Below are 56,943 nucleotides of genomic sequence, written 5' to 3'. Positions count from 1 at the left end.
GACGCACCGAGATCTGCACATGGTGACCGACGGATCCGAGCAGCTCCACCGCATACGGCTGGGCCACCCGGCACAGCTCGACCGCGGGGGCGGCCCGCGAGGCCAGCTCCCACATCCGCACACCCACCCGCACGCTGCGTTCGGCGTCGCGGACCAGCCAGCCGTGTTCGATGAGTTCGGAAACCAGCCGCGACACCGTCGGCATCGAGATACCGGTTCGCCGGGACAGTTCCGAGACCGTCAGCGCCGGGGTGCGGGGACCGAACGCCTCCAGCACCCGGACCGTGCGGGAGAAAGCCGATTCGCCGTTGGAATTCCTGGCCATATTTCGAGGTCCTCCATCCGGGTCCGCGGTCGGGATCGACGCGATCCAGGATTTTGCCCGCTCCGGCTGTGCGCAGTCGCTGCTGAAACTATGCCTGAGCTGTGAATATCGGCAGGGCCCGGGAAAGGTCAGGTCAGCGGGCCGATGGGGTGGCGCAGGGCATCGACGGTGAGGCGCTGGACGACCGAATCGTCCGGGAGGGCGAAGTGGTCGGTGGTGTGCCGCGGGGCGGACTGCTGCACGGTGACGGATCTGATGCCCGGTGTCGCCTGTTGCGGCGGCACGACCAGGCCGTCGGCGGTGGTGACGATATCGGTGTAATCGATTCCCGCCGTGGGGAATTCGTTGTGATGCAGCTCGGTCAGGAAGCTCGAGCCGGAGATGATTTCGCGGCAGCCTCCGCAGAGCGGGTCGATCAGGGGTGTTTCGGCCGCGAGCACGGTGTCGTAGGTGCCGATCGCCCGGCTGAGGTTCTCGATCTCGCGCAGTTGCCCGATGTCGGTTCCCTGCCACATCGGGCCGATGGTGACGAAGGTGCGGATCTTTGGCGTGGGATGCTGATGTTGCAGAACATATTGTGCGACAAGCGATCCCGCACCGTGCGCGACGATCGAAATCGGGGCCGGGCCGAGTGGGTCGAGGAAGCGGGACAGTTCGGCGGCGCTGTCCTCGATGCGGCTCAGACCGGCGGCGGTGATGCCGGTTCGCCCGAGCAGCGGGGTCGCGGTGGACGCGCCGTAGGTGAATGTCTTCGTGCAGAAGTTCGCCCGGTGCAGTTCTGCGGCGAGTCCGGAGAATTCGCTGTCGTTGCGGCCCGTATCGTGCACCAGCACGACCGGTGCCGAGCAGTGTGTCTCTGGCGGAACGGGATTCGCCTGCGCGGGTGCCGAGGTCAGAACGGCGGCCGAGATCGCCGTGGCCAGCGCCGTCAGTATGGGGGAATGGCGGAACCGGTCGATCATCGGGTCTCCGTGCTCTCGTGTGAGGCTCGAATACGCGGTGGCGGTGCGGGATTCGAGGTTCTCGTGGCTGCTCGCGACGCGACTCGAAGCAAGTGCCATCCTGTTGAGTACTGGAGACTGTACTAGAAAGTATGGTTGCCGCAAGGGTGATGTCGGCCGAATTCCCGCGCGCCGATATTCATCCTGTTTGCTAAACTCTGCAAACAACAGGCCGGTGCTGGTCACCACGACCGGCCGCCCCCGGAAGGAGTGGCTCAGATGCCCGGAGTGCGCAGGCCGCTCTATCAGATGAAGGCCGAATTCTTCAAAACCCTCGGGCATCCGGTGCGAATTCGCGTGCTGGAGTTGCTGTCCCAGCGCGAGCGCACCGTCGCGGAGATGTTGGCCGAGATCGGCGTCGAGGCGGCGAACCTGTCGCAGCAGCTGGCGATTCTGCGGCGCGCCGGGCTGGTCACCGGGCGGCGCGAAGGGTTGTCGGTCACCTACGAGATCACCACCCCCGAGGTGGCCGAGCTGCTTGCCGCCGCGCGCGCCATCCTGACCGGCGTCGTCGCGGGTCAGGCCGAGGCGCTCGAACAACCGGCCTGAGCCGATCCGATTCGAGTCGGACCCCGGTTGACCCGTCTGTTTGCTGTTTTTCTAAACTGAATACCCTGGCAGTTACGAAAGAGAGTCCCGCTGTGACCGATCATCCCGACGCCGTGGCCACCGTGCAGGCACCGACCGAGCACGACGGAATCCTGTCCTGGGTGGCCGAGGTCGCCGAGTTGACCGCGCCCGACCGCATCGTGTTCTGCGACGGCTCCCGCGCCGAGTGGGACCGGCTCAGCGCGGTGCTCGTGGACAAGGGCACCTTCGTCCCGCTGACCGCGAAACCCGACTCCTTCTGGTGTGTTTCGGATCCGGAGGATGTGGCGCGGGTGGAGGACCGCACCTTCATCTGCTCGGAAAACCGCGCCGACGCGGGCCCGACGAACAACTGGGTGGATCCGCTGGATATGCGCACGGTGATGACCGAGCACTATCGCGGCGCAATGGCCGGACGCACCATGTACGTGATCGCGTTCTGCATGGGCCCGCTCGACGCCGAAGACCCGAAATACGGCGTGCAGATCACCGATTCGGAATACGTCGCTGTGTCCATGCGGATCATGACCCGCTCCGGCGCGCAGGTGTGGGAAAAGCTCACCGCGGGAACCGATTTCGTGAAGTGCCTGCACTCGGTGGGCGCGCCGCTGGGCAGCGGGCAGGCCGACGTGCCGTGGCCGTGCGACACCACCAAGTACATCTCGCACTTCCCCGAGAGCCGGGAGATCTGGAGCTACGGCTCGGGCTACGGCGGTAACGCGCTGCTGGGCAAGAAGTGCTTCGCGCTGCGCATCGCCTCGGTGCTGGGTCGGGACGAGGGCTGGCTGGCCGAGCACATGCTCATCCTGAAACTGACCTCCCCGCAAGGCAATACGCATTACATCGCGGCGGCGTTCCCGTCCTCGTGCGGTAAGACCAACCTGGCCATGCTCGAACCGGCGCTGGAAGGCTGGACCGCCGAAACCGTCGGCGACGATATCGCCTGGCTGCGCTTCGGCCCCGACGGGCGGCTCTACGCGGTGAATCCCGAGGCCGGATTCTTCGGTGTCGCTCCCGGAACGGGTGCTAAGACGAACCCGAACGCGATCGCCACCATCGAGGCCGGTAACTCGATCTTCACCAATACCGCCCGCACCCTCGACGGCGACATCTGGTGGGAGGGGCTGACCGACACCCCGCCCGCGCGGCTCGTCGACTGGCACGGTCAGGAGTGGACCCCGAAATCGGGAACCCCTGCCGCACACCCGAATTCGCGGTACTGCACGCCCATCGAGCAGTGTCCGTCGGTCGCGCCGGAATGGGACGATCCGGCCGGTGTGCCGATCTCCGCGATCTTCTTCGGCGGTCGCCGCAAGACCACGATTCCGCTGATCGCCGAGACGTTCGACTGGGCGCACGGGGTGTTCACCGCGTCGGTGCTGTCCTCGGAGACCACCGCGGCCGCGGCCGGACAGGTCGGGGTCGTGCGGCGCGATCCGATGGCGATGGTGCCGTTCCTGGGGTATCACGTCGGGGACTACTTCGCGCACTGGCTGTCGATGGCCGAGCGCGAGGGTGCGCGGTTGCCGAAGATCTTCCAGGTCAACTGGTTCCGGCGCGGTGCCGACGGGCAGTTCCTGTGGCCCGGCTTCGGCGACAACGTGCGGGTGCTGAAGTGGGCGCTCGAGCGTCTGGACGGCGCCGCCGAGGCGATCGAAACCCCGATCGGCTACCTGCCGACCGCCGACGCGCTGGATCTGACCGGTCTGGACGCCGCCGCCCGCGATCTGGTCCGGCACGCGCTGAGCGTCGACATCGACGAATGGATCGCCGAAACCGCATCCATCGACGACTGGTACGCCTCGATCGGCGGCGACCGGCTGCCGGGAACGCTGCGTGAGCAGCTCACCGCGCTGAAGCTACGATTGGCCCAAACCCTGTGATCACACCCGAGGCAGGCACAGCGCCGATGAACGACCGCACCACACCGACACTCGTCCAACGCATTCGCTACATCTGCGGCGGCACCCTGCCACCGCAGATGTCGGACTGGGTGATCAACGATCTCACCGGTCCGGGCGCGGTTCGCCGCTACCTGCTGCGCATCCTGGTGCCGATCCTGGTATTGCTGTGCCTGTTCCTGCTGATCCCCGGTCCGATGTGGATGCGGCTGGCCATGATGGCGCTGCTGTATCTGCCGCTGATCTACTTCACCATCGCCCTCATGTACGTCTACCGCCGCGCCCGCCTCACCAGCCACGGCCTGGACCACACCCTCGCCGACAGCGGCCAGCGTGATCGCGCCGCCGCCGAACGCGAAGCCTACGAACGTCGTCACGGCAGGGCCTGAAGCGGCGTCTCTGGAACCCCGGCGTTTCTGAATCTGTTGGGGCGCTGGGGATTCGAAAGTCGAGTGCCCGGTCTTCGTGTCATGCGGGTGGGGTGGGGTTGCGTTATTCTGCGTCGTCGACAAGGGCGCTCGGGTCGGACGATCTGAGCGCGCGGGAAGGTGATGATGGCGGACGAGCGAGACCTGGCGGGCCGGGTCGTGGTGGTGACCGGGGCCAACAGCGGCATCGGGCGCGCGGTGGCGGCGGATCTGGCGCGGCGGGGCGCGACGACGATCCTGGCCTGCCGGAATCCGGACAAGGCGCGAGCCGCGGTCGCGGAACTGCGGGAACTCACCGGGAACGAATCGGTGCGGTCGGTGGAACTCGATCTGGCCGATCTGCGCAGTGTCGAGCGGTGCGCCGGTGAGTTGATCGAGAGCATCGACGGTATCGACGTGCTGGTCAACAATGCCGGTGGCGCGGTGCCCGAGCGACGGCTCACCGCGCAGGGGGTGGAGGAGACGTTCGCGTCGAACTACCTCGGGCACTACGCGCTGACCCGGCTGCTGCTGGCCCACCTGCGGCGCGATCCGCAGGCCCGCGTGGTCAACGTCAGCTCCAACGGGCACAAGTACACCAAGGGAATCCCCTGGGACGACCCGACCTACGAGCACGGCTACGGCGGTCTGCCCGCCTACGGGACGGCCAAACTCGCGCAGATCCTGTTCACCCGCGAACTCGCGCACCGTTTCGGCGAATCCGGTATCCACGCGTCGGCGATCCATCCCGGATTCATCGGCTCGAACTTCTACGCCCGGGATCGGATGGGCGGTGCGATGACACTGGTCATGAAGCCGATCGTCGGCCTGTTCGCCAAGACGCCCGAGCAGGGCGCGCGGACCGTGATCCAGCTCGCCACCAGCGACGACGTCCTGTCGACCAACGGCGCCTACTGGGCGAACGGCGCGACCGCCACCGCCTCGGCGGCCGCCACCGACGACGAATCGGCGAAGCGGCTCTGGGAACTCAGCGAGCGCATGGTCACCGACGGGGGCGTCGCGCTGCCCGCAGCCTGACGAGTCGGCGGCGGTGGTCATCCCGGGACCGGACAGGCGCCGGGATGACCACTCGCACAACGGGTTCGCTCAGGTCATACGTTCGTAGACGCCCTCCTCCGCGAAATCCTCGAAGTCCATGTTCGCCAGGTCCAGATTCGTACTGATCTCGATGGCGGCATCGGGGACCAGGCGGAACTGGGTGATGAACTCCTCGTCCTCCTCCTCGAAGGGGAGGCCGTCCCATTCGGTGGTCACGGCGAGCAGGGGAAGTTCGGGCTCGCGCATGGTGATCGCGTCGGCGATGAAGATGGCTCCCGGCGTCTCCGGCTGGGGTAGCGCGTCGCAGACCTCGCGCAGCACCTGTTCGGTGGTGGCTCCGGCCAGCCGGGGATCGGTGACCGGGTGCGGGTCCACCGGATCGTTGTCGATCCACGGTGTGCGCATCTGTTCGAGCAGCCGGTTCCAGGCGTCGTCGTCGGTGAAGTCGGTGCGAATCACCAAGGGGGTCATGCTTTCCCAGCCCTCGATCACCAGCAGCGGTTCGGTCGTGGAGGTGGATCTCGCCTTCGGCTGGAGCACACCGCCGAGCAGTTCACCGCTCAGCGCGACGGCGTCGGGGACGATTCCGGCCGTGCGGAACAGCAGCGTGTGCCGGTGCAGATCGTGCACGAGTTCGTGCAGGGCGGTGGCCACCTCGGGGATCCTGGTGCCCCGGCGGCGGCGCGGGAATTCCCGGATCTCGGTCACCACCTCGCCGTCCTGCTGCACGGTGAATTCCGCGAGATCACAGCCCGATTGCCGTACGGTCGCCACCCACGCGGCCGGCGCCTTCGTCCGCAGGTGCGGATCGTCGGTCATCAGCAGCACGTGCGAGCCGACCGCGAGGGCCGCCACGATGGCCCCACCGGCGGGATTCATGGCGTCCCGGTACCTTCGCAGTTCGGTCCAGGTGCCCAGGCCCGGCGTGACACCGAGTTTCCCGAGGGCTTCCTCCGGGGTGGTGTCCCGGGCCACCGACACGGCGTATGCATCGCCGAGCAGAGTGGTGAACCAGGCCGTCAGAGTGTCGTCCTGCGCGAGTGCCGGTTCCCGGATCGGGGCCGGGCGATGCGCGCGCGGCGAGGAGGCCCACACCAGGGCTCCGTTCTCGTCGAGCAGCTCGGCCCCGCCCCGCTCGACCACCAGCTCGACACCCGGACCGGAAATCTGTTGCAGCACAGTGCCATTGGCATCACGCATGCGCAGGAAGCCGTCGTCATCGAGGGTCAGGGCGTTCTCGGTGTCGGGGAACACATCCCAGTGCGAGGTCTGCCCGTTCATGATGATCCGCACCACGCGACCGTCGTGGAACAGCACGGTCGACCCGTCGTCACTGGTCAGCGACTGCCCACACAGGCTCTCACCGCGACGCAACCTCGCGCCCCTGGGCACCGGGCGGGATTCGGCGTCGGCGGGTACGTCGGGGATTCCGGTGCTCCACACCGTCTCGCCCTCGGTATCGACCAGCGCCAGCTCACCGCTGTCGCGCAGTTCCAGCCGCTGCACCCCCAACCACGCCGTACCGGTGCTCCACATGTGATTGCCGTGGTGATCCCAGCCCACCAGATCGCCGTCGGGGCCCAGGCACAGCAGGTGCGAGCCCGGCGAGTCGCTGATCCACACCCGCTCGCGAGTGCTGTTGTCGCGCACTGCGAACGAGGGTTCGTAGGGCGAGTGCAGCGCCGTGAACCGCCCCGACGGGGAGGTCAGCGACTGCATCGACAGGCTGCCACCCAGCGGCAGCCACGACCCGCCGTACTGCCACCGCGACGTGTCCGGCCCGACCTCGTGCGCCGCCACCTGCCTGGTCTGGAGCGCCTCGCGGGCCGGAACCGCCCTGGACACCTGAGCCTGCATCATCGGCCGGAACTCGGCGGCGACCATGGGCGTGAGTTCCACCCGCATCTGCTCGTTCGTCAGCTTCTGCTGATGTACCTCGGCCGCCTTCAGCGGTACGGTCGCACTTCTGGCCGCCGACGGTGCGATGTATTCGGAAAACGCCGTCGCCGCAACATCGGCTTGTGCGGAGGGCTGGTCGGGGCGAGGCGCTTTCGGGTCACCGGACTGCGGCGCGACAGCACTCGCTCGCGCGGCGACGGTGCCCCGATACGTCAGCGGGGCGAGTCCGGCGGGACGGCGAAAACCCGCGAAACCGTCGTCGGCCAGAAACCGCACGTCTCGCAGCTGGAGATCCGGCGAGCCGTGATTCCCGGTGATGTCCAGGCGATAGTGCGTATACGGCACGGGTTCCGCGATTCGGTAGGTGCGGGACTGGTGCCGGTCGGTGAACGATCGATCGGAACGGATGTCGAGGGTGTGCCACCGCTGCCCGTCCAGCGAACCGCGCAGCGTCCACGCCGACGGATCGCGGTCCGGTGCGTCGTTCGCGGAGGTGAGCACGTACTGATCGACCGTGGTCGGCGCGGTCATCCGGAATTCGAGGGTGGCTCGTCGCCGCGGGGCGAACCACTTCTCGTCCGACGCGCGCAGCAGATTCGCCGCCACCTCGCCCGCGGCGCGATGCTCGGCACTGGCCGTCACACCGGCCACGAGGTCGCCGACATCTCGCGAAACCAGCGTGATCGACGAGGTGTCACCCGATTCGGTCGACCATTCCGCCGTGGCGAGTTCGGTGCGGTCGCCGTCGTCGATGAGAATCCGCAGCCGGCCGGTCGAATTACCGGGATCCGTTGGCCCGGCGTCGATTTCGGTGGTCTCGGTGGCGAATTCGTACCCGTGCGCGACCTCGCCACCGGGCGCGTCCCAGTCGGCGAGTTCACCCATCAGCTCCAGCACCCGGCCGTCGCCGTCCTGGCGATGCCCGTAGCAACTCGCCATATCCGGCGCGAACCCCAACGTGGAGCGCACACCATCCCGGGTGGTCCAGGACAGCCGGGCGGGCAACACTCGATCGGCCTCGCTCAGCCGTATCAGCATGCGCGGCGCGTGGGACCACCCCTCGTCTCCCCACTCGCGCCGCCACATCCGAAATATGAACGCGGACATCTCGTCCGACACCGGTTCCACCGTTCCTCCTCATCAGATCCGGACGCCGAAAACAAACCCCCGGCGACACACCGTTGTACCCGACCATCACCCGGACGGTCGCGGACATCGGACCCGCGACTCCCGAAAACGCTTGCCGCGAGCCCGATCTCGACGAGCCACGACCGATTCGTGCGCGGTCCGACATCCGTGTGCGGGACCGAGCATAAGCGTGGGTACCGACACATTCCGGGCGAGCGGTGTCCGCCCAGGTCAGCGGCGCAAGCGTGGGTCCCGGTGGCGGTGTGCGCCAACCGTGTTCGCGGCCGCCGCCCGACGTACCCTGTGCCCACACGTGACACCGGGGCAGCAGCCGTCACACCGAGAGAATCGAGCCGACGATGACGTATTCGATACCGCTGATCACCATGGGCGACGAGCGCCGGTTGCTGGAGGACATGCTGGATCGCAATCGAGCCGAGTTGATCAATACGGTGCGCGGGCTGTCCGAGCGCGATGCCCGTCGCCGGTTGGTCGCGTCGGTGACCACGCCGATCGGGTTGGTCAAACACGCGGCGGTCGCCGAGCGGATCTGGTTCCAGCACATTCTGGCGGGGGTGCCCAAGCACGAGATCGAGGGCGGCACGACCGCGGGCGAGGCGAGTTTCGTTGTCGGCGAAAAGGAGTCGGTGGACGCGGTGATCGCCGAGTTCGAGGGGGTGAACGAACGGTCCCGCGCGATCGCCGCCGGATTCGATCTGGATCAGCTTCGCACGCATCCCCGGCTCGGCGAGGTCAGCCTGCGGTTCATCTATCTGTTCCTGATCGAGGACTTCGCCCGGCACTGCGGCCACGGCGACATCCTGCGCGAGCAGATCGAGCACCCGGCGGGAGGAATCCAATAATTATATGACTGCACGACGAAATCCGTATTGGCCGCCGAAAGTCCTGCCGTTCTACGCTTTCCGAAGCGCGGCGGATACGCATTGCGACGCCTCGCACATTCATACGAGCTCCGTTTCGGAGCCGTGAGAGGAGGTCCCGGCGTGGACATACAGGACCAGGATTGGGCGCAGGTATTGGGCTTCGATCGGCTGCCATATCACACCGTCGATAAACGGGTGGCCGATCTGCTGGATATGACGGGCCGCAAGGCCGCCGTGACGGGTGCCGGTGGCGACGGTCTGGGATATGCGATCGCCGAGCGGCTGGCCGGCTGCGGCGCGGATGTCGCGCTCATCGGGCGGACGTTCGAGAAGGTGGAGCGTCGCGCGGCCGAGATCGAGAAGCGTTGGGGCGTAACGGCTGTGCCGATCAAGGCCGACATGTCGGACTGGGACCAGGTGCACGCGGCGGTCCGGGCGAGCCGCGACGAGCTGGGCGGTCTGGACCTGATGATCAACAACCCGGTCATGGTCTCGGCGGGTGCTTTCGATCGGCACACCAAGGAAGAAATCGACCTGACCGTGCTGGGCAGCCTGACCATGATGATGTACGGCGCGCACGCGGCGCTGGAACATCTGCTGCCGCAGGGCTCCGGCAAGATCATCAATATCGGGGCCGTCGCGGGCCGGGTGCAACAACCCGGACTGACCGTGTATTCGGCGTGCAAGGCGGGCGTCATCGGATTCACCCGGAATCTCGCCTACGAATACGCGCGCCGGGGAGTGAATGTGTTGGCGGTCGCCCCGGGCATCATGCTCAAGGACGAGATGAAACGTTATCTCGTCGACCCGCACAACGACGCCGAGCGCGCCGGACGCGAATCGATCGCCGAATCCATCACCCAGCGCGTGCAATTGGGCCGCGCGGCCCTTCCGCAGGAGGTGGCCAATGTGGTGGCCTTCCTGGCCTCGGACGCGGCGGATTACATGTGCGGGCAGACGATCGACGTCGCCGGTGGACAGTGGATGGGCTGAGCCGTGCCGACAATCGATGAGATATTGCAGCAGGCCGTCGCGACAACCGGTCTGGATGATTTCGGGGACGATTCTTTCCGTGCGGGCCTCGGCATTCTGCTGAATTCGCTCGACCGTGAGGCGCGGCTGAACTCCGAGGGCGAGGCATTCTTCTACGACCGCATCGCCCGCTATCTGAGCCAGCGGTTGCAGGTGGAGGACTGGTACCGGCGGCATCCGGAGATCGATGACGTCCCCATCCAGGGCCCGCTGGTCGGAATCGGCCTGCCGCGCACCGGATCCACGGCGTTGTCGATCCTGATGGCACAGGATCCCGAGGTGCGCTATCTGCGGCGCTGGGAATCCTCGCAGCCGTGCCCGCCACCCTCGACGGTGTCGGGCGTGGATCCGCGCATTCCGGTGGGCAAGGGCGAAATGGTCGGCACCCGGCATCATGTGCCCGTCGACAAGGACGGGCCGATGGAATGCCACGAGCTGATGGCCCTGGATTTCAAATCCCATATCTTCCATTCGTTCGCACAGATTCCGACCTATTCCGCGTGGCTGGTGCACGAGGCGGATCTGGCGCCGACGTTCGCGTATCAGCGGCGGGTGATGAAACTGCTGCAATGGGGTGAGCCGACCCGGCCGTGGCGGTTGAAGACGCCCTCGCACGTGCTATTCCTGGACGCGCTCGATCAGGCGTTCCCGGAAGCGAAATTCGTGATGACACACCGGGATCCGACCGATGTGATCCTCTCGGTGGCCGAACTCTACGCCGATATCATCGGCCGCTACTCCGACCATCTCGACCGGCCCTATATCGGACGGCTCAATGTCGAACACTGGACCCTCGGCATGCGACGCACGCTGGATTTCCGCGCGGCCGGTAACGATCACCGGTTCCGCGATATCGATTTCCGTGCGATGCAGGCGGATCCGATCGGGGAGATGAAGGGCCTGTACGGCTGGCTCGACGAACCGGTGTCCGGGGAATTCGAACGCCGCATGCTCGCCTGGTGGAATACCGCCGCGCAGGAGCGGGATCCGAGCCGCAAGGCCGATCCGATCCTGTTCGATCTGGATCTGGACCGGATCAGGCCCGAATTCGCCGAGTACGTGGCGCACGCGGAGCGCTGGACCGCGCGCTGACCCGCGGCACGGAATTGTCTGGAATCAAAGGAGATTCGTGATGCGCGGATTGCGCGAGAAAGCGTTCGTCGTCGCCGGTGGCGCGACCGGAATCGGTGCGGGCACCGCCGAGCGGCTGGCCGCGGAAGGAGCCCTGGTCACCGTCGGGGATATCAATCTCGCCGGTGCGGAGGCCACGGTCGAGCGGATAGCGAAGGACGGCGGCCGAGCCATTGCCGTCGAATTCGATCTGGCCGACGACGATTCGGTGCGCAGGATGGTGGATCGCACCATTGCCGAATTCGGTGCGGTGCACGGGCTGCACAATGTCGGCGCGGATCTGTCCCCGGCCAATCTGGGCCGGGACAAGACGCTGCTGGAGACCGATCTCGAGGTCTGGCAGCGCACGCTGGATGTGAACCTGCTCGGTTATGTGCGCACCTGCCGGGCGGTGCTGCCGCATCTGCTCGAACAGGGCGGCGGTGCGATCGTGAACACCTCCTCGGGGACCTCGCTAGGCGGTGACGCCTCGCGGGTCGCCTACGGCGCGTCCAAGGCGGCGGTCAATCAGCTGACCAGGCATATCGCCATCAATTGGGGTAAGGACGGCATCCGGTCCAACGGTGTCATGCCGGGGCTTGTGATGGGGGAGACGGTTCAGAAGCAGAACGATCTGGAATTGCAGCGGATGTTCGTCTCCGCGGCCCGCACCACGCGGCTGGGACGGCCGGACGATCTGGCCGGAGTGGTCGCCTTCCTGCTCTCGGACGAGGCGGAGTGGATCAACGGGCAGATGTGGTTCATCGGTGGCGGGGCCCACCTGCGCCAGTGAACGGCGTTGGTACGCAAAGGAGTTCGACATGACGACATCTATCGACGCGGTCGGGTTGACCCATCTGCAACGGCTCGAGGCCGAGAGCATCCAGATCATGCGGGAGGCGGTCGCGGGCAGCGAGCGGCCGGTGCTGCTGTATTCGGTCGGTAAGGACAGTTCGGTGCTGTTGCACCTGGCGCGCAAGGCATTTCATCCGTCGCGGCTGCCGTTTCCGCTGCTGCACGTGGATACGACGTGGAAGTTCCGCGCGATGTACGAGTTCCGGGATCGGATCGCGGCATCCGGCGATCTGGATCTGCTCGTGCACCGCAACCCGGAATGCGTTGCGCGGGGTATCAATCCGTTCGATCACGGCTCCGCGCTGCACACCGAGATGTGGAAGACCGAGGGGCTCAAACAGGCCCTGGACGGGCACGGTTTCGATCTGGCGTTCGGCGGCGCGCGCCGGGACGAGGAGAAATCCCGGGCCAAGGAGCGGATCTTCTCGCTGCGATCGGCGCAGCACCGCTGGGATCCCAAACGTCAACGCCCGGAACTGTGGCGGGTGTACAACACCCGCAAACGGCCCGGTGAGAGCCTGCGGGTGTTCCCGCTGTCGAACTGGACCGAACTGGATGTGTGGCAGTACATCCATCGGGAGCGGATCCCGATCGTGGATCTGTATTTCGCCGCGCCGCGCCCGGTCGTGGAGCGCGACGGCATGCTGGTGATGGTCGACGACGATCGAATGCGATTGGCGCAGGGGGAGATTCCCGAACAACGCATGGTGCGGTTCCGCACGCTCGGCTGCTATCCGCTCTCGGGCGCGGTGGAGAGCACCGCGACCACACTGCCGGACATCGTGCGGGAAATGTTGCTCACCACCAGTTCCGAACGGCAGGGCCGGATCATCGACCGTGACGCGACGGGCTCGATGGAGCGCAAGAAGCAGGAAGGCTACTTCTGATGGCGCACACCACGAACGACCTGGTCATCAGCGATATCGAGGAGTATCTGCGGCGGCACGAGCACAAATCGCTGCTGCGGTTCATCACCTGCGGCAGCGTGGACGACGGGAAGTCCACGCTGATCGGCCGGTTGCTGTACGACTCGAAACTGGTGTTCTCCGATCATCTGGCCGAGTTGGAGCGGGATTCGAAAACCGTTGGCACACAGGGCGGTGAACTCGATTTCGCACTGCTGGTGGACGGTCTGGCCGCCGAACGCGAACAGGGCATCACGATCGATGTGGCGTATCGGTTCTTCTCCACCGAACGGCGCAAATTCATCGTGGCCGACACCCCGGGCCACGAGCAGTACACCCGCAATATGGTGACCGGGGCCTCGACCGCCGATCTCGCGGTGATCCTGGTCGACGCCCGCAAGGGCGTGCTCACGCAGACGCGGCGGCACAGTTGTCTGGTGTCGCTGCTGGGCATCCGGCACGTCGTGTTGGCGGTGAACAAGCTCGACCTGGTCGGGTATTCGCAGCAGCGATTCGACGAGATCGAAAGGGAATACCGGACTTTCGCGCACAGCGTCGGCCTGGAGGAGATCGTCTGCATACCGATGTCGGCGTTGCGCGGGGACAACATCATCGACTCCGGTCCGAATATGCCGTGGTACTCCGGGCCGACGCTGGTCGGGCAGTTGGAGTCGGTGCCGATCGCGGACGAACGCAACGCGCGGCCGTTCCGGCTGCCGGTGCAGTGGGTCAATCGGCCGGACTCGGAGTTCCGCGGGTTCTCAGGTCAGATCGCCGGTGGCACAGTGCATCCCGGCGACAAGGTGCGGGTGCTGCCGTCGGGGCGGGAGAGCGTGATCGCCCGAATCGTCACCGCGGACGGCGATCTGGACGTGGCCGTCGCGGATCAATCCGTGACGGTGGTGCTTTCGGACGAGATCGACGTCAGCCGGGGCGATGTGATCGCGTCGGCCGCCGCGGCTCCCGGCGTGGCCGATCAGTTCGAGGCGCAACTGGTGTGGATGAGCGAGCAGCCGATGCTGCCCGGCCGCACCTACCAGCTCGAACTCGCGACCAGTTCGGCCGTCGCGCAGATCGCGCAGCCCAAGTACACCATCGATGTCGACAGTCTCGAGCACACCGCCGCGCGACAGCTCGAACTCAACGAAATCGGTGTCGTCACTTTACATCTCGACCGGCAGATCCCTTTCGATCCGTATGTCGAGAATCGGGACATGGGCGGCTTCATCCTGATCGATCGGCTCTCGCAGGAGACGGTCGCGGCCGGGATGCTGCGGTTCGCGCTGCGTCGCGCGCACAATATCCACTGGCAGGCGCTGGACGTCGATCGGCGGGCGCGTTCGCTCGCGAAGGGGCAGCGTCCGGCGGTGGTGTGGTTCACCGGCCTGTCCGGCGCGGGCAAGTCCACCATCGCCGATCTGGTCGAGAAAAGCCTGCACGAGCAGGGGTTCCACACCTACCTGCTGGACGGGGACAACGTCCGGCACGGCCTCAACGCGGATCTGGGCTTCACCGACGCCGACCGGGTGGAGAACATCCGCCGCGTGGTGGAGGTCGCACGGCTGCTCGCCGACGCCGGGCTGATCGTACTGGCCTCCTTCATCACCCCGTTCCAGGCCGACCGCGCCCGCGCTCGCGAACGCATCGGCGACGGCACATTCCTGGAGGTCCACGTCGATGCCCCCTTGGAGGTGGTCGAGGAACGCGACCGAAAAGGCTTGTACGCCAAGGCCCGTCGCGGTGAACTGGTCAACTTCACCGGCATCGATTCCCCCTACGAACCACCGGAGTCCCCGGAACTGCGCCTGGACTCCAGCGGCACCCGAACCCCACGCGAACTCGCCGATCAGGTGATCGATCGGTTGCGCACCGCGGGCATTCTGCGACCTCCCGACGCGGAGGGCTCGGTCGATGAGTGAAAATAGCTCGGCCGCAACAGTAGTCGATGATTCCGGCCGTCTCGACAACGCCTCGCGGCTGCGTATCTTCACGGTGCTGACGATCATCGTGCTCTACACCGAGGTCGCTCCGATCCAGTACACGATGGTCGCGGCCGGATTGCAGAAGATGTCGAAGACGTTCTCCGGCGTCGGCGGAAATATCAACTGGGCGGTGATCATTCTGGGCATCGTCGGTGCCGCGGCGATCCCGCTGCTGGGCAAATGCAGTGACATCTGGGGGAAGAAGAAGATCTTCCTGCTGTGCGGTGTGCTGTTCCTGGTCGGCTGCGTGGTCTGCGCGAGTACATCCAACTGGACGCTGTTCCTGGTCGGACGCGGTCTGTCGGCGCTGTCGCTGGCGACACAGTTCATCGCCTACGGTCTGGTGCGGGATCTGTTGCCGCGCAAGCTCGTTCCGGTCGGACTGGGCGTGATCGGCGCGGGGCTGGGTTTCTCCGGTGTGCTCGCGCCGGTGATCGGCGGCGTTCTGGTCGATCACTTCGCGTGGCAGGCGATGTTCTGGTTCCTGGCGATCTACACGCTGGTGTTGACGCCGCTGGTGGTGTTCCTGGTGCCCGAGACGAAGGTGCGGGTGCGGGAGCGGATCGATCCGCTGGGCGCGGTGCTGCTGTCCGGCGGCGCGCTGCTCACCCTGCTGTACCTGGACAACGGCCAGAGCTGGGGCTGGACCCGCCCGTCGGCCCTGGCCTGGCTGCTCGGCGGCCTGGTGCTGCTCGGGGTGTTCGTGCTGGTCGAGTTCCGGATTCCGCAGCCGCTGATCGATATGCGGCTGCTGTTCTCTCCGAAGCTCGGCATGGTGCTGCTGATGGTCATGTTCGGCGTCGGCATCACCGCCCTGATGCCGCTGGCGCTGGGGTACATGACGCAGACGCCCGCGGCGGCCGGACTGCGCGAATCGGTGATCGACGGGACGGTCGCCTCGGTCCGGCAGCACACCGGGCAGAGCATTCCGCGCGAGCTGGTGCACGTCGTGTTCGATCCCGGCTACAGCTACGGCGATGGATTCGGCATGCTGTCGTACGCGGTGCACATCGGGATCTGGGCGGGCCTGATCGTCATGGTCCTCGGGCCGATCGCCGGGGCACTGTCCCGTCGGGTGGGCGGGCGCGTGCTGGCGATCGCCGCCTTCGCCGTCCTCGCGGTGGCTTCGTGCGCGTTCGCGCTCACGCACTACAGCTGGCAGGCGTATCTGCTGATCTATCTGCTCGGCGGCATCGGCAGCGGATTTCTGTATGCGGCACAACCGATTCTGATCGTCGAGGCCGTGCCCGCGGAACAACAGGGCATCAGCGCGGGGATGCTCGGGGTGATGTCGAGTATGGGGTCGGGCGTCGTCATCGGCATCACCACCGCGCTGCTGAACAACAATCCGGTCGAGGCGCACATCGATGTGGCGGGGCATTCGTCGGTGACGGTGTTGTCGCAGGTGTTCACCGATCGGGGGTATGCCGAGGGGTTCTGGGTGGTCACGGGGACCACGCTCGTCGCGTTGGTGATCGCGATCTTCATGCGGCACGGGCGGAAGCCCGCGACGGGAGGGGATGTGCGGGTGTGACCGGCGTCGGGTGGTGGTGGGGCTACCCGCGCAACGCACACATACAGGACACTGAATATCATTCTGGCGAGTGGCTGGGTTAGAGGTAGGTGTTGCTGTGTTCCCAAGTCAGAAGCGTGTTGGAGCAGGATATTTCGTTACGTGACGTCGTGATCGAGGGCTGCGTCGGAGCATTCCCTGCGCTTCGGTCTGGTATCGGCAATGCGCTGATATAGTGCAATGAATTCGCCGATGAGGTGCGCGGCGAGATGTCGAAGGAGTTGATCGTGGTGGACGAAGGTGTGTCCGCGAGCCCGGACGGGGTGCTGGCCGGTCGGCGGATCGTCGTGTCGGGTGCGGCGACGGGGATCGGTGCGGCGGCGGTGGGATCTTTCGTCGAGGCCGGAGCGCGGGTCGTCGGGTTGTTCCATCGCACGCGTCCGTCCGGTGAGCTGGAGCGTTCGTGCGCGTGGGTGCAGTGCGACGCGCGTGATCGGGAGTCGGTAGAGAGCGCTTTCGACGCCGCTGTCGAGATTCTCGGTGGACTCGATGTGCTGCTGCACGCGGCGGGTGTGTGGCGGCCCAGCACCCCCGAGACGCTGACCGAGGACGAGTTGACGCTCGTTCTCGACGCGAATCTCCGCACGACCGTGCTGACCAATCAGGCCGCGTTCTCGCACATGCGCGAGAGCGGCGGCCGGATCGTGAATCTCGGTTCGGGCGAAGCGATTCGGGGCAATCCGATGGCGCCGCACTACGCGGCCGCGAAGGCGGGCGTGCAGGCGTGGACCCGATCGGCCGCCACCGCCTGGGGACCGCACGGCGTGACGGTCAACGCGCTCGCCCCCGCGATGGCGACCCCGGGCGCGGACCGACTCTGGGAACACCTGGGCCCGGAAGCCGAGGCGGCGTTCCGCGAGCGCCTGCGCCACACCATGCCGCTGCGCGGCGAACTCGGCGATCCCCGTACGGATCTCGGGCCGATGATGGTCTTCCTGGCCGGTTCCGGCGCGCGCTTCATGACCGGGCAGTTGCTGGCGGTCAACGGCGGATTGCAGATGCTCGGCGCGTGAGCGCCTGGCAGGGAGAGGAGATCCGATGGCCGAATTGGGGATCGAGAAGGCGAGCGTATTCAACCTGCCGCCGGTCGAATTCGTGGAACTGGCAGCGGAATTGGGCTGTCGGCACATCTCCGCCGGATTGGCCTCGTTCCCGTACGGGCGGCACTACTACCCGGAATACTCACTGCGCGAGGATCGTTCGTTGCGGCGACGCATGATCGAGACAATGGACGCCACGGGCGTGTCGATCTCGCTGGCCGAAGGTTTCGTCGTGCGGCCGGGCGTGGACGCTTCCGCGTACGAGAACGATCTCGACATATGCCGTGAACTGGGCGCACCCCGGATCAACGTCGTGAGCATGGACGACGATCCGGCTCGCACCTTCGACCAGTTCGCCGCCCTGCACGCGCTGGCCGCGCGGCGAAACCTGGAGACGACCCTCGAATTCGCCCCCTGCCTGGCCGTGCGTGATCTCCCCGCCGCGCTGAGCGTGATCGAGCGGATCGGCGATCCGAGCTTCCGGCTGCTTGTCGACACCATGCATCTGATCCGCTCCGGCGCGACCGCGAAAGATGTTGCGGCCCTTGATCCCACGCTGATCGGCTACGTCCAGCTGTCCGACGCCCCGCGCGTGCCGAGTATCGAGGACTATTTCGAAGAGGCGATGTATGAGCGGATGGTCCCCGGCGAGGGCGAGCTGGGCCTGGCGGAACTGCTGTCGGTGCTGCCCGGCGATCGCGTCTTCGGGCTCGAGATCCCGCTGCACAGCCGGATGACGGCCGGTCAGGGCCCGCGCGAACGAGTCGAGCCCTGCGTACGTGCCGCACGAAAACTGTTGGCCAGCCTGCCCGCCTGACAGCTCTCCGGTTCACCTCTTGCGCCGCGACCCGCATCTCGCCAATAATGATACGCATGAGATGCCATTTATCGAACTCGAAGTGACGGGTATCGACAGCGCAACTGGAAGGACGCTCCCTGTGGGCTCAGCTATAGAAAAACTGACCGGACTCGTCGATGCCGAGGACCGCTTCGAGCACTCGCACGCCGAGCTGCGCGAGACGCAGTTCGCCGCGATCGATGAGCGGTTCCAGGAACGCAAGGGCCGGATCAGACTCCTCGGGCATCGCGCGGCCGAGGCCGGTGTGACTGCGGTGCGGGCGCTCGATGACGTTGTGCCGCTGCTGTTTCCGCACACCGCGTACAAGAGCTATCCGGAGAGCTTCCTGATCGACGAGCGGTGGGACCGGCTGGGCAAGTGGCTGGGCACCATCTCGCCGTATCCGATCGCGCCGATCGAGACCGACGGCATCGGCGATATCGACGAGTGGATCGCGCGATTGCAGGCCGCGGGGCACTACGTGTCGTGTTCCAGCGGCACGACCGGGAAGTCCGCGATGCTGCTGGCCTCCGAACGCGATATGGAATGGTCGCGCAAGGACACGGTCAACGTGTTCTCCTGGGGCTCGGGTGTGCGACCGGCGCGGGATCGGCGGATGATGGGCGTCGCGCCCACCGCGGCGGTGCCGAAGAATCTGATTTCCGGTGAGGCACAACAGGATGCGTTCGGTGATCCGGACAAGAAGCGGTTCCGGCTGCCGATCCCGCCGCTGACCGTCGGCGCGCTGACCTCGATGGTGGTGTTGCGCAAGAAGATGGCCGAGGGGACCGCCACCCCGGCGGAACTCGTCGCCTTCGAACAGACTTCGAAACAGCGGCAGGAGTCCCTGGACAACGCGCTGATCGCCGCGGCCGAGGCGTTCATCGAGTACCGCGCCGACAAGCTCTACATCGGCGGCATGTGGAACGCGCTGTACCAGGTCGCCGTGCTGGTGCGCGAACGTGGTTACGCGGCAAAGGATTTCCACCCGGACAACTGCATCTACGTCGGCGGCGGGCTCAAGCGCGCCCGGCTGCCCGAGGACTATCAGCAGTTCGTGCACGAGACGTTCAACATCCCGCCCAACCGGGACTTCCAGAACTACTCGATGCAGGAGCTCAATTCCGGAATGCCCAAGTGCCGGCAGGGCAATCGGTACCACGTGCCGCCGTGGGTGGTGCCGATCATCCTGGACGAATCCGGAGATGCGTTGGTACCGCACAGTTCCGGTGAGGTCGAGGGCCGGGCCGGATTCTTCGACCTGTCCCTGGACGGGCGCTGGGGCGGGGTCATCACCGGCGACAAGATCTCCCTTGATTTCGATCAATGTGCCTGCGGGGCAAAGGGTCCGTCGGTGCGCAACAATATCGTCCGCTATGCGGATATCGCCGGTGACGACAAGATCGGTTGCGCCGGAACCGTCGATGCCTATGTGCGAGGACTGTCGTGACCGCTGCCGAAATTCGCGAAACATCTTCCGAGCCCGTCGTTTCCGCGCCGTTCTTCCTGCGCGGCGAGGTGGTCGAGGGCAGTGACGCGCGGCATCGTTCGCGCGATCTGGGCGTCACCTTCGCCACCCCGGCCATCGATCTGGACAAGGCGGTGCATCCGCGCACCGAGGTGCCGCCGCTGCTGAACGTGCCGGTCGCCGAGATCATCGACTTCCTGGTCGCGACCGGTGATCGGCTGCGTGACGAGCACAATCCCTTCGTCCGGGACTGCATCGATCGGATGACCTCGACCCATGTGCTGCCGCGCTCGGTGTTGCAGGCCCAGGTGACCGGTGCCGCTTACTATCTGGACAAGCGGCTGCTGGAAACCGTTGTGGAGCAGAACTTCCCGGACCCGCGCGCGTTGGACGAGTGGATTCCCAAGCGGGACTTCACCGGACGCAAGAGTTTCGTGCGGGCCTTCGCGCCCCGGCTGGTGCATGTGCTGCCGGGCAATTCGCCGGGGACGGCGGTCAAGTCGATCGCCCAGGGTGCGCTCGTCAAGGCGGTCAACCTGTTCAAGATGGCCTCCAGCGACCCGTTCACCACCGTGGCGATCCTGCGCACGATGGCCGATATCGATCCGGATCACCCTGTGGTGCAATCGATGTCGGCGGTGTACTGGCGTGGCGGGGACGAGTCCGTCGAGCGTGCGCTGTACCGGCCGCAGTACTTCGACAAGATCGTGGCGTGGGGTGGTGGCGATGCCATCGACAACGTGATCAAGTACCTGGGCCCCGGTTTCCAACTGGTGTCGTTCGATCCGAAGACCTCGATCTCGATGGTGGGCCGGGAGGCATTCGCATCCGACGAGACGCTGGACACCGCCGCCGAACTCGCCGCCTCGGACGTCATGGTGCTGAACCAGGAAGCCTGTGTGGCAAGCCGTTTCGTCTTCGTGGAGGCGAGTCCGGAAGAGGTGGACCGGTTCGGACAGCGGCTGTACGAGCGTATCGCGGCCAAGGCCGCGGCCTCCGGTGATACCCGCCCGCTGGACGGCGAACTGCGCGATCAGGTCGACATGCTCACCATGCTGGACGACGAGTTCCGGGTGTTCGGCAGGACCGACGGCACCGGCCTGGTGATCCGCTCGGACGAGCCGGTCGACTTCCACCCGATCAACAAGATCTCCAACGTGGTTCGCGTCGACTCGCTCGACGACGCGATGCGCTACGTCAACGTGGCCACCCAGACCGTCGGCTTCTATCCCTTCGACCGCATGCCCGACTACCGCGATCGTCTCGCCAGCGGCGGCGCGCAACGCATCGTCCACCTCGGCGAAGCGGGCCCCAGCACCATCGGCAACCCGCACGACGCGATGTACCCGCTGCATCGCTTCGTACACTGGATGGCCCACGAGGACGGCGTCGAGGAGTAATCACCCTGTGGGACGGGCGAATTCGCCCGTCCCACAACCGGCCGTCACCTGTCGAAGTACTGTTTGTTCCGCTCGGTGAAGGCTTCGACCGTGAGCGGCTCGACACCCGTGATATCCCGGACCGCGGAATTGGTGCCCGAGAAGATCCCGTTGCGATAGTCGACCGCGACGTTCACCAGATGCTGCACCATGTGCGGACTCAACCCCCGCTGTTCGAGGTTCGCCTGGAACTCGTCGAGTTCTATTGGTACATAAGTGATTTCGCGCCCGAGAGTGCGACTCATAGCGGCGGCGATCTCATGATGATCGAGTTCGACGGGACCGTGGAGAGGATAGATCTTCCCCGCGTGCGGTTCGGGATCGGTCAGAACGGCGGCGATGACCCGCCCCTGATCCTCCGCGGCGATGGGTGCGTGGCGGGCGTCGGCGAACGGCAGCCGCAGCTGCCCGGACTCCGGGTTGTAGAAGGTGGTGAGCCATTCGGCGAAGAAGGTGGGCCGGATGTGGGTCACCGACCCGTGGAAATGGTCCAGGATGCGTTCGGCGAGCCAGTGCTGACGCGCGGCATTGCTGACCGCATCGCGCCGGGCGGAGATCTGCGACATGTTGACGATGGCGCGCAACCCGTTCTCCTCGGCGGCCTGTAACAGGGCGGCGGTGGCCTCGAGCAGGCCCGGAGCGATCGGATAGGTGAGGTAGGCCGCGTCCATGCCCGCGGCGGCCGCGCTGACGGCATCGATATCGAGGAGATCGGCGACGACTATCTCCGCACCCGCCGCGGCGAGCCGGTCGGACCGGTCGTCGGCGCGATGCACCAGGGCGCGGACGTGCTGCCCCTGCTCGAGGAGTGTGGTCGCGGCATTCGCGCCGGTTTTGCCGGTGGCGCCGGTGATGAGGATATGGCCGGTCATGACGAAGTCCCTTCCGAGACTGGATGACTGAGCAACCGCACCGTGTAACGCCCGGAGATAGGGGCATATGCCCATTGTGATCAGGGGCACATGCCCGTATTTTGGGCATGCGGCCGGGACGCGCGACGTTGACCGGGACGGAAGGGCTGGAACAATCGACGGAGGTGCGCGAATGGCGGATCCGCGACCATCGGTGACCCGCGAGTGCTACGCCACCGCGTTGCGCAAGGCGTCGCGGCGGTTGACCGCGCTCTACGACGAGGTGCTCGCCCCGGCGGGATTGCGTTCGACGCAGTACGCCATCCTCGCCGAACTCGCCGTCGGTGCACCGGTCACGATCAATGAACTGGCTCGGACTCTGGTACTGGATCGCTCTGGCCTGGGACATTCGCTGCGCCCGTTGCAGCGCGACGGTCTGGTGCGGCTGGACAAGGACGACGCGGATCGGCGCAGTGTGCACGTCACGCTCACCGAGGAGGGGCGGGAGCGGTTCGAACGGGCGGTCGCGCTGTGGCGTTCGGCCCAGGATCGCGTCGTTGCGGTCCTGGGCGAGCAGGGTGCCGGTCAACTGCGGGACGAGTTGAACGAGCTGGCGACCGATGACCGCCTGACCCCGGAATCGTAGCGGGACAACGGGATCGGCCTCACCTGAGCGAGGCCGATCCTTCGGTGCCGAGGGTGCCGGGAATTCAGAGCCGGGACAACTCGTCCACCAGATCGTCCAGGCCCAGCGAACCCTGGGAGAGCGCGGCCATGTGCCAGGACTTGAGATCGAAGGCGTCGCCGTGGCGTCGGCGGGCGTTGTCCCGGCCCGTGAGCCAGGCGCGTTCGCCGAGTTTGTAGCCGATCGCCTGGCCGGGCATGGTGAGGTAGCGGGTCAGTTCGCTCTCCACGAAGTCGGCGGGGCGGCTGCTGTGTGCGCCGAAGAATTCCTGGGCCAGCTCGGGGGTCCAGCGTTCGCCCGGGTGGAAGGGGGAGTGCGCGGGGATCTCGAGTTCCAGGTGCATGCCGATGTCCACGATGACGCGGGCCGCGCGCATCATCTGCGCGTCGAGGTAGCCGAGGCGCTGTTCGGCGTCGGTGAGGTAGCCGAGTTCGTCCATGAGCCGTTCGGCGTACAGCGCCCAGCCTTCGAGGTTGGCGCTGACGCCGCCGATCGAGGCCTGATAGCGGGACAGATTCGCCGCGACGTGCACCCACTGCCCGAGTTGCAGATGATGTCCCGGAACGCCCTCGTGGTACCAGGTCGAGACGAGGTCGTAGACGGGGAAGCGGGTCTGCCCCATGGTCGGCAGCCAGGTGCGGCCCGGCCGGGAGAAGTCCTCGGAGGGCTGGGTGTAGTACGGCGCGGCCGCCGCACCGGCCGGTGCGATGCACGACTCGACCTTCCGCACCGGTGCGGCGAGTTCGAAGTGCGTGCCGTCGAGGTCGGCGATGGCCCGGTCCATCAGGCCCTGCAACCACTCGCGGACCTCGTCTACGCCCTCGATGTGCTTACCGTGCTCATCGAGGTATGCCAGTGCGACCCAAGGGGTTTCGGCACCGGGCAGGATTTTCTCCGCCTCGGTGCACATCTCGCCGAGCAGCCGGTGGAACTCGGACCACCCGTACTCGTACGCCTCGTCCAGATCCAGATCCGCGCCGTTGAAGTAGCGCGCCCAGCGTGCATAGCGTTCGCGGCCAACGGTATTCGGCGCGCCCTTTATCGCCGGGGCGTACACGTCGCGTATCCAGTCGCGCAGCTCCAGGACCGCGGCGTTCGCGACGCCTGCCGCCGAATCCAGTTCCGCGCGCAGCGATTCCGGGCCCGCGGCGACGAAGTCCTCGAACCAGCCGCGACCCTCGTCGTTCGGGTCCGACCATTCGGTGAGCTGCTGGACGAAGGTCGCGGTCGGGCGCGGCGCGGCGAACAGTTCGCGCTCCAGTCCGAGCTGGAGCGATTCGCGGTAACCCGCGAACGCGGCGGGTACGGCCCGCAGACGTGCGGCGATGGCCGTCCAGTCGGCTTCGGTCGCGGTCGGGCTGACGGTGAACACCTCGCGCACCGAATGCGCGGCCGTGCCCATATTGCCGACCTGCCGCAAACCCTCCCCGGTCTCGAGGATCGCCAGTTCCGCGGTCAGCCGCTCCCGTAGCAGCCGGGCGCACCGCCGTTCGAGATCGCTGTCCGCGCCGGGCTGCTGTTCGGCCGCGTCGAGTCGGGTCAGGGTGCGGTGGGCCAGCGCGGCGGCCGCCTCCTGACCGGCGGGTGAGAGGTCGGGTAGGGTGCTCGAACTCCGTTGTGCGCCAAGGTAAGTGCCGATCACCGGATCGAGGTCGATGAGTTCGTCGACGTAGGCGTCGGCGACCTGTCGGGGCAACGGATTCGTGGTCTGCGACATGTGCTCCATCATCCCTGTACGCGAGCCGGGACGCGCCGACGTCGGGAGATCGGTCAGGGAATATTGCGGAAGTTGTAGGACCAGTTGGGGTTCCAGACGTAGATCTTGCCGGTGGCCGAATTGGTGAGTGTGGTCACCGAATACAGTTGATGTTGCTGATCGCCGGGGCCCAGCTGCCAGGCGTCGAGGCGACCGGCGTCGTCGTGGCAGTAGATCCGGGACCGGCCGTACGGGCCCACGACCACGGGCCGGTTGGTCGTGTACGCGTCCGCTTCGGTGGGCGTCCGGAACAGGTCGTCGCACGAGCAGTAGTAACGGCCGCACGGCGTGTCGTATGCGGCGGCGGTACCGGCCGCTGCGAATACGGCTGCCGCGCCGACCAGCGTGATTGCTCCCATCGAACGAAGAGATCTCTTCATTGCGCCGACAGTACAGCGCGCATACCGCGTGCGACGGAACTTCGCGGCGCGTGTGATCCGGGCGTAGTCGTTGCGGACACCCCGCAGCGCGGTGGGTGCCGGGGGATACCGTGGAGACTCGCTGTGGCCTGCGGAGAAGGGAACGCTGAGATGTCGGTGCGGAAGACCGCGATCATCGGTGGGGGCATCATCGGTCTGGCCGTGGCGCGCGAGATCGTCCGCAAGGCGCCCGGCGTCGAGGTCACCGTGTTCGAGAAGGAGACGGCGGTGGGGACGCATCAGACCGGTCACAACAGCGGTGTGGTGCATGCGGGTCTGTACTACGAGCCGGGGAGTCTCAAGGCCGCGCTGTGCCGTCGCGGGGTGGGGCTGCTCGAAGAGTTCGTGCGGCGCAACGATATTCGGTACGAGAAGTGCGGGAAGCTGGTCGTCGCCCAGAATGCGGAGGAGCAGGCGCGGCTGCACGGGATCCACGAGCGCGCCACGGCCAATGGCGTGCCGGGGATCCGGCTGCTCGCGGGGCCGGAGATCGCCGATATCGAGCCGAATGCGCGCGGGCTCGCGGCACTGCACTCGCCCGAGACCGCCATCGTGGACTATCCGGCGGTGGCGCGGACGTTGGCCGCCGAGATCGAGACATCCGGCGGCACTGTGCTACTCGGTCGCCGGGTGACCCGGATGCAGGAGCGTTCGGGTGAGGTGCTGGTGTACAGCGACGGTTCCGCCGAGTCGTTCGATCTCGTAATCGCCTGTGCCGGACTACAATCCGACCGATTGGCGGTGGCCTCCGGCGAGGCCGCATATCCCCGGATCGTGCCCTTCTACGGCGACTACTTCGTCCTCGACGCCGCCAAGACGGATCTGGTGAAGGGCCTGATCTACCCGGTTCCCGACCCGAAGTATCCCTTCCTGGGTGTCCACCTGACCCGCACCGTCGACGACACGATCATCCTGGGCCCCAACGCATTTCTGTCCCCGGGCCGCGAATCCTATCGCCGCGGCCGCATCTCTCCCCGGGACACGTTGAGCGCCATAGGATTTCCAGGGTTCTGGCGATTCGCGGCGAACAACATCCCCGCCGCGATCCGCGAAACCCGCACCGCCTTCAGCGCCCATTCCTTCGTGGAGCAGGCCCGAACCTACGTCCCCGCCATCACCACCGCCGACGTCCACCGCGGCCCCCGCGGCATCCGAGCCCAGGCCATGAACCGCGACGGCACCCTGGAAGACGACTTCGCCATCAGCGGCACCCCCCGAACCGTCCACGTCCGCAACGCCCCCTCACCCGGCGCAACCTCCGCCCTCGCCATCGCCGAACACATCGTCCACGAAGCCCTCACCCGCCTGGACCCGCCGCCCGGATGATCCGCCACCGCGGTCCGTCCAAGACGTCGGCCGCCTTGGCGTCGAGTACGGTCGTGCGGACCGGTGCATCCGTGCGAGCGGACGTGCCGCGGTGATTCGTACGGCGGCCCATCGGCGAGATCCGTTGCTGCTCGCGGCGGACACTGTCGGCGGTCGGTCGTGAATCAGCCTGTGGCGCGCGGGAATCGGTCGAGCGGTACCCGGGCGAGGATGCTGTCGAGTTCGCCGCTACGGGCATCGGACCACGCGACGTAGGCGTCGGTATCGGTGAGGACGATTCCGGACCAGCGGTCGCCGGGCGGTCCGGAGTTGCCGCGCGGTTCGGTTTCGCGATTCACCTGGATCGGAGTTCCGAACGATCGCCCGTGGTCGAACGACACCGTGGAGAAGACATCCACTTTGTTCGTCCGCCACATCACCCCGAGACGGCCGCCCGGCCCGTAGCCCATCCAGGGACGTTGGGGATCCGGTGCGGCGATCACCGCCGGACCCGACCAGGATTCGGCCGCAATGGAATCCACTCGCATCTCCACATCGAAGATGCTAGGTGCGGAAGCGGCTGATGTCGTAGTCCCGTGGGACCTGATCGCGGCATCGCACTGGTACTCAGGTGCCATGCGTGGGGGACCGGCCGCGCGGGCGGGTGCCGTTGGTTGGACGTGGTGTCGGGATACATCGTTGTTCGGTGGGCGGGACCGTTGTGCGTTCGGGGCCGGTCGCGTGGCGTGGGCCGTTGAGTCGGCGTGGTGTTGGGGTGCGTCGTCGTTCGGTGGGCGGGGTGGTTGCGTGGGTGGGGGTGGCGTGCTTGTCTGGCTGGACGGTGATGTGTGATTCCGGTCGGACGCGAGGTGGGCTGTGGGTAAGCGGGCGCGGTCGGGGTCGGTCGGGGTTGTCGATCTGGCTCGGGAGCTGGGGGTTTCCACGGCTACGGTGTCGCGGGCGTTGAACGGGAGTTCTGCGGTGCGGGCGGAGCAGGCCGAGCGGATCAGGGCGCATGCGGCGGCGCGGGGGTATGTGCCGAACCGGCTGGCCAAGGGGTTGTCGGCGACGCGGAGTCGGGCGTTCGTGGGGTTCGTGGTGCCGTATGTGGACACTCCCGCGTATTCGACGGTGGCGGCGGAGTGTGCTCGGTTGTTGTCGACCGACGGGACGCAGATGATTCTGACCATCACCGAGAACGATCCCGAGCGCGAGTTGCGGCAGTTGCGCGAGATGACGGCCAGTCGTGTTGCGGGACTGATCATTTCGCCCAGTGCCGGGATTCTCGAGGAGTCGCGGGCGATACTCGGGGCGCTGCCGGTCGTGGAACTGCATCGCGCCTGCGGGATCCGCGCGCCGGGGGTGTTCAGTGATGACGAGCAGGCGTTGATGGACGCGGTCGGGCATCTCGCCGAACTCGGGCATCGCGAGATCGCGTATGTCGGTACGTCGCAGGAACTTTCGCACGGCGCGATCCGGTTGCGCGCGGTGCGGCGGGGGATGGAACGGGCCGGGCTGGAACCGGATCGGATGCCGACGCGGCTGCTGGAACCGACCAGGCGTAACGGGCGCGCGGCGGCCGATGAGCTGCTGGGGATGCCGAATCCGCCGACCGCGCTGCTGGTCGGGGGTGGAGCGCTGTCCGTCGGGGTGGCGGAAGCCGTGCGCGCCAGCAGATTTCGTGTTCCCCAGGACCTGTCGCTCATCGTGTACGGCGATCCCGAGTGGTTCGCGTTGAGTAATCCGGCGTTGACGACGTTGCGGGTGTCGTATGCGGAGTTGGCGCGTACGGCGGCGCGGCTGTTGTCGGAGGCGCTGGACGTTCGGGAGTCCGGCGCGGAGATCGCCGCCGAGTCGCATCTGATCACCCCGGAGTTCCGGCTCGGGGGTTCCACCGCGTCACCGCGCTCCTAATTCAGTTCACTGATTTATCGATGTGTGTCTAGGTTAGCCGAAACTGTCCCGCTCTTGACGCAACTTCAGGACTAATGGTCTACTCAATTCCGATGTAATCGTTTACATCGAGATCGAGGGAGAGGAAGGCCACCATGTCCGAAGGCCCCCTGTCGGGACTCAGGGTGATCGATGCGGCCACCCTCGCCGCGGGCCCGCTCATCGCCACCTGGCTGTCCGAGTTCGGCGCCGAGGTGATCAAGGTCGAGCAGCCCGAGGGCGGAGATCCGCTGCGCCAGTGGGGAACCCAGAAGGACGGCATCGGCCTGATGTGGAAAAGCCTGGGGCGCAACAAGAAATCGATCACCCTGAACCTGCGGCACGAGGCCGGCCGCGACATGCTGCGCGCCCTGGCCCGCGAAGCCGATGTGCTGGTGATGAATCTGCGCCCGTCCACGCTCGACCGCTGGGAGCTGAACTACCCCCGGATGCGGGCGGAGAATTCGCGGCTGGTGATGGTGCACGTCACCGGATTCGGCGCGGGCGGCCCCAAGAGCGACCGGCCCGGATTCGGCACCCTGGGCGAGGCGATGAGTGGATTCGCCCATCTCACCGGACATCCCGACGGCCCGCCGACGCTGCCGTCCTTCATGCTCGCCGACGGTGTCGCGGCGCTGACCGCCACCTACGCGGTGATGATGGCGCTGTATCACCGCGACGTGCACGGCGCGGACGGTCAGCTCATCGATGTCAACCTGATCGAACCCCTGGCCCGGCTGATCGAACAGCCGGTGCTCACCTTCGACCAAACCGGTTCCGTGACAACGAGAACCGGCAATCGCTGGGATATCAGCGCACCGCGCAACACCTATCGCACCAAGGACGGCCACTGGCTGGCGATGTCCGGCAGCGCGCCGACCATCGCGATGCGCGCCCTGCGGGCTGTCGGACGCGCGGATCTGACCACCGACCCGCGTTTCGCCGAGGCCCAGCAGCGCCTGGCCAATGCCGCGCAGATCGATCGGATCATGGCGGACTGGATCGCCGAGCACACCCTCGACGAGGCTATGACGGTCTTCGAGGCGGCCGAGGTCGCCGCCGCGCCGGTCTACGACGCGACGCAACTGCTGGCCGATCCGCAGATGCGGGCGCGCGGCGTCTACACCTCCCAGCCCGATCCCGAACTCGGCGCGATGACCGTGCAGGGGCCGGTCCCGCGTTTCTCGGACAGCATCGGTCGGATCGATCACCTGGGCCCGCGACTGGGCGAGCACAACGAGGAGGTCTACCGCGAGCTGCTCGGTCTCGACCAGGTCCGGTACCAGCGACTCCGGAACGACGGCGTCATCTGAGAGCCGTTGTCCCGCAATCACTTCAACCGCATTTCAACCGAAAGGAACGTGCACACATGACCGTTCGGGCTCGCCGGTCGGAACTGGCAACTCCCGCAAGCAACGACTGGATGTTCACCACGGCGATCGAATCCGGCGCGGATCTGGTGTTCCTGGATCTGGAGGACGCGACCCTCCCGTCCGAACGCGAGGCCGCGCGCGGCAAGGTGATCACCGCATTGTGCGAACTCGACTGGGGCACAACGGTTCGCGCGATCCGGATGAACGGGATCGATACGCACTGGGCGTACGGGGACGTCATCGAGGTGGTCACCGGTGCGCGCGAGGCGCTGGACATCATCATCGTGCCGAAGGTCCGTTCGGCCCGCGACGTGTGGTGGGTCGACATCCTGCTCACCCAGCTCGAGGAGCAACTCGGCCTGACGAAGCGGATCGGTCTCGAGGTGCTCATCGAGGAGACCGAGGGATTGCAGAACGTCGACGAGATCGCCCGTGCGAGTGACCGTTTGGAGGCGATCATCTTCGGCGCCGGTGACTTCTCGGCCTCGCAGGGCGCGCGGGTGGACACCAATTTCGATCCGCTGATCGACTTCCCGGGCGACTTCTGGGGCTATGCGCGGGCCCGGGTCGTGGTCGCGGCGCGCGCGGCGGGCGTGGACGCGATCGACGCGCCGTTCCCCAAGTACCAGGATCCGCAGGCATACGGCATCGCCTGCGATCGCGCCGGAGCCATGGGTTACGCGGGCAAATGGGCCATCCACCCCAGTCAGGTGGAGATCGCCAACACCGCGTTCAGCCCGACGCCCGAGGAGATCGCGCACGCCCGCAAGGTCGTCGAAACCTACCGTGCGGCAGAGACTTCCGGGCGCGGTGCCAGCGCCCTGGACGGCATGCTCGTGGACGCGGCGCATCTGCGGCACGCCGACAACATCACCCGCAGAGCCGATCTGCTCGGACTCTGACCGAAAGGACTTCTCCCATGACCACTTCCGAGCCGCGGCAGATGACTCTGGTCGGCTTCATGCAGGCCGGCAACGTGACCGTGTATTCGGGTTCCTGGCGGTATCCGTCCGCGGATCTGTCCTTCCTGGAACTCGAGTACTATCTGCGGGTCGCGCGCACCCTGGAACAGGGCAAGTTCGACCTGGTGTTCTTCGACGACCGCCTGGCCATGCCCGGGGTCTACGGCGATTCGGTCGCCGAGGCCGTGCGGTACGGCGCGCGCCCGATCAAACTCGACCTGACCGCGATTCTCGGCGGAATCATCGGCGCCACAAGCAGAATCGGCGTCGGGGCCACCTATTCGACCACCTACTACACGCCGTTCCACGTGGCCCGCACCTTCGCCACGCTCGATCATCTCTCCGGTGGCCGGGCGGCGTGGAACGTGGTCACCTCGGTCAACGATTCCGAGGCGCAGAACTTCGGGATGAACCAGCATCTCGGACACGACGAGCGGTACGACCGGGCCGAGGAGTTCCTCGAGGCGGTCAGTGCGCTGTGGGACTCCTGGGAGGACGACGCGCTGACCATGGACCAGGACACCGGCCTGTTCGCCGATCCGGACAAGGTGCACGAGGTCAATCATCACGGCAAATGGTTCGATGTGCGCGGGCCGCTGACCGTGCCGCGCACCCCGCAGGGCCGCCCGACGCTGTTGCAGGCCGGACAGTCCGGGCGCGGGCGCGAATTCGCCGCGCAGTGGGCGGATCTGCTGTTCACCGCCGCACCGGGAATCGATGTGGCACAACAGCATTACCGTGATCAACGGGCGCAGATCGCCGCGGCCGGACGCGATCCGGCGGAGGTGAAGATCCTGCCGATGGCGTATGTGGTGGTGGGGGAGACCGAGGCCATCGCCGCGGAGAAGGAAGAGCTGTTCCTGCACCGGTACGTGCACCCGATGGCGTCGCTGACACTGCTGTCGGAGGTACTGAACTACGACTTCTCCGGGCACGATCTGGACGACGTCATCACTCCGGACATCATCGATTCCAGTTCCGGGATAAGGGGTTTGGCGCTGGGCGTGCGCCGGCACCTGGGGCGTGAGGACATCACCCTGCGGGACCTCGCGGCCCATCGCGCGACCCTGTTGCAGGGGCCGCGCTTCGTCGGCACCGCCGAACAGGTCGCGGATCAGATGCAGGAATGGTTCCTGGGCGAGGCGTGCGACGGATTCGTCATCGCCGCAACGCATCTGCCCGGCGCGTTCGAGGACTTCGTGCGTTCGGTGGTGCCGGTGTTGCAGCGGCGCGGACTGTTCCGCACCGAGTACGAGGGAACGACCCTGCGTGATCATCTCGGGTTGCCCCGGGCACAGGTGCCGTTGGTCGCCCCGGCCACACCGCCGCTGACCGGTGCGTCCAACGCGGTGATGCCACGCGACCCTAGCTGCCGCTGATTACGTTGCGCGACAGCGCTTCCCACCGTGGACAGATCGACGAACCGGCGGATTCGGGACCCGTGGACGACGCCGTCTGCGCCGGTGGCCACGTCGGCGGAAGCCTGTAACGAGGGCAGGCTCGCCAGTACCGTCTCCGCTCGGTCGGCCACATCCCGCGCCGAGCTCGCCGCCGTTGCGCCGAATGCCGTTGCCGCATCGAGAATTTCGGCACGGGTGTCGTACACCACCAACTGGTGTCCGGCGTCGGCGAGGCGGCGGGCCATCGGGAAACCCATGTGGCCCAGGCCGATGAAACCGATGGTCATACGTTCACACATCCCGGTCGTGTGGGCGATCGGTGGACCTCACAGCGCGACGACCACGGTTTTGGTCGCGGTGACGGCGTCGAGGGCCTCATAACCCTTCTCCCTGCCGTACCCGGATTTACCGAAGCCGCCGAAGGGCAGTTCGACGCCGCCGCCCGCACCGTAGGTGTTGACGTAGACCTGCCCGGCGACGATGTCGGCCGCGAGGCGGTGCGCCCGGGACAGGTCGCGGGTCCACACCGCGGCCAGCAGGCCGTAGTCGGTGCCGTTGGCCAGGGCCACGGCCTCGTCCTCGTCGGTGAAGGTGTTGACAGTCAGGACCGGGCCGAAGATCTCCTCCTGCGCGATGGTCGCGGCCGGATCGACGCCGTCGATCACCGTGGGGGTGAAGTACGCGCCGCCGGAGAGCCGCTCGTCGTCGGGAATGCCACCGCCGCACAGGATTTCACCGCGTTCGATGCCCTGCACCAGGGCGCGCACCCGGTCCTGCTGTTTGACCGAGACGAGCGGTCCCAGATCGTGGTCCTGCACTCCCGGGCCGATGCCGACCTGCCCGAAACGTTCGACGATCGCCGAGACGAGTTCGTCGTGCACCGACTCGTGCACCAGCAATCGTGAACCGGCGGAACAGGTTTGACCGGCATTCTGTAGGATCGCCTTGACCACGAAGGTGGTCGCCTTGGCCAGATCCGCGTCGGGGAACACGATCTGGGGCGATTTGCCGCCGAGTTCCAGCACCGCCGGGATCACGCGATCGGCCGCGGCGTGCGCGATCAGCGAACCGATCCGGGTGGAGCCGACGAAGCCGATCGAGTCGATACCCGGATGCGCGGCCAGCGCCGCCCCGGCCTCCACCCCGATCCCCGGCACGACATTGAACACGCCGGGCGGCAACCCCGCCTCCACGGCCAGACGGGCGAATTCCACTGCGGTGCGGGGCGTTTCGTCGGCCGGTTTGACCACGACGGTATTGCCCGCGGCGATGGCGGGTGCGACCGCGCGGGAGGCGAGTTGCATGGGGTAGTTCCAGGCGACGATATGTCCGGTCACCCCGAGCGGCTCGCGCCGGGTGTAGGCGTGCAGATCGTCGGTGAGCGGGATGGTGTGCCCGTAGTAACTGTCGATCGCGTGCGCGTAGAAGCGGAAGTACCGGACCGACACCTCGGCGTCGATTCTGGCCTGGCTCAACGGTTTTCCGGTGTCCTGGCATTCGAGCAGGGCGAGATGTTCGCGATTCGCGTCGAGGGCGTCGGCGATGCTGCTCAGGATCGCCGAACGTTGCGCGGGCGCGGTGCGACGCCAGTCGCGCAGTGCGGCGCGGGCGGCCCGGACGGCCTGGTCGATCTCGTCGTGGCCCGCGCGGGCCACATCGCCGAGGGATCGGCCCGTGGCCGGGTCGATGTTCGGATAGGACTCGGCCGATGCGATCGACCGGCCGCCGACGTAGGACTGGGTGGTTGCCACGGATCCAGAAATACCCTCGGGCGTACCTCATGTCAAACAATAAGGGTACTTAATATTCGTGATTCGAACTATCCGTGGCAATATAAGTCGAGATACGACCCATGTTTCACGTGTCGTGGCGTAAATGAGTATTAGAGATATACCCTGACGGTGAGTCTCGGCGCTCGCGCCGGGTCCGAACCGATCACAACCAGGAGTACCTCGTGGCGGAGTATTTCGTCGTCTCCGGCGACACGCACATCATCGAGCCGGTGGACCTGTTCAAGACCAGATTGCCCAGGGGCATGCGCGAGCGCGCGCTGTGGGAGGAGGAGTTCACCCTCGACGAGCCGATCGTGGCGGGCGGGCACACCGAGTTCAAGAAGCTGCACACCATCGGCTTCGACGGCTGGACCATCTCCAAGTACCGGCAGACCGGCGGCCGCACTCCCGACGGCGATCCGGACAACATCATCCGCGATATGGATCTCGACGGTGTCGACGCCTCGGTGATGTTCCCGAATCTGTCGCTGTTCGTGCTGTTCACCGACGATCATGAGTTGTCCATGGCGCACGCGCGGGTGTGGAACGACTATGTGGTGGAACGCTATCTGCCGTACCGGGATCGCATGTGTCCCACCGCGGCGATCCCGCTCACCGACGTGCCGGACGCGGTCGCGGAGATCGAGCGGATCGCGCGGATGGGAATCCGGGCGATCCTGCTGCCGGAGACGCCGCCGATGCCGTACTGGTCGCGCGACTACGACCCGATCTGGGCCGCGGCCCAGGCGCACGGTCTCGCGGTGTTCTTCCACGTCGCGACCGGTGGGGTGTACGTCAAGGAGCAGGTTTCCGAGACCGCGACCACCGTGCGCGGGCTGATGACCGCGATGAACATGGGCAAGGGCCAGCTCACCGACGATATGGTCGCGGGCCGCACCATGGGCGGCGGCAACACGGCCTCGGCGAGTCCGCAGCTGATCATCGCCTCCCTGATCGGTGGCGGGGTGTGCGAGCGCTTCCCGGATCTCCAGTTCAATCTCACCGAATTCGGTGCGGGATGGCTGGTTTCGTTCGTCGGCATGACGGACAAGTCCTGGCGCACCGGTATCGGTCAGGACGCGGATTGGTGGCTCGGCTTCTGGGACGACTCGCGCCCGGCGAACGATCAGCCCGCCATGGGTCGCCTGTTCGCCGTCAACGGCCGCTGGCCCTACCCGTTGAAGCCCAGCGAGTATCTGCAACGCCAGATCCACGTCCAGTTCGCCGACGACCCGGTCGCGGTGCAGGCCCGCCACATCACCGGACTGTCGACGATCATGTGGGGCAACGACTATCCGCACGCCGAAGGCACCTTCCGCGGCAGCCGCGACTGCATCGAGTTCAACTTCCGCGGCGTCCCCGACGAGGAACGCGCCGTCATCCTGGGCAGCACCCTCGCCGATGTCGTCGGCTTCGACAAGAGCGTGAAGAAGGCCCCGGTGCACGCCTGAGTTACAGCCTGTTCGCGCGGCCCCGGAGGAGAGATTCCCCGGGGCCGCGGTCATGTCCCGCTGAGCGGAAATGCGGCGCGGACGGTTTCGCGGCATGAGCCGAGGGGCCGAGTTTCCGGTGAGTGGAAGGTCGGCGGGGATGCCGATCGGGGGCAGGCTGTGATGTGGCTTACGTTCCGTTGCCCACCATCGCGGGGCGTATTCCGCTCGAAAGGACATCGGCAATGGACAACGTTGTCACACAAGGCGATTCACCCGGTAGCGACGGAGGCTGGACGCCGCGGCTGGTCGTCTCGCTGGTCTCGATGATGCTGCTGCTGGAGATATTGGCGGTCAGTTACGCCATGGTCTCGATGGCCATTCCCTCGATCTCGGCGCATTTCCGCACGGCGCAGGGCGCGTGGTTGATCACCGCGTTCCTGCTGGTCGGGGCGATCACCGGGCCGGTGCTGGGCAAGCTCGCCGACGTCTACGGTAAGCGCAAGGTGCTGCTGGGGAGTGTGGCCGTTTCCGCTGTCGGATCGCTGATCTCGGCGCTCGCGCCCAGTTTCGGGGTGCTGATCTTCGGGCGGTGTCTGACCGGATTCCTGGCCTCGGCGGTGTTCCTGAGTTATTCGCTGATCAGGGATATCTTCCCGGGGAAGACCGTCGCATTGGCGGTCAGTTTGTGTACCACCGGAATGGGTCTGATCGCCATTGCCGCGCCGTTCCTGGGTGGCTGGCTGATCGATTCGTTCGGTTTCCGGAGTCTGTTCTGGTTCTTCGCGGTCGCGCTGGTGGTGTTCGGGGTGCTGATTCTGCTCAGTACGCCGGAATCCGTTGTGCGCCTGCGGTCCCGGATCGACTGGGCGGGTGCGATTCTGCTGGGTGCGGGTATTGCCGCGGTACTGGTCGCGATCAGTTTCGGGCCGAGCTGGGGTTGGGCGAACGGGTCGACGCTGGCGTATCTCATCGGTGGCGTGGTGCTGCTGGGGTGCTGGCTGGTGTCCGCGATGAAGGTCGCCGAACCGCTGATCGATCTGCATGTGCTGCGTCGTCGTCCGGTATTCCTGACCGCGATCGCCTCCTCGTTCTGCTATGGCGGCAGCGCCCTGCTGACGGTCCTGCTGCCGATGGTGATCATGACGCCCGCCGCACTGCACCTGGGTTACGGATTCGGTGTGGACGCAAAGGGATTCGCGCTCTACCAGACGCCCAACAGCATCACGGTGATCCTCGCCGGCATGCTCACCGGCATGCTGATCGGCCGCCGCAACATCCGCCCGCGCGTGCTGATGGCGGTCGGATTGTTCATCCTCGCAGTGGGTTTCGCGCTCATCGCGGTGCAGCACGACAGCAAGGTGCTGCTGATGGTGTTCATGGGCGTCGCGGGAATCGGTATCGGCCTGGGTTATTCGTCGATCCCGAACATCCTCATCGAAGCGGTGCCCCCGCAACTACAGGCCACCACCTCGAGTGTCGTGAACGCCATCCAGAGCATCATCTCCTCGGTGGTGACCCTGCTGGTCTTCACCGTCCTGAACAATTCCTACCGCGCCCCGATCCCTGCGGAGGTAACCCACGGCGCCACCCTCTACACCGACGCCGGATACCGCGTGGCCTTCCTGATCGGCACGGTCGGCGCGGTGATCGGCGCCCTCGCCGCCCTCGGCCTGCCCCGCCGCATCGAGCGCGTCGGCGTGCCCACCGATACGTCGGGCGATGAGGACGCCCCCGTCCTCGCGCACTGAGCATCCCCCTGCTCGCACCCCGCCGGGTTCTGCCCCGAACCCGCTGATCGGCCCCACCCCGGCTCGCCGCATAATCGCTGGTCCGCAACCCGACAACCTCGTCGATTGCCACCGGCAGCGGGCCGGGGTGCCGCCGTATGTCAGGCGCTGACCAGGGAAAATTCGCCCGCCCGGAGGCCAGCGGTGAAGGCGTCCCACTCCGCGGCCGTGTAGACGAGCGCCGTGCCGTGCGCATCCCGCACGATTGCTCCGCCGTCGGTCGTTCGCCCGATGGACGGGACCGAGTTCGCCGGGTTCGGTTCTGTCTCAACGACATTCGAGAGGAATTGCGACCACATGTTGATGTGGACGCTGATCACCGGCTGACGTGCCGGATCGTTGGCCGGGTCGCGGAGGTACTTGCTGTCGCGGATGAGCACCGCGCCGCCGTCGAATCGCACTTCGACGCAGCTCGTAGCGTCCTTGGAGAAGCTGGACTTGAACCAATCCGATCGGTTCGTGCGTACCGAGGCGTCCTGGGAAGTGCTCATCGAATCAGCGTATCCGACGTAATTGCGCCTCGATCAGAGTCCGCGAGTCCTCTCGGCTGAGTGCGACGTGTTCGGCGAGTTCATGGCTGACCTCGAGCGACTGAACGGAGTTCGCGTCTTCGAGCAGACCGGAGGGGCCGGGGGATTCGTACCATCCCATCGTGGGAAGCAACGTGCTGTGGAAGCTCAGGAGGTAGAAAGTCGCGCCGGAATGAATGCCGCCCGTGGCATCGAACGGTATGAAGCGGATGTCGATCGTCGGGTGATGATCGATGAGGTCTGCCAAGTGCTCGAGTTGCCCGCGCAGGACGTCCGTTCCGCCGATCTTCTGCCGCAGGGCTGCTTCGCTGACAACGGCTTTGAGGTGCAGCGGCTCGTCGTCGGTGAGGCGTTCCTGGCGGCGCATGCGGACATCGACGCGTTGTTTGACCTGGGCCTGCGGGATGAAAGTGGTGTCCGACGAGATCAGCGCGTGGGCGTACTCGTTGGTTTGCAGGAGGTTGCGCAAGCCTATCTTGTGTGTGGTGCCAGTCACAACCGAGGCGCTCGGAAGCGTTCTGCGACAACACGAAACAAGTCTGGGGGTTATTGATGATCGGGCAGGTTGCGTCGGTAAGTGGTGGGCCGATGAGGCCCCGTCTCCCGTCCCGGGACATGCTGCTGGAAGCGTGCGCGGGCACAACGATCCTGCCGCATCCGGTGTTGTTGGCCGCGTGCGAACTCGGCAGACTCCATAGGTCGCGGTGTGTTGTTGCGCCGGAGGCGATTTCGGCTATCGATCGGATGCGAACGGAGTTGGTTCGTGAGATCGACTGCTGGGTATCCGCAAACAAGCCCCAACCATTCGGCGCAGCCTACCTACACTCCGAGACCGTAGGCATGGTCATAGACCGCATCGCCGAATTCTCCACCGCAGCCCACGCAGCCCTGAAACACGGTGTGCCCGAACCGAATCGCCACTATCTCTGGCAACGCCTCTCCGAAATCTCCCTCGCCTACTCCGACCTGGCCTTCGAAATACACACGGGCGTAAGAAAAGTCCCGGACTTCACGGCAGGAACCCCTGGCGGTCCGATCGAGGCTGATCGGTGAGTGTCGACGCCTCGATGGTCTCGCGCATGACGTGCAGCCCGCGGGTGATCCGCAACTGCGCCTCCGCTGCGGCCGCGTGCGGCAGTACGTCGGTGATCCATACCAGTCGCGCGCCCGCCTCGTCGGGGAAGACCTGGAACGAGGCGTGGTGGTGATCGATCGGCAGGGTGAAACCCTCCACCGCCGAGTAGGCGAGGCGGCGCGTCTCGTCGTCGACGGACACGATGTATTCCCGGATCACCGCGCCGGAAGGCATGGTCAGATAGCGGATGTCCCCCTCTATCCGCGTGTCCACGACATAGCCGGGCAACAGTCGCTCGTGCACGCTCCCCACATCCCGCACCGCCGCCCACACCTGCGCGGGAGTTGCGGCGATGACCGTGGATTCGGTGATGGTGGCGATGATCGTCTCCTCTGCGCTCATCGTGACCGTACCAACATTTCGGTGGGTTGGAGTGGGTCCGATGAACGGCGAAGCGGTCCCGGAACCTGTGTTGGTTCGGGGCCGCTTCGGTGAATCATGTTCAGGCCGTGGTTGTTTCGGTGGTTATGCCGAGTCCCCGGCGTAGTGCGCCGAGGTAGTCGGCGTACATGCGTTTGGTTACCGCGGCTTCGGCGACGATCGATGAGCCGTGGAATGTTCCGGGGTAGTGGTGTGATTCGACGGTTACTCCGCATTCGAGGAGGTGGTGGGCGTAGTGCAGGTCTTCGTCGCGTAGGGGATCGAATTCGCAGGCGGAGAGGAATGTCGGGGGGAGGCCCGAGAGGTCCTCGACTCGTGCTGGTGCGGCGTAGGTGATGTCCAGTTCGGGGGTGGGGGCGGACAGGTAGTACTTCCAGCTGAGTTCGGCGTTGGGGCGGTTCCAGAGTGGGGTATCGCTGAATGTTCGCATTGATACCGAGTTCATGCGGTCGTCGAGTTCTGGGAACTGCAAGACCTGTATGCGCAGGGGTGGACCCTGTCGATCTCGGGCAAGCAGCGCCACACCCGCGGCCAGGCCGCCGCCCGCGCTCGCCCCGCAGACGCCGATGCGGGCCGCATCCACCGACAACGTATCAGCCTGTGCGGCAAGCCATTCCAGAGCCGTATAGCAGTCCAGCAGCCCCGCCGGGAATGGGTGCTCGGGTGCCAGCCGATAGTCGACCGACACCACTACCGCGCCCAGTTCGTCGGCGAGCCGGACGCAGCCGGTGTGCTCGGAATCCAGACTGCCCATGACGAATCCGCCGCCGTGCATGAACAGCAGCGCGGGGCGGAGCCCGTTCCGGTCGGTCGGCGCGTACACCCGCACCGGAACCTCCCGCGCGCCCTCCGGCCCGGGGACTGCGACATCGGTGATCGTCACGGTCTCCGGAGTCGGCGGCTTCGGCATGCTCGCGATGATCGCGCGGATACTTTCCCGCGCGGCCACCACATCGGTGATGTCGACGACCGGCAGCGACGGAATCCAGGGTGCGAGTTCGGGATCGAAAGCGTAACTCGCGGTGGGATTCTCGGTCATCATTCGGCTCCGGTGATATCGAGGACGGCTCGATAGGAGAATACGAGGCTGGAGCCGATCGGGGTGCCGGCCCCGGGATATACCCGGCCGGACATCGCGGCCATGGTGTTGCCCGACGCGTAGAGGCCGGGGATCGCCGCGCCGTCTTCGCGCAGGACGCGGGCGTTCTCGTCGGTCTGCAAGCCGCCCTTGGTGCCGATGTCCGACAGCACGATGGTCGCCACGTAGTAGGGCGGCGTATCCAGCGGCGGCAGCAGGGGATTGGGGGCGTCGGTGTTCGGGCCGGTGACGTAGTTCATCGGCTGCCCGGCGGGGAAACCCACGACGTGGACGTGGATTCCGTCCCAGGCGCCCTCACCGCGGTGGAATTTCTCGTCCACACCCTCGGCCGCGGCCTCGTTGTACTCCGCGACGGTCCTGCGCAGATTCTCGATCGGCACCGCGATGAGCTCGGCGAGCTCCTCCAACGTGTCCGCCTTGCGCAACGCACCGGATTCGAACCACTCGGGCCGCGGCGGCAACGCCGGATCGCCGCCGAAACTGTCCCGGTCCAGCTGACGCTGATCGAACACCCAGTGCGCGGGAATGTGCGGGACGCCGGTGGACTTGTGCAGCCGCAACATCTCGTGACCGGCCTGATCGTAGGGCATCGCCTCGTTCATGAACCGCTCACCCGCGCCGTTCACCCAGAACCCGCCGCGCACACCGGTGTGGAAGATGGGCTGTCCGTTCGGCTGGACCAGGCCGGGGATGAACCACGCCTCGTCCAGCAGATCGGTGGCCGCGCCGATCGCGACGGCAGCCTGCAACACATCGCCGGTATTGCCGGGCGCGCCGTTGGACCAGTCGCCGTTGTACGGTGCGACACCGTGCTTTTCGCGCAGTTCGCGATTGCGTTCGAAACCACCGGCGGCCAGGATCACCCCGCGCGCGGCCCGGATGCGCAGCTGCTCACCGCCGCGCACCGCCTCCACGCCGACCACGCGCCCGTCCTCGACGATCAGCCCCTGTACTGCGGTCTCCAGCAGATAGGAACCGTTACCGGTGTCCAGGAATGCGCGCAGGGCGCGGGCGATCAGGGCGCGCCCACCGACCAGGACCGGATTGCGTTCCTGCCCATGACGTTCGACGGGAATGTTGTCGCGAACCAGCGCGGCGAGCTCACCGAGTTCGGCGGCGGGGATCTCCACCGGGAAGATGGTGCGCCCCTCGGCCGTCGCGCCGGGACGTCCCTTGAAATAGTCGGGCACCGGGCCGTATTCGAACGGCCCGAACGACGGATTCTGCTCGAGCTCGTCGATCAACCGCGCCGCGGTGGCCAGGTAGGCGTCCTGCCGCGCCTCGCGCGAGGGGTCCGCGACGATATCGCGCAGATACGTTCGCGCGGGTTCCACGTCATCGGAAACCCCGGCCCGCCGCAACGGCGCACTACCCGGAAACCACAGTCCCGCACCGGAATACGCGACGGTGCCGCCGAATCGGTCGGTCTTCTCCACGACCAGCGTGCGCAGACCCCGGGACGCGGCGGCGTACGCGCCGACCAGTCCTCCTCCGGATCCGACGACGATGACGTCGTAGGTTTCCTCGACAGCGGACATGACCATCTCCTTCGATTTTCACGGCTCGCGATTTTCACGGCTCGGATGCGGCCCAGCGGGCCCGGACGTGGTTCGGCCGGATGGGACGCATACGGCGAACCGCGTCGGCAGTCCGGAATTCGAGAAAGTCTCCCGGGGGCGTGCGCCCGGACGCGGACGCGTTTCCGCTGAGCGGGAGAACGCGCGGTTGCGGCGTTGCCGGGCAGCGGGGTTCGCGTCGGCGGCGGTGCGGTTCCGGTGTGTGGAAAGTCCCGGGTGCGGTGCGCGGCGGGTGCCCAGACTGGCGTGCCAGCACGCATTCACCGATTCGCACGCATTCACCGATTCGAAGGAGAACTCGCATGGCCGGTTCCCGCGACTACGATCCGGGCCCACAGATCGCCCACGCCGCAGGTATCAACCTCGGCACCCCGGATCTCGAGCGCTCGCTGAAGTTCTACCGCGACCTGCTGGGCATGGAGGTCACCGCGCAGTCCGACGGTGTCGCCTACCTGCGCGGCTACCAGGAACTCACGCATCATTCGCTGGTTCTGACCCAGCAGGCGCAGGCCCAGGTGAACACCTACAGCTTCCGGGTTCGCCGGCCCGAGGACGTCGAGCTGTTCCACAAGCAGCTCACCGAATCCGACGTCGAGGTCCTCGAGCTGCCCGCGGGCCACGAGACCGGGCGCGGCACCGCCATCCGCTTCCTGATTCCCGGCGGTGAGCACCCGGTCGAGCTGTACTACGACATCGACAAGCCGCTCGCGCCCGAGGAACTGCGTTCGAAGCTGCCGACCAACAGCTCACGCCGTCGCGGCTGGGGCGTGCGCCGCCTGGACCACCTCAACGTGCAGACCGGCCCGAGCACCGTGAACCAGGCCGAGGGCTGGCTGCGCGAGGCGCTGGGCTTCAAGCGCCGCGAGTACATCATGGTGCCGCAGGCCCCGCAGACGGTGATGGCCTCCTGGCTGTCGGTGACGCACCAGTCGCACGACATCGCGATCGGCATCAGCCCCGACGAGACCAACGGCCGCTTCCATCACGTCGCGTTCAACATCGAGAACTACAGCGACGTGCTGCGCATCGCCGACGAACTCAAGGACATCGACATCGAATTCGGCGCCGGCCCAGGCAAACACGGCATCGGACAGGCGATGTACCTGTACATCCACGATCCGGGCTCCGGCCACCGGGTCGAGCTGTATTCCGGTGGATACCAGATCATGGATCCGGACTTCCCCGAGATCGAGTGGACGCCGCTGGAGGCGGAGTACGGCCAGACCTGGTACGGCAACGTGCTGGACGTCGGCCCGGGGGCGAAGTTCCTCGAGACCACGCCGTCGGCGGGACTGCGCGCATGACCGCGACCGCGGAGCTGACCTACGAATCCACCAGGGCCACAGTCGAAATCGACGGTCTCACGCTCAACTACCACGAGGCCGGGACCGGCGAGCCGCTGATCATGCTGCACGGTTCCGGACCCGGCGTGAGCGCCTGGACGAACTTCCGGCACAACCTGCCGGTCTTCGCGGATCGTTTCCGGACCATCATGCCGGACATGCCGGGCTTCGGCGCGTCCGAACTGCCCGAGTTGGGTGAGGTGTACACGCTGGCGGCGGCGCGCTGGATCGCGCGGCTGATGGATCACCTCGGCATCGAAACCGTCTCGCTCATAGGCAATTCCATGGGCGGCGCGGTCGCGGCCGAGCTGGCCGCGCTGTATCCCGAACGGGTACGGCGGATCGCGATCATGGGGTCGGGCGGACTGTCGGTCGGCATCTTCGGCGCAGAGCCGAGCGAGGGCTTCAAGCGACTCTTCGAATTCCTCGAAACACCAAGTCGCGCAGGCATGATCGCGTGGATCGAGACCATGGTCAGCAACCGCGAGCTGATCACCGAGGAACTCGTCGACGAGCGCATGGCCAACGCCACCGCCGAGGGCGTGATCCCGCGGATGAAGCAGATCTTCGGCTCGATGTTCGATCCGGCCCGGCGCGCGAACTACACCCCGCTGTGGACCCGCGCGCAGAGCTTCACCACCCCGACGCTGATGCTGTGGGGCCGTGACGACCGGATGCTGCCCTACGACGGGGCGCATGTCGCGAACCGGTTGCTGCCGGAGGTCGAACTGCACACCTTCGCTCGCTGCGGGCACTGGATCCAGGTCGAGCGCAAGGCCGAATTCGAGCGGGTGGCAATCGAATTCCTCACCCGGGACAGTGCGGCTTGAGTTCCGCTCGTCGCGTCCGGGACAACCGATCGGCATTGCGGAGGTGGACGGCGTGGCACACGAAGTAGTCGAACGCATCGAGAAGCTGGGGCCGGAGTTCGCCGCCCTGGCCCAGGAGAACGAGACGCTGGGCAGGCTCTCGGACAAGACCGCGGAGCTGATGCGCGCGGCCGGGGTGATCCGGTTGCTGCAACCCGAGGAGTACGGCGGATATGCCGCGCACCCAAGGGATTTCGCCGAGGCCGTGATGGCGCTGGCCCGGTACGACGGGGCCGCGGGCTGGGTCGCGGGCGTGGTCGGCGTGCACCCGTGGGAACTGGCGCAGATGGATCCCCGTGTGGCACAGGATGTCTGGGGCGAGAACCCGGACATTTGGATCGCCTCGCCGTACATGCCCAGCGGCATCGCCGATCCGGTGGCGGGCGGTTACACCCTCACCGGCCGGTGGCCGTTCTCCTCGGGTTCGGACCATTGCGACTGGAACTTCCTGGGCGCGTTGCGCGGTGACGGCAAGGGCAAACCCGCGCAGCCGCCCGCGGTGCTGCACGTGCTGGTGCCGCGCTCGGACGCGCCGATCATCCAGGACACCTGGGATGTCATCGGGCTGTGCGGGACCGGGAGCAAGGACGTCGTCGTCGAGAACGCCTTCCTGCCGGAGTACCGCACCGTCGATCAGACCGACGTGCAGTTCGGCACCGCCGCAACGCGTTTCGGTCGCACCGAGACGCTGTATCAGCTGCCCTTCACCTCGATGTTCCCGCTCGGCATCACCTCCGCGGTGATCGGCATCTGCGAGGGCGGGCTGGCGCTGCACCTGGCGCAGCAGCGCGATCGCGTCGCGGTGACCGGGGTGCAGGTCAAGGACGATCCGTATGTGCTGTTCGCCGCCGGTGAGGCCGCCGCGGAGATCCAGGCGTCGCGGATGCAGCTGATCGACGGCATCAGCGGGCTCTACGACAAGATGGAAGCCGGGGTCGAGCTGACCATCGAGGACCGATCCATGGTGCGGCGCAACCAGGTTCGCTGCGCGTGGCGTGCGGTCGCGGCGCTGGATCAGATCTTCGCCCGCTCCGGCGGTAACGCCCCGCGCCGGAACAACCCGTTGCAGCGGTGCTGGCGCGACGCCCACGTGGGCCTGGCGCACATGATCCACGTGCCCGGGGTGGCGTACCACGCCAACTCGCTGACCGCGATGGGGTTGGATCTGCCTCCGGCGATGCAGGTACTGATCTGATGATCGAGGGGCGGTACTTCCGGAACGTGTTGGGGCACTTCCCCACCAGCGTCGTCGCGATCACCACCACCGATGCCGACGCGCGGCCGCGGGCGATGGTCGTGGGCACCTTCACCTCCGTCTCCCTCGAACCGCCGCTGGTGTCGTTCCTGGTGGACCGCTCCTCCTCCACCCTGCCCTCGATCCTGGCCGCCGGGCGGTTCTGCGCCGGAGTGCTCGCCGGGGATCAGGAAGTGTTGGACGGTGGTTACTCGCCACCGCGACAGTTGTGCTGGACCGGATGGTCGGCTGGTAGATCGAAGGAGATCTATTCGTGAACAGGGACACCTATTTCCGATTGGAGCGAATATCCGCCTGGACGGGTTATCTGCTTCTGGTGGCGTTCGTCATCGCATTCGCCGTCGGCGGGTTGCTCACGCCCATGGACCCGAATCTGCATCCGGAGCAGGTGCGGCAGTTCATCATCGACCATCGCGGCGGAATTCTGCTGGCGACCACCATCATGGTGCTGGCCGTGCCGTTCGAATATCCGTACGTCGTGGTGACGAGTCTGCAAATGCGGCGAATCGAGGGCGGCTGGGGCATCCTGTCGATGAATCAGCTGCTCACCGGGGTTGTCGCGCCGATCGGGTTCTTTTTCCCGATGGCGATTCTCTCGGCTGCGGCGTGGCGGCCGGAAGCGCATTCGGTCGATACGCTCACGGCGCTGAACGATATCTTCTGGCTCATGTTCGTCGGCAATGCCTGTATTTTCGTGCTGCAGGTGTGGTCTATCGGTTATGCCGCGTTGATCGATAAGCGGCCGAAGCGGGTGTTCCCGCGCTGGTACGGCTGGCTCAGTATCGTGCTGGGAATTCTGCTGATTCCGGGTGCGTTCGTCTTCCTCACCAAATCCGGCCCGTTCGCCTGGAATGGTCTGCTGGCCAATACGATTCCGACGTTCGCGTATTTCGTGTGGAAGATCGCGACGCCGACGCTGCTGCTGCGGGCGGTCAAGTCCGAACAGGCGGAGGTCGCGGACGGAACCGCGACCGTGCAGCCGATCGCCCTGGCGGGCTGAGGATCCCAGCCCTGGCGGGCTGAGGATCCGGTCAGCTGCCGCGCCGCCGCACCGCATGCGTTCGAGTGTGCGGTGCGGCGGCCGCGGCATGTGCGGGGGAGGGGCGGGTGAAGGCGGCGTCGAAGATGTCCCGGGCGTGGCGTGCGGTGTCGGCGCGGTCCTCGGGGGCGGATTTGGCGATCATGGTCGCCAGCATCGCGACCGCGACCATCGCGTGATCGGTGGAAAGGTGGGTTTCCAGGGTGCCGGCGGCCTGTTCGCGCTCGACGATCAGGGCGATCGTGTCGCGGGTGCGATCGCCCAGCAGGGTGACCCGCGGATCGTCCCGGTTGGAGTTCATCAGCTCGGTCAGCGCCGCCGAGCTCAGGGCCTGTTCGGTGACTCGGTCGAACAGGTCCGCGAGGGTGGTATCCGATTGCACCGCAAGCGATTCCAGTTCCCGGATGCTCGGTTCGAAGACCGCCGCGGCGAGGGCGATCCGGTCGCTGAAGTGGCGGTACATACTGCCCTGGCCGACGCCCGCCCGGCGCGCGATCTCCTTCATCGGGGCGGTGTAGCCCAACTCGGCGAAAACCTCCCGCGCGGCGTCGATGAGGGCCTGCCGATTGGCGGGCCCGGCACTGGGTCCGCGATTTGCTTTCGGAGACTGCGGCATGCGTGTAGCGTAGTACCGGACAGCGGTGTCCGGTATGGAGGTGTCATGAAACACAGCAGCTACGAACTCCAGCACACGACCCTGGGCGTCGTCACCGGCGTCGGCGGCACACTGGGTGCGGCCTGCGCCCGGCAGCTGGTCGATCACGTCGACAGGCTGCTGCTGGTGGATCGGGATTCGCATGCGGCCGCCGCCGCGGCGCGCGAGCTCGTGCACGACGCCGGTGTGGCCGCGGAACCGTTCGCCCTGGACATCACCGACGCGGACGCCCCGGCCCGGCTGGCCGCGCGCATCGGTGAACTCGGCACCCTGCGTGCGGTCGCCCACATGGATTTCTGCACACCGTCCATGGCCACCGCCGCGGAACTGCTCACCGATCTGATCGCCACCGCCCGCCTCGCCGAAACGCTGCGGCCGCTGGCCGGAAACGGCACCGCCACCGTCGTACTCTCGGCCATGTCGCCGATGCTGGACCCGAACGTCCCCGATCCGGCCGCGCTGGCGGTCCTCGACGATCCACTGCACCCGGAATTCCCCGAACGCATGCGCGAGGCGCTCGGCCCGACGATCGACATCCCGGCCGCCGCCTCCACCTGGGCCAATCGCGGCATCCACCGTTTCGTGCGCCGCGAGTCGGTGCGCCTGGGCGCGGTCGGCGCCCGAATCTGCTCGGTCTCCCAGGGCATCATCGACCTTCCGTCGATGCGCATGGAGGCCGCCGAGTTCCCGATCATCGACCGCATCGTGCGCACAACACCGCTGGGCCGAATGGGTCATGCGGAGGAAGTCGCCGCAGTGGTCACCTTCGCACTGTCCGAACAGGCCAGCTTCCTCAACGGCATCGACCTACTGGTCGACGGCGGCGCATGTGCCGCCGCCGACACCGCCCCGGCCCACACCCCGGCCGCAACCCGCACCCCGGTCCTGGCGAGCTGAAACTCCCCGCGAACCGGATCAGGCGAACATCTCATCCAGCGTGGTGACGGTGAGTACCTGTGCCAGCCAGGTGCGAACCTGTTCGGGGGTAGCAGCCTGTACGCGTCGTTCGAGGGTGGTCGGGAGAGGGCCGAACTTCGCGTCCAGCACTTCGATCAGCACTTCTGCACGTCCGCGTGCCTCGGCGAGTTCGATGCCGCGTGCCATGCCGCGTGCTTCGATTTGTTGTTCCGTGGTCACCCGGGCCTCCTTGGCGTGTGGGCGGACGTGGTCGATGACTTCGGCGGGTTCGAGTCTCAGGCGAACATCTCGTCCAAGGCGGTGGCGGTGAGTACCTGTGTCAGCCAGGTGCGGATCTGTTCGGGGGCTGCGGATTGCACGCGTCGTTCGAGGGTGGTGGGGAGGGGGCCGAACTTCGTGTGCAGCAGTTCGATCAGTGCTTCCACTCGTCCGCGTGCTGTTCCGCGTGCCTCGCCGAGCTTGATGCCGCGTGCTTCGCCGAGTTCGATGCCGCGTGCCTTGCCGAGCTTGATGCCGCGTGCTTCGATTTGTTGTTCCGTGGTCACCCGGGCCTCCTTGGCGTGTGGGCCGACGTGGTCGATGACTTCGGCTATTTCTTCTTCGGGGGTGTTGCCGACAGTACGAATATAGTGCAGGGCCGTGGTGAGTTTGGTGTGTGCGTCGGGGTCGGCTTCGAGTTCGGGGAGGAGTTGGGCGAGGACGGTGTGCATGGTGGTGTTGCCGTAGGCGGTGCGGAGGCTGACCAGGGCGATGAGTACCTCGGGTGTGAAGTGTTGTGCGCGAAGGTGTTCGAGGTCCTCGTGGGTGGTGTCGCGGAGCAGGAACTCGAGTTGGGGGAGGTAGGGGCCGAGTTCTGCGCGGGTGGCGTCGTCGATGTCGAACAGGTCGGAGAATTGCGAGAACGGCTGGATGGAGCGAGTGCCCGATAGCTGAATCGGATCGGAGCTGATTCCGTCGGCAGGTCGGGCGTTCTTATGCCGAGAGCGCGAAACCGCCTGTCACTCTGAGGGTTTCGCCGGTGATGAAGGCGGATTTCGATGATGCGAGGTACAGCAGGGCATCGACGATGTCGGTCTCGCTGCCTGCGCGGGACAGGAGTTGTTGTCCGAGAACGCGTTTCAGGTCGGCTTCGGGGAGTTCGGCGCGGACGGTGTCGGTGAGGATGAGTCCGGGGGCGATGGCGTTGACGCGGATCCCGTCGGCGGCGTATTCGCGGGCGAAAGACATGGTCAGGCCGCGGACGGCGAGTTTGGAGACGCCGTAGACGGTGTGGTTTCCGTAGGCGGCCGAGGACGAGATGTTCACGATGGCGGCGCCGGGGCGGCCGGTCATCAGGGGGTGGGCGGCCATGGTGCACATGACCGTGCCCATCACGTTGACATCGAAGACGCGCTGGACCGTGGACAGGCCCAGCTCGTGGAACGGGCGGTTGTAGGCCGCGTGCAGTCCGGCATTGTTGACCAGGATGTCCAGGCCGCCGTGTCGGGTGGCGACCGCGTCCATCGCGGCGGCGACGCCGGATTCGTCCGCGACATCGCAGGCCAGGCCGGTGACGTCCGCGCCGTTCGCGGACAGTTCGGCGGCCGCGGAAGTCGCGGCCTCGCCGTCGATATCCGCCAGGACCACGCGGGCGCCGCGCGCGGACAGGGCCGCGCCGAACGCCTTGCCGAATCCGCGCCCGCCGCCGGTGATGAAGGCGACCCTGTCCCGGAATTCACTGTCCTGGAATTCGTTGTCTGCCATGGGATTTCTCCGTTTCTCTGGTGTCGAACGGGGTCAGCGCGGTGCGAAACGCTGGCCCGCGTCCAGGCGCAGGCACTGACCGTTCAACATGGGGTTGTCCACGACGGCGAGGGCGAGTTTCGCGTACTCCACCGGCCTGCCGAGCCGATGCGGGAAGGCCGCGTCCCTGACCAGCGCACTCCTGGTCTCCTCCGGAATCTTTTCCGTCGCACCGGTTTCGAACAGACTGGGCGCGATGGCCACCACCCGGATACCCCTCGAACCCAGGTCGCGGGCCATGGTGAGCGACATCCCCGCGATGGCGGCCTTCGCGGCCGAGTATGCGACCTGCCCGATCTGGCCCTCGAAGGCCGCGATGGACGAGGTGTTGATGATGACGCCGCGCTCCCCGGTACCTTCGGGATCCTCGGGCTCGTTCTCGTTCATGTGCGACGCGGCCAACCGGCTGATGTTGAACGTCGCCACCGCGTTCAGGTCCAGAATCCGGCGGAAGGCGGTCAGATCGTGCGGGCCCTGCTTACCGAGCGTGCGCCGCACACTGCCGCCGCCCGCGGTCGTGACCGAGATATGCAGTCCGCCAAGCAATTCCACGGCCGCGGCGAGAGCGGCTTCGGTGCCCTCGAAGTCCGTCACGTCGACCTCGTGGAAACTGCCGCCGATCGCCGCGGCCACCTCGGCGCCCGCCGACCCCGGCCGATCCAGGATCGCCACGTTCGCCCCACGCGCGGCGAGCAGTTCCGCGGTGGCCCGGCCCATCCCCGACGCACCGCCGAACACCACGGCCTTCTTGTTGCTGATCTCCATCGAATTCCTTTCGCGCTAAAGAGATGTCGTGGCCCGTTGCAGCAGCGTGCACAGGCGATCGCGGTGCACGTCGGCATCGCCGTACAGCACGCAGTCGGTCTTGGCGCGGCGGATGTACAGATGCAGATCGTGTTCCCAGGTGAAGCCGATGCCGCCGTGCAGTTGCAGGGCCGAATCGGCGACGTCGGCGGCCGCGCCGGAAACATAGGAGGCCGCCACGCACGCCGAGCGCGCCCGGTCGCCGGCCTCGGCGTCCGCGGCCATGGCCGCGTAGTAGGTGGCCGCGCGCGAGCCGTGCACGAGCATCGCCATATCGGTGCACGCGTGCTTGACCGCCTGAAAACTACCGATCGGCCGATCGAACTGCACCCGAACCTTGGTGTACTCGACGGTGAGTTCGAGCATGCGCTGCATGGCTCCCAGAGCGTCGGCGCAGCACAGGGTGGTCGCGTAGTCGAGCATGCGTTGGATCTCCTCCGGCCCGCCGCCCAACCGGTGATCCATTGGGACACGGACACTTTCGAGCCGCACCTCGTAGAACGCGCGTGTCGGGTCGAGAGTCTGTTCACGCCGCACAGTGACACCGGGGGAGTTCCGATCGACCAGGAACGAGGCGGGGGAGTCGTCGTGAACGGCGGTGACGAGCAGCCAGCGCGCCCCACCCGCGTCCTGTACGGCGGTCTTGACCCCGTCGAGCACGATGCCGTCCCCATCCGCGCGGGCCACGGTCCGAATACCGTCCAGCGTCCACGGCGCATTACGTTCCCCGAAAGCCCAAGTAGCCCAACAAGACCCATCGGCAAGCTCGGCGCAGACCCGCGCACGCAATTCCGGTCGCCCGCCACCGGCCACCGCCGCCCCGACGATCGCACTCGACATGAACGGCCCCCGCACCAGCGCCCGCCCGCCCTCCTCGGCAACGAGCGCAAGCTCGACCAACCCCTGCCCCGCACCCCCGTACTGCTCGGGCAACCCCAACCCCGGCCAACCGAGCTCCCCGCCCAGCCGCCACAACTCCGGATCCACGTCCAGCGCACTGTCGAGCCCGCTGCGCACGAGGTCGAGGGATGCCCGCTCGGACAGCAGGTCGCGCGAGATCTCCCGCAGCATCGCCTGCTCGTCGCTCAGCTCGAAGTTCATCGGTCACCACCTGTGTCCGTAGTAGGTCGTCGCGCGTAGATGAAAGTATACTGTTTTACGGATCAAGTCGAGCTCTGCTCGAGATATGCCAGGGAAATCCGGCGTCATACTTCAAACAGAGTGCAATGAATTATGTCTTCGGGACGGTGATCGATCCGCGACCGGAGGCGCGCTCATATGTCGCGCGGTGGGAGACGCGAGACGGCTGCTGGTCCGGCAGCGGAGAAGTTCCCGCTCAGCGGGAGAACGCGGGTGTGGTTCGCGGGCAGCGGTTGTGATGTGCGACATGCGTCGCCGGGTGCGATGCGGATTCTCGAAAGGACTCGATGATGAGTGGATTGGTCCGGCGATCTTCGTCCGAGACTGACGTGACGAAAGTCATGAAGGCGAGTCCAGCGGATTCGAGTGTGCGATCGGCGAGGAATACGTTGTGTGCCAGTGTAAAACGATTCACCCGACATGAGTCGATGGCATTATGGTGTTATGCACCTCAGGTACCAGTTCCGCGTCTACCCGACACTGGGGCAGCAGGTGGCGTTGGCGAAGGCATTCGGGTGCGCCAGGGTTGTGTTCAACGATGCTCTGCGAGCGCGGCAGGAAGCGTTCGAGATCGGCGAGCGTATCAGCGATGCCGAACTATCGAAGCGGCTCACCGAAGCGAAGAAGACTCCCGAGCGGGCTTGGTTGGCGGAGACGTCCAGTGTGGTTCTGCAACAAGCATTGGCGGACCTGAACGCCGCGTATCGCAACTTCTTTCAGTCGATTGCGGGCAAACGCAAGGGTGTCAAGGTCGCCCTGCCGAAGTTCCGATCCCGCAAGGACAACCGGCAGTCGATCAGGTTCACCAGGAATTCGAAGTTCGTGGTAACCGCGAGCGGCAAGCTCCGGTTGCCGAAGGTCGGGGATGTCCCAGTGCGCTGGTCGCGGGAGTTGCCGTCCGAGCCGTCGTCAGTGACAGTAATAAAGGACGCTGCGGGCAGGTACTTCGCGTCGTTCGTCGTGCAGGCCGACGATGTGCCACTGCCGCCTTCGGATTCGGAGGTTGGCGTCGATCTGGGGTTGGCCACGTTTGCGGTCCTATCGGACGGCAAGACGATCGCGTCGCCACGGTTTCTGCGTCGTGCGGAACGGAAGTTGCGGAAAGTGCAGAAGGCATTGTCTCGCAAGGAAAAAGGCTCCGCGAACCGAGCGAAAGCTCGACTGAAGGTCGCAAAGGTTCATGCCAGGTTGGCCGATACCCGCAGGGACTGGGCACACAAGCACTCCACGCGAATCATCCGCGACAACCAAGCGGTGTTCGTAGAGGACTTGAACGTCAGCGCTTTGGCTCGAACCCGGTTGGCGAAATCGATCCGCGATGCCAGCTGGGGCATGTTTATACGCATGCTGGAGGAGAAATCCCGGCGATATGGGCGTACCTTCGGCGCGGTCGACCGATTCTTTCCGTCTACGCGCATGTGCTCCGCATGCGGAGCGATCGGCGAGAAGAAACCCCTGCATGTCCGCTCTTGGACCTGTGTCTGTGGTGCTGTACACGACCGAGATCTGAACGCTGCGAAGAACATCTTGGCCGCCGGACGGGCGGACAATCCAAACGACTGTGGAGTCGAGGTAAGACCGGAACCTGTTCCGGCGCATGGCTGAGAAGCAGTAACCCTCCTGGAGCGCTATTGGCGCTGGCAGGAATCTCTGGCCATCAGGCGGGAGAGGACGTCAAATCATGGTCTCTATTACGGGCCGTGATGGTGTTGCCGCGCGGCGTTCCGCGGATGCGTTCCGAGCAGGTCGGCGACGTGCGCGCGATCGATGATGTGGTCACGTGATGGTCGGGCTCGTCCTGGTGGCGAATCTGTCGGTGGTGCTGTTCGCGGTGGTCTGCCGTGCCTACGACCGGCACAGATTCTCGGTGGCCGCGCGCGGCCACGACCGACACTCACCGGATAGAGTATCCTCTTTATCGGAGATGTTCAGAAGATTGCGGCGACAAGTGCGGGGAGAGTGCATGAAGAGGGTATGTAATTCCGCCCGGACAGTGGGTTGCGTCGCGACGGACGGAAATCCGGGGGTGAAGCCATGAGCCTGGTGTTCACCCCCGAACAGGAGGAGTTGCGCGCGACGGTGCGCCGTTTCCTGGCCGAGAAGTCGCCGAGCGCGCAGGTGCGACGCTGGATCGACGCGGCCGCCGGCTACGACCCGCGGTTGTGGGATCGGATGGCCACCGAACTCGGCCTGCACGGCCTGGCCTTGCCGGAGCGATTCGGCGGTTCGGGTGGCGGTCCGGTCGAACTCGGCATCGTGCTCGAGGAGATGGGCCGGGCGCTGGTCCCCTCGCCGTACTTCGCCACGGTCGCCCTGGCAGGGCAGGCCCTGGTCGCATCGAATGATGTTGCGGCCCAGGAGGCTTGGCTGCCAGGCATCGTCGACGGCTCGGTGCTCGCCACACTGGCACTGGCCGAGGAGTCCGGATCCTGGCGACTCGCGGACGTCGCGACCGTCGCCGAACCCGGCCCCGCAGGCTGGACGCTGTCGGGCACGAAGATGTTCGTCATCGACGGCCATCGCGCCGATCTGCTGCTGGTGGTGGCGCGGACCGAAGCCGGACCCGGCCTGTTCGCGGTCACCGCCGACGCCGCCGGACTGACCCGTCGTCGCATCGAAACATTCGACGCGACAAGGCAATTGGCGCGAATAGAGCTGAACTTCACACCGGCCCAACGCATCGGACCGGACGACTCGACGCACTACCTGCGCGAGATCCTCGACCTGGCGATCACCGCGCTGGCCGCCGAACAGGTCGGCGGCACCCAGGCATGCCTGGACGCCGCGGTCGACTACGCCAAGATCCGCGTCCAGTTCGACCGCCCCATCGGCTCGTTCCAGGCGATCAAACACAAATGCGCGGACCTGCTGCTGGACCTCGAGGCCGCACGGTCTGCGGCGTATCACGCGGCCGCGGTCGCCGCCGACGAGCCGGGCGAACTCCCCGCCGCCGCGGCGTTGGCCGCCTCCTGGTGCTCGGCGGCCTTCACCCGCGCGGCCAAGGAGAACATCCAGATCCACGGCGGCATCGGTTACACCTGGGAGCACGACGCACACCTGTATCTCAAGCGCGCCAAGGCATCCGAGCAGCTGTTCGGCGCTCCCGCACTGCACCGATCCCGGCTCGCCGAACTCGTCGGCATCACCCGGGACCCGAAAATTCCTGCCGAGCCCGGCTCGGTCCTGGCGAAAGGCTGACCACGTGGGAATTCGCGAACGCCTGTCCCGCCTCCTGGCCGAGGCTCCCGCCGATGCCGAGGCGATCGAGCGCGACGAGATCTGGTGGACCTGGGGGCAATTGCGACAGACCGCGCAGGCCGTGATCGCCGCACTCGAGGCGGCCGGGCTGGGTGAGAGTGCTCGTGTCGGCGTCGTGCTGGAGAACCGGCCCGAACACGTCGCGGTGGTGGCGGCGCTGATCGCGTCGGGCCGCTGCACGGTGACACTCAGCCCGCTCCAGCCTCCGGCCCGCCTCGCGGCGCACATCGCGCGGTCGCGCCCGCCGGTCGTGATCGCGGCCACCGAGGCACTCGCGCGTCCCGGTGTCCTGGACGCCGCGCGCGAGGTGAGTCTGGTGCTGGAACTACGCACCGACGGATCGGTACACCGCTCGGGTGGCGCGACCCGGACCTCGGACGACACCACCCCGACCACGAATCCCGGTGTGGCAGTGGAGATGTTGACCTCCGGCACCACCGGCGCTCCGAAAACGGTGAACCTGGCCTTCGAACAACTCGATCAGGCCCTGGTCTCCGGCGGCCAGGTCCCCAAGGCCGACCGCCTGCTGTCCCGTTCGGCCTCGCTCGTCTCCGCCCCGCTGGTGCACATCGGCGGTCTGTGGCGCGCCCTGGCCTGCCTGGCCACCGGCCGCCGCATGATCCTGATGCCCAAATTCGTTCTCGACCAATGGATCTCGGCCGTCGAACGGCACCAACTGCGCGCCGCGAGTCTGGTCCCCGCGGCCCTGCGGACCGTCCTGGACGCGGGCGTTCCCGCCGCTCGGATCGCCAGCCTCGAGGTCGTCACCTCCGGTACCGCCCCGTGCCCGAAGGAGTTGGCGGACAACTTCTTCCGCACCTACGGCATCCCGGTGCTGATGACCTACGGCGCCACCGAATTCGCCGGTGCGGTCGCCGGCTGGACCCTGCCGCTGCATCGGCAGTGGTGGGATACCAAGGCGGGCAGCGCCGGTCGCGCACTCGCGGGCGCGCAGCTGCGCATCACCGGCGACGACGGCGCGCAACTCCCGGACGGACAGCAGGGCCGCCTCGAGGTCCGCACCGCGCAGACCGGTCAGGGCGAGACGAACTGGGTCCGCACCAGCGATCTGGCCCGCATGGACCCCGACGGCTTCCTCTGGATCGAGGGCCGCGCCGACGACGCGATCATCCGCGGCGGTTTCAAAGTCCAGCCCGAAACCGTGCAGCGCGCCCTGGAAAAGCATGCGGCAGTACGGGAAGCGGCGGTCGTGAGCCTGCCCGACGAACGCCTCGGCCAGGTCCCCGTGGCCGCCGTCGAGGCCACCCCCGGACAGCCCGTCCCCGAGGTTGCCGACCTGCTCGACCTGTGCCGCGAACACCTGCTGCCCTACGAGGTACCGGTCCACATCGTCGTCCTGGACGAACTGCCACGCACCCCGTCGAGCAAGGTCAGCCGCGTCGAACTGCTCGATATCCTGCGCACCCGCCTCGCGGACCGGACCACCACGTGAACGATCGAACAGGAGTATCGATGACCCAGGAGCGCACCGCGACGTTCGGCCTGCTGACCGACGAGGCGATCGAACGATCCCGGCTGCGCCTGGGCGTGCCGAAGCCGCAACCCAATCCGCCGCACAACTACGAGGTGACCTGGGATGGCGTGCGGCACTTCGCTTTCGGTTACGGCGATGACAATCCGCTGTACTGCGATCCGGAGCACGCGGCCTCGACCCGATGGGGTGGGCTGATCGCGCCGCCGACCTTCCTCTACACGATGGGTGAGGATGCGGCCCCGAAACCGGATGCCGAGACCAAGGCGCTGCTGAAGGGCGACCCGTTCGCCGGTCTGGGTTCGTATCAGGCGGTCATGGAATACGAATGGTGGCAACCACTTCGGCTCGGTGACCGCTGCCGGGTGTTGCAGACCCAGGTCGGTGTCGCGCTCAAACCGAGCCGGTTCGGCGGGCGCACAGCGCATGTCACCCAGGACTACCTGTACGCCAACGGCCGCGGTGAGATGCATGCGGTGCGCCGGGGCGCCTGGATCAACGCCGAGCGGCACACCTCCAAGAAGCGATCCACCGAAGCCCTTGTGCAGCAACCGTAT

54 protein-coding genes (2 of these 54 running past the window's edge) are annotated in these 56,943 nt (G+C 66.5%); 34 read left to right on the top strand and 20 right to left on the bottom strand.

Features of this window, described 5'->3' with window-relative positions; genetic code table 11:
- Positions 1–325, bottom strand: the 5' portion of a protein-coding gene (locus NRB20_RS23320) for an IclR family transcriptional regulator (protein WP_153412508.1). The gene continues 533 nt to the left of window position 1, outside the view; only the first 325 of its 858 coding nucleotides appear in the window; the start codon lies at positions 323–325; the stop codon falls past the left edge of the window.
- Positions 326–453: 128 nt separating this feature from the next.
- The gene (locus tag NRB20_RS23315; RefSeq protein WP_153412507.1) at positions 454–1,515 is read right to left on the bottom strand and encodes an esterase/lipase family protein; all 1,062 of its coding nucleotides are present in this window, start codon (positions 1,513–1,515) and stop codon (positions 454–456) included.
- A gap of 30 nt (positions 1,516–1,545) precedes the next feature.
- Between NRB20_RS23315 and NRB20_RS23310 the strand changes: the two genes are divergently transcribed.
- The 4 genes from NRB20_RS23310 to NRB20_RS23295 all read left to right on the top strand — a co-directional run bounded on the left by NRB20_RS23310 (position 1,546) and on the right by NRB20_RS23295 (position 5,260).
- A complete protein-coding gene (locus tag NRB20_RS23310; RefSeq protein ID WP_153412505.1) occupies positions 1,546–1,875 on the top strand; it encodes an ArsR/SmtB family transcription factor in 330 nt (109 codons plus the stop codon).
- Positions 1,876–1,967: 92 nt separating this feature from the next.
- Positions 1,968–3,797 (top strand): phosphoenolpyruvate carboxykinase (GTP), encoded by a 1,830-nt coding sequence (locus NRB20_RS23305; protein WP_319945301.1) that lies wholly within the window; start codon positions 1,968–1,970, stop codon positions 3,795–3,797.
- Complete coding sequence (locus tag NRB20_RS23300; RefSeq protein ID WP_406603870.1) at positions 3,794–4,204, top strand: DUF5313 family protein; 411 nt, start codon at positions 3,794–3,796, stop codon at positions 4,202–4,204. The genes NRB20_RS23305 and NRB20_RS23300 overlap by 4 nt, the downstream gene beginning before the upstream one ends.
- 165 nt (positions 4,205–4,369) lie before the next feature.
- The gene (locus NRB20_RS23295; RefSeq protein WP_194289972.1) at positions 4,370–5,260 is read left to right on the top strand and encodes an SDR family oxidoreductase; all 891 of its coding nucleotides are present in this window, start codon (positions 4,370–4,372) and stop codon (positions 5,258–5,260) included.
- Positions 5,261–5,329: 69 nt separating this feature from the next.
- On the opposite strand, the gene NRB20_RS23290 is transcribed toward NRB20_RS23295, so the two are convergent.
- On the bottom strand, positions 5,330–8,308 hold the full coding sequence (locus NRB20_RS23290) for a DUF6924 domain-containing protein (RefSeq protein ID WP_153412499.1): 2,979 nt from the start codon (positions 8,306–8,308) through the stop codon (positions 5,330–5,332).
- Positions 8,309–8,667: 359 nt separating this feature from the next.
- Between NRB20_RS23290 and NRB20_RS23285 the strand changes: the two genes are divergently transcribed.
- The 11 genes from NRB20_RS23285 to NRB20_RS23235 all read left to right on the top strand — a co-directional run bounded on the left by NRB20_RS23285 (position 8,668) and on the right by NRB20_RS23235 (position 21,395).
- Positions 8,668–9,171: a DinB family protein gene (locus NRB20_RS23285; protein ID WP_153412497.1), complete on the top strand. Its 504-nt coding sequence runs from the start codon at positions 8,668–8,670 to the stop codon at positions 9,169–9,171.
- A gap of 141 nt (positions 9,172–9,312) precedes the next feature.
- Positions 9,313–10,185 (top strand): SDR family NAD(P)-dependent oxidoreductase, encoded by an 873-nt coding sequence (locus NRB20_RS23280; protein ID WP_319945300.1) that lies wholly within the window; start codon positions 9,313–9,315, stop codon positions 10,183–10,185.
- 3 nt (positions 10,186–10,188) lie between these two features.
- Entirely contained in the window at positions 10,189–11,316 is a 1,128-nt protein-coding gene (locus NRB20_RS23275; protein WP_319945299.1) for a sulfotransferase family protein, read from the top strand.
- 40 nt (positions 11,317–11,356) lie between these two features.
- The gene (locus tag NRB20_RS23270) at positions 11,357–12,127 is read left to right on the top strand and encodes an SDR family NAD(P)-dependent oxidoreductase (RefSeq protein ID WP_153412493.1); all 771 of its coding nucleotides are present in this window, start codon (positions 11,357–11,359) and stop codon (positions 12,125–12,127) included.
- A gap of 28 nt (positions 12,128–12,155) precedes the next feature.
- Positions 12,156–13,076 carry a sulfate adenylyltransferase subunit CysD gene (cysD, locus tag NRB20_RS23265; protein WP_153412491.1) on the top strand — a complete coding sequence of 307 codons (921 nt, stop codon included), beginning with the start codon at positions 12,156–12,158 and terminating at the stop codon, positions 13,074–13,076.
- A complete protein-coding gene (gene cysN, locus NRB20_RS23260; protein ID WP_153412489.1) occupies positions 13,076–15,013 on the top strand; it encodes a sulfate adenylyltransferase subunit CysN in 1,938 nt (645 codons plus the stop codon). The genes cysD and cysN overlap by 1 nt, the downstream gene beginning before the upstream one ends.
- Positions 15,006–16,610, top strand: coding sequence for an MFS transporter (locus tag NRB20_RS23255; protein WP_153412487.1), 1,605 nt, complete (start codon positions 15,006–15,008; stop codon positions 16,608–16,610). Before cysN ends, NRB20_RS23255 begins: the two co-directional genes overlap by 8 nt.
- Positions 16,611–16,858: 248 nt before the next feature.
- Positions 16,859–17,662 carry an SDR family NAD(P)-dependent oxidoreductase gene (locus tag NRB20_RS23250; RefSeq protein WP_153412485.1) on the top strand — a complete coding sequence of 268 codons (804 nt, stop codon included), beginning with the start codon at positions 16,859–16,861 and terminating at the stop codon, positions 17,660–17,662.
- A 25-nt stretch (positions 17,663–17,687) separates the two neighbouring features.
- A complete protein-coding gene (locus tag NRB20_RS23245) occupies positions 17,688–18,506 on the top strand; it encodes a sugar phosphate isomerase/epimerase family protein (protein WP_153412483.1) in 819 nt (272 codons plus the stop codon).
- Between the two features lie 121 nt (positions 18,507–18,627).
- Positions 18,628–19,977, top strand: a complete 1,350-nt coding sequence (locus tag NRB20_RS23240; RefSeq protein ID WP_319945298.1) for a hypothetical protein — start codon at positions 18,628–18,630, stop codon at positions 19,975–19,977.
- A complete protein-coding gene (locus tag NRB20_RS23235; RefSeq protein WP_319945297.1) occupies positions 19,974–21,395 on the top strand; it encodes an acyl-CoA reductase in 1,422 nt (473 codons plus the stop codon). The genes NRB20_RS23240 and NRB20_RS23235 overlap by 4 nt, the downstream gene beginning before the upstream one ends.
- A 44-nt stretch (positions 21,396–21,439) precedes the next feature.
- Here NRB20_RS23235 and NRB20_RS23230 read toward each other — a convergent pair whose 3' ends face one another.
- Positions 21,440–22,306, bottom strand: a complete 867-nt coding sequence (locus NRB20_RS23230; RefSeq protein WP_153412476.1) for an NmrA family NAD(P)-binding protein — start codon at positions 22,304–22,306, stop codon at positions 21,440–21,442.
- A gap of 172 nt (positions 22,307–22,478) precedes the next feature.
- On the opposite strand from NRB20_RS23230, the gene NRB20_RS23225 reads away from it, so the two are divergent.
- Positions 22,479–22,931 (top strand): MarR family winged helix-turn-helix transcriptional regulator, encoded by a 453-nt coding sequence (locus tag NRB20_RS23225; RefSeq protein ID WP_153412474.1) that lies wholly within the window; start codon positions 22,479–22,481, stop codon positions 22,929–22,931.
- A 64-nt stretch (positions 22,932–22,995) separates the two neighbouring features.
- On the opposite strand, the gene NRB20_RS23220 is transcribed toward NRB20_RS23225, so the two are convergent.
- The gene (locus NRB20_RS23220; RefSeq protein WP_153412472.1) at positions 22,996–24,687 is read right to left on the bottom strand and encodes a DUF885 domain-containing protein; all 1,692 of its coding nucleotides are present in this window, start codon (positions 24,685–24,687) and stop codon (positions 22,996–22,998) included.
- A gap of 53 nt (positions 24,688–24,740) precedes the next feature.
- On the bottom strand, positions 24,741–25,106 hold the full coding sequence (locus tag NRB20_RS23215; protein ID WP_153412470.1) for a hypothetical protein: 366 nt from the start codon (positions 25,104–25,106) through the stop codon (positions 24,741–24,743).
- 150 nt (positions 25,107–25,256) lie between these two features.
- Between NRB20_RS23215 and lhgO the strand changes: the two genes are divergently transcribed.
- On the top strand, positions 25,257–26,471 hold the full coding sequence (gene lhgO, locus NRB20_RS23210; RefSeq protein WP_153412468.1) for an L-2-hydroxyglutarate oxidase: 1,215 nt from the start codon (positions 25,257–25,259) through the stop codon (positions 26,469–26,471).
- 164 nt (positions 26,472–26,635) lie between these two features.
- Here the strand turns inward: lhgO and NRB20_RS23205 are convergent, their stop codons facing one another.
- Positions 26,636–27,004, bottom strand: a complete 369-nt coding sequence (locus NRB20_RS23205) for a hypothetical protein (protein WP_153412466.1) — start codon at positions 27,002–27,004, stop codon at positions 26,636–26,638.
- A 322-nt stretch (positions 27,005–27,326) separates the two neighbouring features.
- Between NRB20_RS23205 and NRB20_RS23200 the strand changes: the two genes are divergently transcribed.
- From NRB20_RS23200 to NRB20_RS23185, 4 genes are all read left to right on the top strand, one after another.
- Positions 27,327–28,364 (top strand): LacI family DNA-binding transcriptional regulator, encoded by a 1,038-nt coding sequence (locus tag NRB20_RS23200; RefSeq protein WP_153412464.1) that lies wholly within the window; start codon positions 27,327–27,329, stop codon positions 28,362–28,364.
- 134 nt (positions 28,365–28,498) lie between these two features.
- Positions 28,499–29,695 carry a CaiB/BaiF CoA transferase family protein gene (locus tag NRB20_RS23195; RefSeq protein ID WP_153412462.1) on the top strand — a complete coding sequence of 399 codons (1,197 nt, stop codon included), beginning with the start codon at positions 28,499–28,501 and terminating at the stop codon, positions 29,693–29,695.
- Between the two features lie 56 nt (positions 29,696–29,751).
- Positions 29,752–30,657 (top strand): HpcH/HpaI aldolase/citrate lyase family protein, encoded by a 906-nt coding sequence (locus NRB20_RS23190; RefSeq protein ID WP_153412460.1) that lies wholly within the window; start codon positions 29,752–29,754, stop codon positions 30,655–30,657.
- 17 nt (positions 30,658–30,674) lie between these two features.
- Entirely contained in the window at positions 30,675–32,096 is a 1,422-nt protein-coding gene (locus NRB20_RS23185; RefSeq protein ID WP_227833776.1) for an LLM class flavin-dependent oxidoreductase, read from the top strand.
- Here NRB20_RS23185 and NRB20_RS23180 read toward each other — a convergent pair.
- Both NRB20_RS23180 and NRB20_RS23175 read right to left on the bottom strand, forming a co-directional pair.
- Complete coding sequence (locus tag NRB20_RS23180; protein ID WP_153412458.1) at positions 31,991–32,404, bottom strand: NAD(P)-binding domain-containing protein; 414 nt, start codon at positions 32,402–32,404, stop codon at positions 31,991–31,993. The two genes, NRB20_RS23185 and NRB20_RS23180, sit on opposite strands and share 106 nt — an antisense overlap.
- Positions 32,405–32,443: 39 nt before the next feature.
- Positions 32,444–33,868, bottom strand: a complete 1,425-nt coding sequence (locus NRB20_RS23175; RefSeq protein ID WP_319945296.1) for an aldehyde dehydrogenase family protein — start codon at positions 33,866–33,868, stop codon at positions 32,444–32,446.
- Positions 33,869–34,071: 203 nt separating this feature from the next.
- Between NRB20_RS23175 and NRB20_RS23170 the strand changes: the two genes are divergently transcribed.
- Together NRB20_RS23170 and NRB20_RS23165 are read left to right on the top strand one after the other, a co-directional pair.
- A complete protein-coding gene (locus tag NRB20_RS23170; protein ID WP_319945295.1) occupies positions 34,072–35,340 on the top strand; it encodes an amidohydrolase family protein in 1,269 nt (422 codons plus the stop codon).
- A 224-nt stretch (positions 35,341–35,564) separates the two neighbouring features.
- A complete protein-coding gene (locus NRB20_RS23165; RefSeq protein ID WP_153412456.1) occupies positions 35,565–37,070 on the top strand; it encodes an MFS transporter in 1,506 nt (501 codons plus the stop codon).
- 140 nt (positions 37,071–37,210) lie between these two features.
- On the opposite strand, the gene NRB20_RS23160 is transcribed toward NRB20_RS23165, so the two are convergent.
- Together NRB20_RS23160 and NRB20_RS23155 are read right to left on the bottom strand one after the other, a co-directional pair.
- Positions 37,211–37,600, bottom strand: coding sequence for a DUF397 domain-containing protein (locus NRB20_RS23160; protein WP_153412454.1), 390 nt, complete (start codon positions 37,598–37,600; stop codon positions 37,211–37,213).
- A gap of 4 nt (positions 37,601–37,604) precedes the next feature.
- The gene (locus NRB20_RS23155; protein ID WP_153412453.1) at positions 37,605–38,108 is read right to left on the bottom strand and encodes a DUF5753 domain-containing protein; all 504 of its coding nucleotides are present in this window, start codon (positions 38,106–38,108) and stop codon (positions 37,605–37,607) included.
- Between the two features lie 83 nt (positions 38,109–38,191).
- On the opposite strand from NRB20_RS23155, the gene NRB20_RS39655 reads away from it, so the two are divergent.
- A complete protein-coding gene (locus NRB20_RS39655) occupies positions 38,192–38,692 on the top strand; it encodes a DUF4254 domain-containing protein (protein ID WP_153412451.1) in 501 nt (166 codons plus the stop codon).
- Here the strand turns inward: NRB20_RS39655 and NRB20_RS23145 are convergent.
- The 3 genes from NRB20_RS23145 to NRB20_RS23135 all read right to left on the bottom strand — a co-directional run bounded on the left by NRB20_RS23145 (position 38,649) and on the right by NRB20_RS23135 (position 41,792).
- Complete coding sequence (locus tag NRB20_RS23145; protein WP_153412449.1) at positions 38,649–39,116, bottom strand: SRPBCC family protein; 468 nt, start codon at positions 39,114–39,116, stop codon at positions 38,649–38,651. The two genes, NRB20_RS39655 and NRB20_RS23145, sit on opposite strands and share 44 nt — an antisense overlap.
- Before the next feature lie 100 nt (positions 39,117–39,216).
- Entirely contained in the window at positions 39,217–40,194 is a 978-nt protein-coding gene (locus tag NRB20_RS23140) for an alpha/beta hydrolase (protein ID WP_153412447.1), read from the bottom strand.
- Positions 40,194–41,792: an FAD-dependent oxidoreductase gene (locus NRB20_RS23135; RefSeq protein WP_153412445.1), complete on the bottom strand. Its 1,599-nt coding sequence runs from the start codon at positions 41,790–41,792 to the stop codon at positions 40,194–40,196. Before NRB20_RS23135 ends, NRB20_RS23140 begins: the two co-directional genes overlap by 1 nt.
- A gap of 341 nt (positions 41,793–42,133) precedes the next feature.
- On the opposite strand from NRB20_RS23135, the gene NRB20_RS23130 reads away from it, so the two are divergent.
- Genes NRB20_RS23130 through NRB20_RS23110 form a run of 5 tightly spaced genes read left to right on the top strand, consistent with a single transcriptional unit; the run spans position 42,134 to position 46,298 of the window.
- Entirely contained in the window at positions 42,134–43,135 is a 1,002-nt protein-coding gene (locus NRB20_RS23130; protein WP_153412443.1) for a VOC family protein, read from the top strand.
- Positions 43,132–44,004, top strand: a complete 873-nt coding sequence (locus NRB20_RS23125; protein WP_153412441.1) for an alpha/beta fold hydrolase — start codon at positions 43,132–43,134, stop codon at positions 44,002–44,004. Before NRB20_RS23130 ends, NRB20_RS23125 begins: the two co-directional genes overlap by 4 nt.
- Before the next feature lie 52 nt (positions 44,005–44,056).
- On the top strand, positions 44,057–45,238 hold the full coding sequence (locus NRB20_RS23120; protein ID WP_319945294.1) for an acyl-CoA dehydrogenase family protein: 1,182 nt from the start codon (positions 44,057–44,059) through the stop codon (positions 45,236–45,238).
- The gene (locus NRB20_RS23115; RefSeq protein WP_153412439.1) at positions 45,238–45,555 is read left to right on the top strand and encodes a flavin reductase family protein; all 318 of its coding nucleotides are present in this window, start codon (positions 45,238–45,240) and stop codon (positions 45,553–45,555) included. The genes NRB20_RS23120 and NRB20_RS23115 overlap by 1 nt, the downstream gene beginning before the upstream one ends.
- On the top strand, positions 45,552–46,298 hold the full coding sequence (locus NRB20_RS23110; RefSeq protein ID WP_319945293.1) for a hypothetical protein: 747 nt from the start codon (positions 45,552–45,554) through the stop codon (positions 46,296–46,298). The genes NRB20_RS23115 and NRB20_RS23110 overlap by 4 nt, the downstream gene beginning before the upstream one ends.
- A 31-nt stretch (positions 46,299–46,329) precedes the next feature.
- On the opposite strand, the gene NRB20_RS23105 is transcribed toward NRB20_RS23110, so the two are convergent.
- Positions 46,330–46,953 carry a TetR/AcrR family transcriptional regulator gene (locus NRB20_RS23105; RefSeq protein ID WP_153412437.1) on the bottom strand — a complete coding sequence of 208 codons (624 nt, stop codon included), beginning with the start codon at positions 46,951–46,953 and terminating at the stop codon, positions 46,330–46,332.
- A 45-nt stretch (positions 46,954–46,998) separates the two neighbouring features.
- Here NRB20_RS23105 and NRB20_RS23100 point away from each other — a divergent pair, with 45 nt between their 5' ends.
- Positions 46,999–47,889, top strand: a complete 891-nt coding sequence (locus NRB20_RS23100; protein ID WP_153412435.1) for an SDR family oxidoreductase — start codon at positions 46,999–47,001, stop codon at positions 47,887–47,889.
- Between the two features lie 18 nt (positions 47,890–47,907).
- Here the strand turns inward: NRB20_RS23100 and NRB20_RS23095 are convergent, their stop codons facing one another.
- The 5 genes from NRB20_RS23095 to NRB20_RS23075 form a co-directional block, all read right to left on the bottom strand.
- On the bottom strand, positions 47,908–48,129 hold the full coding sequence (locus tag NRB20_RS23095) for an RpnC/YadD family protein (protein WP_153412433.1): 222 nt from the start codon (positions 48,127–48,129) through the stop codon (positions 47,908–47,910).
- A 56-nt stretch (positions 48,130–48,185) separates the two neighbouring features.
- Positions 48,186–48,620, bottom strand: a complete 435-nt coding sequence (locus tag NRB20_RS23090; protein ID WP_153412431.1) for a hypothetical protein — start codon at positions 48,618–48,620, stop codon at positions 48,186–48,188.
- Positions 48,621–48,882: 262 nt separating this feature from the next.
- Positions 48,883–49,653, bottom strand: a complete 771-nt coding sequence (locus NRB20_RS23085) for an SDR family NAD(P)-dependent oxidoreductase (protein WP_153412429.1) — start codon at positions 49,651–49,653, stop codon at positions 48,883–48,885.
- A gap of 33 nt (positions 49,654–49,686) precedes the next feature.
- Positions 49,687–50,457: an SDR family NAD(P)-dependent oxidoreductase gene (locus NRB20_RS23080; RefSeq protein ID WP_153412427.1), complete on the bottom strand. Its 771-nt coding sequence runs from the start codon at positions 50,455–50,457 to the stop codon at positions 49,687–49,689.
- 15 nt (positions 50,458–50,472) lie between these two features.
- Positions 50,473–51,597, bottom strand: coding sequence for an acyl-CoA dehydrogenase family protein (locus tag NRB20_RS23075; RefSeq protein WP_153412425.1), 1,125 nt, complete (start codon positions 51,595–51,597; stop codon positions 50,473–50,475).
- Positions 51,598–52,056: 459 nt separating this feature from the next.
- Between NRB20_RS23075 and NRB20_RS23070 the strand changes: the two genes are divergently transcribed.
- From NRB20_RS23070 to NRB20_RS23055, 4 genes are all read left to right on the top strand, one after another.
- Positions 52,057–53,241, top strand: coding sequence for an RNA-guided endonuclease InsQ/TnpB family protein (locus NRB20_RS23070; RefSeq protein WP_319945292.1), 1,185 nt, complete (start codon positions 52,057–52,059; stop codon positions 53,239–53,241).
- Between the two features lie 429 nt (positions 53,242–53,670).
- On the top strand, positions 53,671–54,834 hold the full coding sequence (locus NRB20_RS23065) for an acyl-CoA dehydrogenase family protein (RefSeq protein ID WP_153412421.1): 1,164 nt from the start codon (positions 53,671–53,673) through the stop codon (positions 54,832–54,834).
- A gap of 4 nt (positions 54,835–54,838) precedes the next feature.
- Complete coding sequence (locus NRB20_RS23060; protein ID WP_319945291.1) at positions 54,839–56,347, top strand: class I adenylate-forming enzyme family protein; 1,509 nt, start codon at positions 54,839–54,841, stop codon at positions 56,345–56,347.
- A gap of 20 nt (positions 56,348–56,367) precedes the next feature.
- Positions 56,368–56,943, top strand: the beginning of a protein-coding gene (locus tag NRB20_RS23055; protein WP_153412417.1) for an FAS1-like dehydratase domain-containing protein. The gene runs 663 nt beyond the window's last position; only the first 576 of its 1,239 coding nucleotides appear in the window; it begins with the start codon at positions 56,368–56,370; its stop codon lies off the right edge, out of view.

This window comes from Nocardia macrotermitis (assembly GCF_009604405.1).
Taxonomy (GTDB): domain Bacteria; phylum Actinomycetota; class Actinomycetes; order Mycobacteriales; family Mycobacteriaceae; genus Nocardia; species Nocardia macrotermitis.
This window is presented reverse-complemented; position numbering and strand designations above follow the sequence as displayed.

Excerpts from the sequence above, each read along its gene's own strand:
- NRB20_RS23310 (WP_153412505.1), top strand. The coding sequence starts at position 1,546 with ATGCCCGGAGTGCGCAGGCCGCTCTATCAGATGAAGGCCGAATTCTTC.
- NRB20_RS23285 (WP_153412497.1), top strand. The coding sequence starts at position 8,668 with ATGACGTATTCGATACCGCTGATCACCATGGGCGACGAGCGCCGGTTG.
- NRB20_RS23080 (WP_153412427.1), bottom strand. The coding sequence starts at position 50,457 with ATGGAGATCAGCAACAAGAAGGCCGTGGTGTTCGGCGGTGCGTCGGGG.
- NRB20_RS23075 (WP_153412425.1), bottom strand. The coding sequence starts at position 51,597 with ATGAACTTCGAGCTGAGCGACGAGCAGGCGATGCTGCGGGAGATCTCG.
- NRB20_RS23250 (WP_153412485.1), top strand. The coding sequence starts at position 16,859 with ATGTCGAAGGAGTTGATCGTGGTGGACGAAGGTGTGTCCGCGAGCCCG.
- NRB20_RS23105 (WP_153412437.1), bottom strand. The coding sequence starts at position 46,953 with ATGCCGCAGTCTCCGAAAGCAAATCGCGGACCCAGTGCCGGGCCCGCC.
- NRB20_RS23245 (WP_153412483.1), top strand. The coding sequence starts at position 17,688 with ATGGCCGAATTGGGGATCGAGAAGGCGAGCGTATTCAACCTGCCGCCG.
- NRB20_RS23215 (WP_153412470.1), bottom strand. The coding sequence starts at position 25,106 with ATGAAGAGATCTCTTCGTTCGATGGGAGCAATCACGCTGGTCGGCGCG.
- NRB20_RS23115 (WP_153412439.1), top strand. The coding sequence starts at position 45,238 with ATGATCGAGGGGCGGTACTTCCGGAACGTGTTGGGGCACTTCCCCACC.
- NRB20_RS39655 (WP_153412451.1), top strand. The coding sequence starts at position 38,192 with ATGATCGGGCAGGTTGCGTCGGTAAGTGGTGGGCCGATGAGGCCCCGT.
- NRB20_RS23180 (WP_153412458.1), bottom strand. The coding sequence starts at position 32,404 with ATGACCATCGGTTTCATCGGCCTGGGCCACATGGGTTTCCCGATGGCC.
- NRB20_RS23140 (WP_153412447.1), bottom strand. The coding sequence starts at position 40,194 with ATGACCGAGAATCCCACCGCGAGTTACGCTTTCGATCCCGAACTCGCA.
- NRB20_RS23185 (WP_227833776.1), top strand. The coding sequence starts at position 30,675 with ATGACCACTTCCGAGCCGCGGCAGATGACTCTGGTCGGCTTCATGCAG.
- NRB20_RS23230 (WP_153412476.1), bottom strand. The coding sequence starts at position 22,306 with ATGACCGGCCATATCCTCATCACCGGCGCCACCGGCAAAACCGGCGCG.
- NRB20_RS23160 (WP_153412454.1), bottom strand. The coding sequence starts at position 37,600 with ATGAGCACTTCCCAGGACGCCTCGGTACGCACGAACCGATCGGATTGG.
- lhgO (WP_153412468.1), top strand. The coding sequence starts at position 25,257 with ATGTCGGTGCGGAAGACCGCGATCATCGGTGGGGGCATCATCGGTCTG.
- NRB20_RS23090 (WP_153412431.1), bottom strand. The coding sequence starts at position 48,620 with ATGCACACCGTCCTCGCCCAACTCCTCCCCGAACTCGAAGCCGACCCC.
- cysD (WP_153412491.1), top strand. The coding sequence starts at position 12,156 with ATGACGACATCTATCGACGCGGTCGGGTTGACCCATCTGCAACGGCTC.
- NRB20_RS23225 (WP_153412474.1), top strand. The coding sequence starts at position 22,479 with ATGGCGGATCCGCGACCATCGGTGACCCGCGAGTGCTACGCCACCGCG.
- NRB20_RS23135 (WP_153412445.1), bottom strand. The coding sequence starts at position 41,792 with ATGTCCGCTGTCGAGGAAACCTACGACGTCATCGTCGTCGGATCCGGA.
- NRB20_RS23070 (WP_319945292.1), top strand. The coding sequence starts at position 52,057 with ATGAGTCGATGGCATTATGGTGTTATGCACCTCAGGTACCAGTTCCGC.
- NRB20_RS23165 (WP_153412456.1), top strand. The coding sequence starts at position 35,565 with ATGGACAACGTTGTCACACAAGGCGATTCACCCGGTAGCGACGGAGGC.
- NRB20_RS23145 (WP_153412449.1), bottom strand. The coding sequence starts at position 39,116 with ATGAGCGCAGAGGAGACGATCATCGCCACCATCACCGAATCCACGGTC.
- NRB20_RS23130 (WP_153412443.1), top strand. The coding sequence starts at position 42,134 with ATGGCCGGTTCCCGCGACTACGATCCGGGCCCACAGATCGCCCACGCC.
- NRB20_RS23100 (WP_153412435.1), top strand. The coding sequence starts at position 46,999 with ATGAAACACAGCAGCTACGAACTCCAGCACACGACCCTGGGCGTCGTC.
- NRB20_RS23220 (WP_153412472.1), bottom strand. The coding sequence starts at position 24,687 with ATGTCGCAGACCACGAATCCGTTGCCCCGACAGGTCGCCGACGCCTAC.
- NRB20_RS23255 (WP_153412487.1), top strand. The coding sequence starts at position 15,006 with ATGAGTGAAAATAGCTCGGCCGCAACAGTAGTCGATGATTCCGGCCGT.
- NRB20_RS23270 (WP_153412493.1), top strand. The coding sequence starts at position 11,357 with ATGCGCGGATTGCGCGAGAAAGCGTTCGTCGTCGCCGGTGGCGCGACC.
- NRB20_RS23065 (WP_153412421.1), top strand. The coding sequence starts at position 53,671 with ATGAGCCTGGTGTTCACCCCCGAACAGGAGGAGTTGCGCGCGACGGTG.
- NRB20_RS23190 (WP_153412460.1), top strand. The coding sequence starts at position 29,752 with ATGACCGTTCGGGCTCGCCGGTCGGAACTGGCAACTCCCGCAAGCAAC.
- cysN (WP_153412489.1), top strand. The coding sequence starts at position 13,076 with ATGGCGCACACCACGAACGACCTGGTCATCAGCGATATCGAGGAGTAT.
- NRB20_RS23125 (WP_153412441.1), top strand. The coding sequence starts at position 43,132 with ATGACCGCGACCGCGGAGCTGACCTACGAATCCACCAGGGCCACAGTC.
- NRB20_RS23085 (WP_153412429.1), bottom strand. The coding sequence starts at position 49,653 with ATGGCAGACAACGAATTCCAGGACAGTGAATTCCGGGACAGGGTCGCC.
- NRB20_RS23195 (WP_153412462.1), top strand. The coding sequence starts at position 28,499 with ATGTCCGAAGGCCCCCTGTCGGGACTCAGGGTGATCGATGCGGCCACC.
- NRB20_RS23295 (WP_194289972.1), top strand. The coding sequence starts at position 4,370 with ATGGCGGACGAGCGAGACCTGGCGGGCCGGGTCGTGGTGGTGACCGGG.